At 68.3% G+C, this 56105-nt stretch carries 51 protein-coding genes and 1 other RNA gene (2 of these 52 only partly in view); 32 read left to right on the top strand and 20 right to left on the bottom strand.

Annotation, left to right across the window (positions count from 1 at the left end; translation table 11 throughout):
* The 6 genes in view from DIS04_RS04325 to DIS04_RS04300 are tightly spaced (at most 46 nt apart) and all read left to right on the top strand, a layout consistent with a single transcriptional unit that may run on beyond the window.
* Window positions 1-131, top strand: partial view of a TadA family conjugal transfer-associated ATPase gene (locus tag DIS04_RS04325; protein WP_111412467.1) — the final stretch only. The gene continues 1237 nt to the left of window position 1, outside the view; only the last 131 of its 1368 coding nucleotides appear in the window; the start codon falls outside the window, past its left edge; its stop codon occupies window positions 129-131.
* Window positions 122-1117, top strand: a complete 996-nt coding sequence (locus DIS04_RS04320; protein ID WP_111412466.1) for a type II secretion system F family protein — start codon at window positions 122-124, stop codon at window positions 1115-1117. Before DIS04_RS04325 ends, DIS04_RS04320 begins: the two co-directional genes overlap by 10 nt.
* 12 nt (window positions 1118-1129) lie before the next feature.
* The gene (locus DIS04_RS04315; protein ID WP_111412465.1) at window positions 1130-2098 is read left to right on the top strand and encodes a type II secretion system F family protein; all 969 of its coding nucleotides are present in this window, start codon (window positions 1130-1132) and stop codon (window positions 2096-2098) included.
* A gap of 46 nt (window positions 2099-2144) precedes the next feature.
* Entirely contained in the window at window positions 2145-3089 is a 945-nt protein-coding gene (locus DIS04_RS04310) for a tetratricopeptide repeat protein (RefSeq protein ID WP_111412464.1), read from the top strand.
* A gap of 22 nt (window positions 3090-3111) precedes the next feature.
* On the top strand, window positions 3112-3552 hold the full coding sequence (locus DIS04_RS04305) for a TadE/TadG family type IV pilus assembly protein (protein WP_111412463.1): 441 nt from the start codon (window positions 3112-3114) through the stop codon (window positions 3550-3552).
* Between the two features lie 2 nt (window positions 3553-3554).
* On the top strand, window positions 3555-4832 hold the full coding sequence (locus DIS04_RS04300; RefSeq protein ID WP_111412462.1) for a TadG family pilus assembly protein: 1278 nt from the start codon (window positions 3555-3557) through the stop codon (window positions 4830-4832).
* An 82-nt stretch (window positions 4833-4914) separates the two neighbouring features.
* Here DIS04_RS04300 and DIS04_RS04295 read toward each other — a convergent pair whose 3' ends face one another.
* Window positions 4915-5841 carry a helix-turn-helix transcriptional regulator gene (locus tag DIS04_RS04295; RefSeq protein WP_111412461.1) on the bottom strand — a complete coding sequence of 309 codons (927 nt, stop codon included), beginning with the start codon at window positions 5839-5841 and terminating at the stop codon, window positions 4915-4917.
* A gap of 332 nt (window positions 5842-6173) precedes the next feature.
* Between DIS04_RS04295 and DIS04_RS04290 the strand changes: the two genes are divergently transcribed.
* From DIS04_RS04290 to DIS04_RS04275, 4 genes are all read left to right on the top strand, one after another.
* Complete coding sequence (locus DIS04_RS04290; RefSeq protein WP_422667476.1) at window positions 6174-7388, top strand: BaiN/RdsA family NAD(P)/FAD-dependent oxidoreductase; 1215 nt, start codon at window positions 6174-6176, stop codon at window positions 7386-7388.
* 197 nt (window positions 7389-7585) lie between these two features.
* Window positions 7586-8899 carry an ergothioneine biosynthesis protein EgtB gene (egtB, locus tag DIS04_RS04285; protein WP_111412459.1) on the top strand — a complete coding sequence of 438 codons (1314 nt, stop codon included), beginning with the start codon at window positions 7586-7588 and terminating at the stop codon, window positions 8897-8899.
* 1 nt (window position 8900) lies between these two features.
* Entirely contained in the window at window positions 8901-9866 is a 966-nt protein-coding gene (gene egtD / locus DIS04_RS04280) for an L-histidine N(alpha)-methyltransferase (protein ID WP_111412458.1), read from the top strand.
* 64 nt (window positions 9867-9930) lie between these two features.
* Window positions 9931-10581: a TetR/AcrR family transcriptional regulator gene (locus DIS04_RS04275; protein ID WP_111412457.1), complete on the top strand. Its 651-nt coding sequence runs from the start codon at window positions 9931-9933 to the stop codon at window positions 10579-10581.
* Between the two features lie 82 nt (window positions 10582-10663).
* On the opposite strand, the gene DIS04_RS04270 is transcribed toward DIS04_RS04275, so the two are convergent.
* From DIS04_RS04270 to DIS04_RS04255, 4 genes are all read right to left on the bottom strand, one after another.
* Complete coding sequence (locus DIS04_RS04270; protein ID WP_111412456.1) at window positions 10664-10975, bottom strand: YqjK-like family protein; 312 nt, start codon at window positions 10973-10975, stop codon at window positions 10664-10666.
* Entirely contained in the window at window positions 10956-11357 is a 402-nt protein-coding gene (locus DIS04_RS04265; RefSeq protein WP_111412455.1) for a phage holin family protein, read from the bottom strand. Before DIS04_RS04265 ends, DIS04_RS04270 begins: the two co-directional genes overlap by 20 nt.
* Window positions 11357-11689 (bottom strand): ElaB/YgaM/YqjD family protein, encoded by a 333-nt coding sequence (locus DIS04_RS04260; protein ID WP_111412454.1) that lies wholly within the window; start codon window positions 11687-11689, stop codon window positions 11357-11359. Before DIS04_RS04260 ends, DIS04_RS04265 begins: the two co-directional genes overlap by 1 nt.
* A gap of 89 nt (window positions 11690-11778) precedes the next feature.
* A complete protein-coding gene (locus DIS04_RS04255; RefSeq protein ID WP_245904475.1) occupies window positions 11779-12840 on the bottom strand; it encodes a phospholipase A in 1062 nt (353 codons plus the stop codon).
* Between the two features lie 228 nt (window positions 12841-13068).
* Here DIS04_RS04255 and mscK point away from each other — a divergent pair, with 228 nt between their 5' ends.
* On the top strand, window positions 13069-16497 hold the full coding sequence (gene mscK, locus DIS04_RS04250) for a mechanosensitive channel MscK (protein ID WP_422667471.1): 3429 nt from the start codon (window positions 13069-13071) through the stop codon (window positions 16495-16497).
* A 5-nt stretch (window positions 16498-16502) separates the two neighbouring features.
* Here mscK and DIS04_RS04245 read toward each other — a convergent pair whose 3' ends face one another.
* Window positions 16503-17267 carry a TlyA family RNA methyltransferase gene (locus DIS04_RS04245; protein ID WP_111412453.1) on the bottom strand — a complete coding sequence of 255 codons (765 nt, stop codon included), beginning with the start codon at window positions 17265-17267 and terminating at the stop codon, window positions 16503-16505.
* Between the two features lie 79 nt (window positions 17268-17346).
* Between DIS04_RS04245 and DIS04_RS04240 the strand changes: the two genes are divergently transcribed.
* Complete coding sequence (locus DIS04_RS04240) at window positions 17347-18378, top strand: AbrB family transcriptional regulator (RefSeq protein WP_245904474.1); 1032 nt, start codon at window positions 17347-17349, stop codon at window positions 18376-18378.
* Here the strand turns inward: DIS04_RS04240 and DIS04_RS04235 are convergent.
* Both DIS04_RS04235 and DIS04_RS04230 read right to left on the bottom strand, forming a co-directional pair.
* The gene (locus DIS04_RS04235; RefSeq protein WP_111412451.1) at window positions 18372-20420 is read right to left on the bottom strand and encodes a hypothetical protein; all 2049 of its coding nucleotides are present in this window, start codon (window positions 20418-20420) and stop codon (window positions 18372-18374) included. The genes DIS04_RS04240 and DIS04_RS04235 overlap by 7 nt on opposite strands.
* Before the next feature lie 42 nt (window positions 20421-20462).
* Window positions 20463-21686 (bottom strand): ATP-grasp domain-containing protein, encoded by a 1224-nt coding sequence (locus DIS04_RS04230; RefSeq protein ID WP_111412450.1) that lies wholly within the window; start codon window positions 21684-21686, stop codon window positions 20463-20465.
* 213 nt (window positions 21687-21899) lie between these two features.
* Here DIS04_RS04230 and ffs point away from each other — a divergent pair.
* Window positions 21900-21996, top strand: an RNA gene (gene ffs, locus DIS04_RS04225) — signal recognition particle sRNA small type.
* Between the two features lie 300 nt (window positions 21997-22296).
* The gene (locus DIS04_RS04220) at window positions 22297-22602 is read left to right on the top strand and encodes a hypothetical protein (protein ID WP_111412449.1); all 306 of its coding nucleotides are present in this window, start codon (window positions 22297-22299) and stop codon (window positions 22600-22602) included.
* A gap of 104 nt (window positions 22603-22706) precedes the next feature.
* Here the strand turns inward: DIS04_RS04220 and DIS04_RS04215 are convergent, their stop codons facing one another.
* From DIS04_RS04215 to DIS04_RS04175, 9 genes are all read right to left on the bottom strand, one after another.
* On the bottom strand, window positions 22707-23504 hold the full coding sequence (locus DIS04_RS04215) for an amino acid ABC transporter ATP-binding protein (RefSeq protein ID WP_340148161.1): 798 nt from the start codon (window positions 23502-23504) through the stop codon (window positions 22707-22709).
* Window positions 23505-23516: 12 nt separating this feature from the next.
* Window positions 23517-24170, bottom strand: coding sequence for an amino acid ABC transporter permease (locus tag DIS04_RS04210; protein WP_111412447.1), 654 nt, complete (start codon window positions 24168-24170; stop codon window positions 23517-23519).
* A 33-nt stretch (window positions 24171-24203) separates the two neighbouring features.
* Entirely contained in the window at window positions 24204-24860 is a 657-nt protein-coding gene (locus tag DIS04_RS04205) for an amino acid ABC transporter permease (RefSeq protein WP_111412446.1), read from the bottom strand.
* Between the two features lie 76 nt (window positions 24861-24936).
* Complete coding sequence (locus DIS04_RS04200) at window positions 24937-25740, bottom strand: transporter substrate-binding domain-containing protein (RefSeq protein ID WP_111412445.1); 804 nt, start codon at window positions 25738-25740, stop codon at window positions 24937-24939.
* A 168-nt stretch (window positions 25741-25908) separates the two neighbouring features.
* On the bottom strand, window positions 25909-27096 hold the full coding sequence (locus tag DIS04_RS04195; protein ID WP_111412444.1) for an acetyl-CoA C-acyltransferase: 1188 nt from the start codon (window positions 27094-27096) through the stop codon (window positions 25909-25911).
* Complete coding sequence (locus DIS04_RS04190; protein ID WP_111412443.1) at window positions 27093-28376, bottom strand: ArgE/DapE family deacylase; 1284 nt, start codon at window positions 28374-28376, stop codon at window positions 27093-27095. Before DIS04_RS04190 ends, DIS04_RS04195 begins: the two co-directional genes overlap by 4 nt.
* Window positions 28376-29029, bottom strand: a complete 654-nt coding sequence (locus tag DIS04_RS04185) for a 3-oxoacid CoA-transferase subunit B (protein WP_111412442.1) — start codon at window positions 29027-29029, stop codon at window positions 28376-28378. The genes DIS04_RS04190 and DIS04_RS04185 overlap by 1 nt, the downstream gene beginning before the upstream one ends.
* The gene (locus DIS04_RS04180; RefSeq protein ID WP_111412441.1) at window positions 29019-29720 is read right to left on the bottom strand and encodes a CoA transferase subunit A; all 702 of its coding nucleotides are present in this window, start codon (window positions 29718-29720) and stop codon (window positions 29019-29021) included. The genes DIS04_RS04185 and DIS04_RS04180 overlap by 11 nt, the downstream gene beginning before the upstream one ends.
* A 25-nt stretch (window positions 29721-29745) precedes the next feature.
* Window positions 29746-31098: an aminotransferase family protein gene (locus DIS04_RS04175; RefSeq protein WP_111412440.1), complete on the bottom strand. Its 1353-nt coding sequence runs from the start codon at window positions 31096-31098 to the stop codon at window positions 29746-29748.
* Window positions 31099-31210: 112 nt separating this feature from the next.
* On the opposite strand from DIS04_RS04175, the gene DIS04_RS04170 reads away from it, so the two are divergent.
* Window positions 31211-32155 (top strand): LysR family transcriptional regulator, encoded by a 945-nt coding sequence (locus DIS04_RS04170; RefSeq protein WP_111412439.1) that lies wholly within the window; start codon window positions 31211-31213, stop codon window positions 32153-32155.
* Window positions 32156-32180: 25 nt separating this feature from the next.
* Here the strand turns inward: DIS04_RS04170 and DIS04_RS04165 are convergent, their stop codons facing one another.
* Entirely contained in the window at window positions 32181-33467 is a 1287-nt protein-coding gene (locus DIS04_RS04165) for an NAD(P)/FAD-dependent oxidoreductase (RefSeq protein WP_111412438.1), read from the bottom strand.
* 234 nt (window positions 33468-33701) lie between these two features.
* Between DIS04_RS04165 and dnaX the strand changes: the two genes are divergently transcribed.
* The 7 genes from dnaX to DIS04_RS20405 all read left to right on the top strand — a co-directional run bounded on the left by dnaX (window position 33702) and on the right by DIS04_RS20405 (window position 39703).
* Window positions 33702-35696, top strand: a complete 1995-nt coding sequence (gene dnaX, locus DIS04_RS04160) for a DNA polymerase III subunit gamma/tau (RefSeq protein WP_111412437.1) — start codon at window positions 33702-33704, stop codon at window positions 35694-35696.
* A gap of 38 nt (window positions 35697-35734) precedes the next feature.
* A complete protein-coding gene (locus DIS04_RS04155) occupies window positions 35735-36061 on the top strand; it encodes a YbaB/EbfC family nucleoid-associated protein (protein WP_111412436.1) in 327 nt (108 codons plus the stop codon).
* A 59-nt stretch (window positions 36062-36120) separates the two neighbouring features.
* Window positions 36121-36726 carry a recombination mediator RecR gene (recR, locus tag DIS04_RS04150; RefSeq protein ID WP_111412435.1) on the top strand — a complete coding sequence of 202 codons (606 nt, stop codon included), beginning with the start codon at window positions 36121-36123 and terminating at the stop codon, window positions 36724-36726.
* Window positions 36727-36757: 31 nt separating this feature from the next.
* The gene (gene rnd, locus DIS04_RS04145; RefSeq protein ID WP_111412434.1) at window positions 36758-37888 is read left to right on the top strand and encodes a ribonuclease D; all 1131 of its coding nucleotides are present in this window, start codon (window positions 36758-36760) and stop codon (window positions 37886-37888) included.
* Window positions 37885-38196 carry a YcgL domain-containing protein gene (locus DIS04_RS04140; protein ID WP_111412433.1) on the top strand — a complete coding sequence of 104 codons (312 nt, stop codon included), beginning with the start codon at window positions 37885-37887 and terminating at the stop codon, window positions 38194-38196. Before rnd ends, DIS04_RS04140 begins: the two co-directional genes overlap by 4 nt.
* A gap of 2 nt (window positions 38197-38198) precedes the next feature.
* A complete protein-coding gene (locus tag DIS04_RS04135) occupies window positions 38199-38648 on the top strand; it encodes a YcgN family cysteine cluster protein (RefSeq protein ID WP_111412432.1) in 450 nt (149 codons plus the stop codon).
* Between the two features lie 224 nt (window positions 38649-38872).
* Window positions 38873-39703, top strand: coding sequence for a hypothetical protein (locus DIS04_RS20405; RefSeq protein ID WP_162623013.1), 831 nt, complete (start codon window positions 38873-38875; stop codon window positions 39701-39703).
* A 53-nt stretch (window positions 39704-39756) separates the two neighbouring features.
* On the opposite strand, the gene DIS04_RS04125 is transcribed toward DIS04_RS20405, so the two are convergent.
* Window positions 39757-41847 (bottom strand): S9 family peptidase, encoded by a 2091-nt coding sequence (locus tag DIS04_RS04125; protein ID WP_111412431.1) that lies wholly within the window; start codon window positions 41845-41847, stop codon window positions 39757-39759.
* 84 nt (window positions 41848-41931) lie between these two features.
* Between DIS04_RS04125 and DIS04_RS04120 the strand changes: the two genes are divergently transcribed.
* The 9 genes from DIS04_RS04120 to DIS04_RS04080 all read left to right on the top strand — a co-directional run bounded on the left by DIS04_RS04120 (window position 41932) and on the right by DIS04_RS04080 (window position 54880).
* A complete protein-coding gene (locus tag DIS04_RS04120; protein WP_111412430.1) occupies window positions 41932-42411 on the top strand; it encodes a hypothetical protein in 480 nt (159 codons plus the stop codon).
* Window positions 42412-42420: 9 nt separating this feature from the next.
* Window positions 42421-44265, top strand: coding sequence for a vWA domain-containing protein (locus DIS04_RS04115; RefSeq protein ID WP_111412429.1), 1845 nt, complete (start codon window positions 42421-42423; stop codon window positions 44263-44265).
* Complete coding sequence (locus tag DIS04_RS04110) at window positions 44258-45085, top strand: class II glutamine amidotransferase (protein ID WP_111412428.1); 828 nt, start codon at window positions 44258-44260, stop codon at window positions 45083-45085. The genes DIS04_RS04115 and DIS04_RS04110 overlap by 8 nt, the downstream gene beginning before the upstream one ends.
* A 219-nt stretch (window positions 45086-45304) precedes the next feature.
* Entirely contained in the window at window positions 45305-46972 is a 1668-nt protein-coding gene (locus tag DIS04_RS04105; protein WP_111412427.1) for an AMP-binding protein, read from the top strand.
* Window positions 46973-47094: 122 nt separating this feature from the next.
* Window positions 47095-51123, top strand: coding sequence for an ATP-dependent RNA helicase HrpA (hrpA, locus tag DIS04_RS04100; protein ID WP_111412426.1), 4029 nt, complete (start codon window positions 47095-47097; stop codon window positions 51121-51123).
* A gap of 85 nt (window positions 51124-51208) precedes the next feature.
* Window positions 51209-52330, top strand: a complete 1122-nt coding sequence (locus tag DIS04_RS04095) for a beta-ketoacyl-ACP synthase III (RefSeq protein WP_111412771.1) — start codon at window positions 51209-51211, stop codon at window positions 52328-52330.
* A gap of 39 nt (window positions 52331-52369) precedes the next feature.
* Complete coding sequence (locus DIS04_RS04090) at window positions 52370-53164, top strand: MlaA family lipoprotein (protein ID WP_111412425.1); 795 nt, start codon at window positions 52370-52372, stop codon at window positions 53162-53164.
* A gap of 11 nt (window positions 53165-53175) precedes the next feature.
* Window positions 53176-54381, top strand: a complete 1206-nt coding sequence (locus tag DIS04_RS04085; protein WP_111412424.1) for a PP2C family protein-serine/threonine phosphatase — start codon at window positions 53176-53178, stop codon at window positions 54379-54381.
* A complete protein-coding gene (locus DIS04_RS04080; protein WP_111412423.1) occupies window positions 54368-54880 on the top strand; it encodes an STAS domain-containing protein in 513 nt (170 codons plus the stop codon). The genes DIS04_RS04085 and DIS04_RS04080 overlap by 14 nt, the downstream gene beginning before the upstream one ends.
* 71 nt (window positions 54881-54951) lie before the next feature.
* Here the strand turns inward: DIS04_RS04080 and tal are convergent, their stop codons facing one another.
* Window positions 54952-55887, bottom strand: coding sequence for a transaldolase (gene tal / locus DIS04_RS04075; RefSeq protein WP_111412422.1), 936 nt, complete (start codon window positions 55885-55887; stop codon window positions 54952-54954).
* 145 nt (window positions 55888-56032) lie between these two features.
* Here tal and DIS04_RS04070 point away from each other — a divergent pair, with 145 nt between their 5' ends.
* Window positions 56033-56105, top strand: the beginning of a protein-coding gene (locus tag DIS04_RS04070) for a Bcr/CflA family multidrug efflux MFS transporter (RefSeq protein WP_111412421.1). Its footprint extends 1112 nt past the window's final position; only the first 73 of its 1185 coding nucleotides appear in the window; its start codon is at window positions 56033-56035; its stop codon lies beyond the right edge, outside the window.

Below are 56105 nucleotides of genomic sequence, written 5' to 3'. Positions count from 1 at the left end.
GCAGGGTGGTCGGCCGCTACCTGGCCACCGGCGTGGTGCCCGGCTTCCACGATCACCTCAAGCGCCGCGGGCTCGACCCGGGCCTGGAGATCTTCCAGAACACGGGCGGGGGCCGGCGGTCATGGATCTGAGCGGCCTGCTGGACATCGAGCTCTCCGACCAGGCCATCGTCATCGGCATGGTGTTCGTCGCCGTGCTGCTGCTGATGCAGAGCTTCCTGGTGCCCGCCTTCGGGGAGAACCGCCAGGCGCAGAAGCGACTCAAGAAGCGCCTCAAGGCCATCTCGGGCGAGGCCCGGCCCGACGAGGTCTCGCTGGTGCGGCGCAAGTACCTGCGCGAACTCTCCCCGCTGGAACGGGCGCTGGAGGCGCTGCCGGGCATGGCGCGCCTGGAGCAGCTCGTCGAGCAGGCCGGCAAGGAGACCCCCGCCTACCGGGTGGTGCTGGCATCGCTGCTGCTCGGCGGCGTGGCGGGTGGGGGCGGCTACCTGCTGCTGCCGCTGCCGATCGCCGTGCTGCTGGGCCTGGGGGCGGCAGCGCTGCCCTTCCTGCGGCTGCAGCGGCTGCGCAACCAGCGCCTGGCGCGCTTCGAGGAGCAGTTGCCCGATGCGCTGATCATCATGGCGCGCGCCCTGCGCGCCGGCCATCCGTTCAGCGATGCCATGCACCTGGTGGCGGAGGAGATGGCCGAGCCGGTGGCCGGCGAGTTTCGCACCACCTTCATGGAGATCAACTACGGCGGCGACGTGCGCGGCGCCCTGCTGGGCCTGCTGCGCCGCGTGCAGAGCGTGACGGTGATGATCTTCGTCACCTCGGTGCTGATCCAGAAGGAGACCGGCGGCAACCTCGCCGAGCTGCTCGATGGCCTGGCCAGCGTGGTACGCGACCGCTTCCGCTTCCAGCGCAAGGTGAAGACGCTCTCCGCCCAGGGGCGCATGGCGGCGTGGATCCTGTCGCTGCTGCCCTTCGTCCTGGCGGGGGTGCTGACGCTGGTCTCGCCCAATTTCATTCCCATGCTGACCGGCGACCCGATCGGGCGCCAGCTGGTGGTGGCGGCCTTCGTCATGGTCATCATGGGGATCCTGTGGATGCGCAAGATCGTGCGCATCGAGGTATGAGGAGGGCTGGCGATGGATTCCTGGATGCAATGGCTGCAACCGCTGAGTGAGCGGCTCGACGATCCCCAGACCCTGCAGCTGGTCTTCGGCGGCCTGCTGGGGCTGGCGATCTTCGCCCTGCTGATCGCCATCATGTTCGTGGTGATGGGTTTCTCCGACCCGCTGCGCCGTCGCCTGCGCCGCCTGGAGGCGAGCGCCGCCGGCGGCACGGCGAGCACCGAATCGGCGCTGGGCGACTGGCTCGGGCCCATGGGCGAGCGGCTGGTGCCCACCGAGGAGGAGGCGCGCAGCCGCATCGCCCAGGAGCTACGCCGTGCCGGCAAGCGCTCGCCGGGGGCGGTCAACCTGTTCTTCGGCGTTCGCCTGCTGCTTACGGTGGTCCCGCCGATCCTGCTGCTGCTGCTGGTGCCCTTCGTGCGGCTGGAGCCGGCGGTCAGCGTGATGCTGGTGGCCATCTCGGCGATCGCGGGTTACCTGCTGCCGCGCTTCTGGCTGGAGCGGACGATCAAGCGCCGTACCCTCCTGCTGCGCCGCGGCCTGCCCGATGCCCTCGACCTACTGGTGGTGTGCAGCGAGGCGGGCCTGGGCCTGGGTGCCGCCATCCAGCGCGTGGCCCGCGACCTGGAGATCAGCCACCCGGAGCTGGCCGAGGAACTGCACCTGTTCGGCCTGCAGACCCGGGCCGGCATGGACAACAAGGCGGCGCTGCGCGACCTGGAGGAGCGTACCGGGGTCGACGACATCCGTGGCCTGGTGACGACGCTGCTGCAGAGCATGCGCTTCGGCACCAGCATCGCCATGACGCTGCGTCTCTTCGCCGCGGAGCTGCGCGACAAGCGCACCCAGGAAGCGGAGGAGAAGGCCGCCAAGGTCAGCACCAAGATGCTCTTCCCGCTGATCTTCTGTGTATTTCCCAGCTTCTTCGTGGTGGCCCTGGGGCCACCCCTGCTGGGCGCCATGGCGGCATTGGCCGGGCGTTGACCCCGGCCACTCCGCCTCCAACCCACTACGCCTCGGGGAGAGTCACATGAAACTCAAACTCAGGAATTCGGTTGCTTGTCTCGTGCTGGCCCTGATCCTTGGTGGCTGCGCCAGCAATGCGCCACGCTCGTCGGAATCGGACCCCTATGCGGCGCTGGGGGGCAGCAGCGATTCGCTGGAGTACAACACGGCCTTTCCGGTCGCCTCGCCCGAGGAGGCCTATCGCAACGGGGCCAGGGCGCTGAGTGCCCGCGATCCGGACCGGGCGCTGTTCGAGTACCTGCGCGGCCTGCGCATGGAGAAAAAGCCCCAGGCCGATCCGCTCTATCGCATCGGCATCATCCACCATGGCCGGGGCAACCATGACCTGGCCGAGAAGGCCTACCGCTGGGCGCTGGAGATCGACGGCAGCCACATGGGCGCGCGCACGGCGCTGGGCGTCGCGCTGCTCGAGCAGCGCGAGTTCGAGAACGCCGAGCGGCAGCTGCAGCCCTTGGCCTCGCGGCCCGATGCACCGTGGCAGGCACACAACGCACTGGGCGTGATTGCCGACATGCAGGGCAACTACGAGCAGGCCCGCAGCCACTACGAGAAGGCCCTGGATGTCAGCCCCAACACGCCGCTGGTGCTCAACAACCTGGGCTATTCACGCTACCTCGCCGGCGACTGGGACGACGCCCGCCGCTCGTTGCGCCGTGCGGTCAATGCCAACCCCAGCTACGAGCTGGCCTGGCGCAACCTCGGCCTGGTCTACGCACGGGAAGGCGACTTCGAGACGGCGGTCGAGGCGGTGGCGCGCAGCGGCGACCACGCCAAGGCCTATAACGACATCGGCTACATCTCGATGCTGGAGGGCCGCTACGCGGATGCCATGGGCTTCTTCGAGGAGGCGATGCGCCTGTCGCCCGCCTACTACGTGACTGCCAGCCAGAACGCCAGGAACCTGGACAGCCTGATGCGGCGCCAAGGCGGCCGGAAAACTGCCAACTAGGGGCACAAGGGGAGAGGCGGCCATGAAAAGGGTGCGCTCGTTACACAGGCAGAAGGGGACCGAAGTGGTGGAGTTCGCCATCTCGGCCACGCTGTTGTTTCTCCTGCTGTTCGGCATCATCGAGTTCAGCGTGGCGCTCTACGACAAGGCGACGCTGACCAATGCCGCCCGGGAGGGAGCCAGGGAGGGGATCCTGTTCAAGCCGCAGCCGCGTGACCTGTCGGCCGAGGATGCCGCCATCGAGCAGGCCATTCGCGACTACGCCGAACACTACCTGATCTCGCTGGGAGGGCCGGCGGAGATGGCCATCAGCGTCGCGCGATCCGATCCCGGCATGTCGCCTGGCAGCGATGTCACCGTCACCGTCGATTACTCCTACCAGTTCCTGCTGCTGCCCGGTTTCGTCAGCTCCCTGGGCGAGATACTCGAACTCTCAGCGACCACCACGATGCGAGCGGAATAGCCATGAACACGCAAGGATCACAAGGGGCCTTGTGGCGCCGGGGGGCGCCGGGCAAGCAAGGGGGGGTGTCCATCGTGCTGGTGGCGCTGGCGCTGTTCATGCTGCTGGCCTTCACGGCGCTCTCGGTGGACGGGGGCAATCTCTTTGTCGCCCGCAACGAGCTGCATAACGCCGCCGATGCCGGGGCCCTGGCCGGGGCACGGTTCCTGTATACCGAGGATGGGAGTTCGGTCAACCCGCAGGCCAATGCCCATGCCGAGTCCGCTGCCAAGGCGAACAACAGCCAGAACAGCGAAGTCGAAGTGGTGAGTGTCAAGCGTGGGCACTGGAGCTTTGGTTCGCGAACCTTCACCCCGGATGAGTCCCTCGATCCCGTGGATCTGCACGAAAAGACCACAGCTGAGCTTGACGTGTACGATCCGTATGAACCTTTCATCAATGCCGTCGAGGTGGTGACGGCGCGGGAACAGACACCGGTGGCGGCCTTCTTCGGCCGTGTGCTTGGGTTCGAAGGCTACGAGGCATCCGCCCGCGCGGTGGCGTATATCGGCTTCGCGGGTACTCTCAGGCCCGAAGACGTCGATCAGCCCATCGCCATGTGCCGCGAAGCCATTACGGACGGGGACTCCTATTCATGCGATGTGGGGCGGTTCATTCCCGAAGGAGACCAGACGGGGGGGTGGACGAACTTTGCCCACGATGACAGCGGCGCATCGAGTGCCAGCGAGCTGAAAGCCCTTATCTGCGGCGACGGGAATCCCGAAGAGATGCACTTCGGGGAGGACATCTCCACCAACAACGGCCAGGTCCAGGCGGCTTTCCAGGCGCTTTACGAATGCTGGGTCGAGGAAACGGACAAGGAGCGCCTGTGGAGTCTCACGCTTCCCGTCGTCGACTGCGAGGAGGGGATCGCACCGAGCAACCCGCTGGTAGGCGCGGTAAACCTGAATATCGCCTGGATCGTGGATCAGGCCAACAAGATCGATGATGACGCCCCCTGGAAGATGGAGGAGCCGCCTGAAGATAGCGAGGGGGTCTCCCCCGGCACCTGGGAAAATTCCGATCCCGATGGCGTGACGCGCTGGGACGATTTCGTGACGGCGATGAATATCCGCGATTCCGATGGCAGCCTGGCAACGTGGAGCAGTGATTCGCAGGAGAGCGGCTGGCGTCAGAAGAGCATCTACTTCCTGCCCAGCTGCAGCTATCACGAGCCCAAGGGGCAGTCGGGCGGGGAGAATTTCGGCATTCTGGCGGAGATACCCGTGCTGGTGGATTGACCTCCGCCCCGGTAGGGCAGCGCTGGTTCCGGCCAGCGCTGCGCGCGCTGCCGCAATGCAAGAGACACCGGGGCGAGGTCGCTCAGCTCGACGCGCGAAGGCTCAGGGCGACAGCCTCGGTGCTGCCCGTTTCGGGCAGTGCCTTGCCGGCTGGCGAGGCGGCGTCGCATGGCTCCGCCGCCAGCCTGGTCGCCTCGATGGCGGTGGCAGGGCCGGGCAGATTCAGCGACTGACGGTAGAGGGTCGGGGTCTGGCCGACGTGCTTCTGGAAGGTGCGCGTGAAGTAGGAGAGGTCGCGAAAGCCGACGCTGAAGCAGACATCGGTGATCGAGACCTTGGGGTTGGCCAGCAGCCGCTGTGCCTCGGTGATGCGTCGCTCGAGCAGGAAGCCCTGGAAGGTGGTGTTGGTCAGCTTGCGGAACAGCCGACTGAGCTGGAAGGCGCTCATGCCGCAGCGCTCGGCCACCTCTGCCTGGGCCACCTTCTGGTGGAGGTGCTGTTCGATATAGCTGATGGCTCGATCCAACTGGACGCGCTGATGGTTCGACGAGTGGCAGTGCAGGCGGGCTTCGGCGGGAATCTGGTTGCTCAACTCCGCCGCCGGCCGCCTCGCCTGCGTGCCGGCGTTGGCCGACCTCAGCTGCGCGAGGCTCTCCAGGACCGCCAGGAACCTGACGAGATCGACCGGCTGCACGAAATAATCCCATACCCGGGTCCGGAAGGCCCACACCGCCAGGCTCTCGGAGTGTGCCTGGGTGATCATCAGCAGGGGCACCGAGGGGGCACGCTGCTTGGCCTGCCTCAGGTCGGTGAGGCCCTGGAGATCGGGATAGTCGAATTCGAAGCAGGCAGCAATGGGGGGCTCGGCGAGCAGCAGCGGAAGGGGATCCTGCTCCTGGGTGACGAACTCGATCGCATAACCTTTTTTTCGCAGGGCACGTACGTACTCCTTTTCCACGGGGTCATTGAGCGTACGTAGCACGACGAGAACGTAGGCGTGGGTGGACATAGGCAGCGTCCCTCCGGTATCCCTTGCGTGATAATGCGTTATAAGTTCTTCTTGGTGACTCTGGTCATTTGTGTAGTTCTGTATATATTGGAGGGTCAGGTGTAACCTTTTGTGATGTGCGTGTCTTATCAAATGTAATTTAAGATCACGGGTTAACCTGGATTATATTTCTCATCCTTTGGTCGTATATTTATAATAATAAAGTCTGAATTAGATCTCTGCGAAGTAAACTCGTCGATCTCAAGCACGCCATGCCCGGAGGCCCCGCGGCCTTGGCCGGTCGTCAGCGAATTCTGCTAGAATCGGCCCCCTTTTCCATCATCGGTATGCCAATGTCGTCTCCAGGGTTCGATGTCGTCATCGTCGGTGCGGGTGCCGCCGGGTTGATGTGTGCGCTCACGGCGGGGCAGGCGGGGCGGCGCGTGCTGGTGCTCGACCACGCCAACAAGCCGGGCAAGAAGATCCTGATGTCCGGGGGAGGGCGCTGCAACTTCACCAACCTGGCCACCGGGCCGGCCAACTTCTTTTCGGCCAACCCGCACTTCTGCATTTCGGCGCTCAAGCGCTATCGCCCCGAGCACTTTGTCGAGCTGGTCGAGCGGCATGGCGTGGATTACGTGGAGAAGGCGCCGGGCCAGCTGTTCTGCGCCCACTCCGCCAAGGAGCTGCTCGCCCTGTTGCTCACCGAGTGCGAATGGGCCGGGGTGGAGCTGCGGTTGAAGACCGCCGTCGAGCGTATCGAAACCGCCGGCGAGGGCATGCGGCTCGCCACCTCCATGGGGCGCATCGAGGCCGGGGCGGTGGTGATCGCCACCGGCGGGCTCTCGATTCCCACCCTGGGCGCGACCGGCTTCGGCTACGATATCGCCCGTCAGTTCGGCCTGGCGGTGACCGAGACGCGCCCGGCGCTGGTGCCCTTCACCCTTACCTCCCAGTGGAAGGCACGCGTGGCCGACCTGGCCGGCGTGGCCTGCGACGTGGCGGTCAGCGCCGTGCGCGACGGCCGGCGCCTGGGGCCGGGGCGTGAACGCTGCTATCGCGAGCCGATGCTGTTCACCCACCGCGGCCTCTCCGGCCCGGGCATGCTGCAGATCTCGAGCTACTGGCAGCCAGGCGACGAGCTCGAGGTCGATCTGTTGCCCCACCTCGCGCTCAGCGAGGCGCTCGCCGCGGCGCGTCGTGAGGCTCCGCGTCGCCAGCTCTCCACCTGGCTCGGCGAGCGCCTGCCGCGGCGCCTGGCCCAGGCGCTGACCGAGTGGCACGGCGAGGACCCGGTCCTGGCCGAGCTCTCCAATGCCCGCATCGAGGCGTGGCAGCAGCGCCTGCAGCGCTGGCGCCTCAAGCCGGCCGGCACCGAGGGCTGGCGCACCGCCGAGGTGACCCTGGGCGGCGTCGACACCGCACCGATCTCGTCGAAGGATTTCAGCGTCGAGGGGGTGCCGCAGCTGCGCTTCATCGGCGAGGTGCTCGACGTCACCGGCGAGCTTGGCGGCCACAACTTCCAGTGGGCATGGGCCTCGGGGGTGGCCTGCGGCCTGGCGCTGTAGCGCTGGCGGGGCGTGCCTGCGTGGCCCTCGGGGCGACAAAATCTTACCGAACGTAACCGGGGGTGGCGCGGGGCGTTGCTACGCTGGTGGCATCGGTTCGTCTCGGAGCCTGCCGGACTTGACGACCGGATCTCGCACTGGATCCGCGTCAGGTCCGGCAGGCTCCCCCAGGATGTGGTTCGTCACAGGAGTGCGCCATGCCCCCGCTTGCCCACCAGCTGCAAGACCCCCATCAGTCGGAAACCCTCGATACCCTGCACACCAAGGAGTGGCTGAGACGCTATCAGCGCGTGCGCGAGGCCTCGGAGCGGCTCTGCGCCCCGCTGTGCACGGAGGACCATGTCATCCAGAGCATGGATGACGTCAGCCCGCCGAAGTGGCATCTGGCCCACGTCACCTGGTTTTTCGAAGCCTTCATCCTCGCCCCTTTCCACGCCCGCTACCGAACGCTAGACCCCGCCTACGACTTTCTCTTCAACTCCTACTACGAGACCCACGGCGTGCCGTTTCCGCGGCCCCGGCGCGGCACGCTGTCGCGTCCCACGGTGGCCGATGTCTACCGCTTTCGCGCCCACGTCGATGCCGCCATGGCCGAGCTGCTCGAATCGCCGCCACCCGAGCATGCCGGCGAGATCTTCCGGCGCCTGGAGCTGGGCCTGCACCATGAGCAGCAGCACCAGGAGCTGCTGCTCATGGACATCAAGCACATCCTGGCCCAGAACCCGCTGTGCCCGGCCTATCGCGACGACCTGGTACCGCCGCTGGCACAGGCGCCCGGCGGGCTGGCCTGGCTCGAGCATGCCGCGGGCGTCCGCCGCGTGGGCCACGATCCGGCCACCGGCTTCGCCTACGACAACGAGGGGCCGCCGCATCGCCAGTTCCTCGAGGCGTTCCAGCTGGCCAACCGGCCGGTGACCAATGGCGAGTTCCTGGCCTTCATCGAGGACGGCGGCTACACCCGCCCCGAGCTGTGGCTCTCGGATGGCTGGCAGCAGGTCGGCCAGGCTGACTGGCGGGCACCGCTCTACTGGGTGAAGCGCGACGATGGCTGGCACCACTTCACCCTGGGCGGCCTGCGCCCGGTCGACAAGAATGCCCCGGTCGTGCACGTCAGCTTCTTCGAGGCCGATGCCTATGCCCGCTGGGCCGGCGCGCGCCTGCCCAGCGAGGCGGAGTGGGAGGTGGCCGCCCGCGACGCGGCCATCGCCGGCAACTTCGTCGAGCGCGACCACCTGCAGCCGGTGGCGGTCCCGGCCCCGGGCGGGGTCGCGAGCCAGCTGTTCGGCGACGTCTGGGAGTGGACCGGCAGCGCCTACCGGCCCTATCCGGGGTTTCGCACCCTGCCGGGCACGCTGGGCGAGTACAACGGCAAGTTCATGTCGGGGCAGATGGTGCTGCGCGGCGGCTGCTGCGCCACGCCGGCGGACCATGTGCGACCGACCTACCGCAACTTCTTCCCGCCCCACGCCCGCTGGGCATTTTCCGGTTTTCGGCTCGCCAGGGAGGCCTGACATGGAATCGTTCGTACGCTTTCACGACCAGCACCCGCCGGAGGCGGCGGGTTCGCTCTACGAGGAGCTGCTGGCGGGGCTCAGCGCCACCCCCAAGCACACCTCCCCCAAGTTCTTCTACGATCGCCGCGGCTCGGAGCTGTTCGACGCCATCTGCCGGCAACCCGAGTACTATCCGACCCGCACCGAGGAGGCGATCCTGCGCGATGCCGCCCCCGCCATCGCCGAGGTGGCCGGCCGCGACGCCACCCTGATCGAGCTGGGCAGCGGCGCCAGCCGCAAGGTGCGCCTGCTGCTCGAGGCGCTGCATCCGGCCTGCTACCTGGGCGTGGACATCTCCCGCGACTTCCTGCTCGACAGCACCCGGCGGCTGGCCATGGACTACCCCTGGCTCGAGGTTCACGCCGCCTGCGCCGATTTCTCTCGCCCCATGGCCTGGCCGGAGGGGCTGTCGGGCGAACGACCGGTGGCCTTCTTTCCCGGTTCGAGCATCGGCAACTTCACCCCCGAGGAAGCCGAGGCGTTCCTCGAGGGGCTGACCGCGCTGCTGCCGCCGGGCGGGGGGCTGCTCGTCGGCGTCGACCTGATCAAGGACCGGGCGATCCTCGATGCCGCCTACAACGACGCGGCCGGGGTCACCGCGGCCTTCAACCTGAACCTGCTGCAGCGCCTGCGCGACGAGTTCGCGGCCGAGGTGGAGCCGCGGGGGTTTCGTCATCACGCCTTCTACAACGAGGCCGACTCACGCATCGAGATGCACCTGGTGAGCCGCAACGACCAGGCCATCCACGTGGCAGGGGAGCGGATCGACTTCGGCCAGGGCGAGAGCCTGCATACCGAGAACTCCTACAAGTACAGCGTCGCCGGCTTTCGCGAGCTGGCCGGCCGCGCCGGCTTCGAGCCGCGGGCCCACTGGACCGACCCTGACGGCCTGTTCTGCATCCATTACCTGGAGCGCGCGGCCTGATGGCCACGGCGGGAATCCGGTCTATGCTGCATGACAGAACCACGCTGGAAACAGAGGGCCCGCCATGACCATGATTGCGATCCAGGACGCCTCCCGATCCGAGGTGTCCCCCTTCGTCGACCGCATCGTCGACGAAGCCGTGCGCCAGGCCGAGACGCATGGCTGGAGAGGGGTGCGCCTCTCCGAAGTGGCGCGCAGCCTCGAGCTGCCGATGTCCGTGGTGCTGGAGCGCTTTCGCGACATGGACGACGTGGCCAACGCCTGGTTCCAGCGCGGCTGGCGCGCCATGCTGGCCACCAAGCCCGATACCTTCGACGACTGGCCGGAGCGCGTGCGTATCGAGCACTGCCTGCAGGCCTGGTTCGATACCTACGCGGCGCACCGTCGGGTGACCCTGCAGATGCTCCGGACCAAGGCGCACCTGCCGCATCCGCACACCTGGGTGCCGATGGTCTTCGACCTGTCGCGGACCGTCCAGTGGCTGCGCGAGGCGGCGCGCCTCGAGGCGCGCTACGGCACCCGGCGCGCCCAGGTGGAGGAAGTGGCGCTGACCAGCCTGTTCCTGGCGGCACTGGCGGTATGGTCCTCCGACACCAGCGAAGGCCAGCGCCGCACCCGGCGCTTCATCGAGAAGCGTCTCAAGCACGGCGAGAGCTGGATGAAGTGGGTGCCGGGCGTGGCCCACCGGCGCCATCACGCCGAGGCCCAGCTCTAGGCAAGTGCCAGAGGGGAGGTGCCGGCGGCGGAAAAGGGGCTAGGCGAAGGGCGCGACCCGGCCGGGAGGGGCTCGGCCGAGTTCAGCGTACCTGCTGCAGGATCCGCCGTGCGCGGTTGAGCAGCAAGCCGCCGGCCGCAAGCCGCCTGACCACGCGTAGCACCGAGTTGGGGTGGCGTGCGCCGCCGACCAGCAGGATGCCACCGGCCAGGTACACCAACCCGCGGTATTGCTTGAGGCGCTGCCAGCCCGCATCGAGGGAAGCGGAGGCGTGCTGCCAGCGCTCGGCTTCGACCAGGATGTCGATGCGCTGCTGCTCGATCGCCGCCAGCAGTTCGGCCTTGCGCTGCGCGCGAGACGGCCCTGGGGTACGCTCACTGTCGCGACGTGTCACGCTGCTCCCCCACCAGGTGGCGGTCCAGCGCGAGCTGGGCCAGGGTCTCCTTGAGCAGGGTGTGGCGCCGGGCCTGGCGCAGCCCCAGCAGGGCGATGACGAGGCCGCTTCCCAGCAGCAGCAGGGCGCTGATGCCGATCGCGGCCAGGCGGTGGGTATCCCAGAACAGCACCACCACCAGCAGCGTGAGCATGCCCAGCCCCAGCAACAGCAGCACCAGGCTCAAGCCCAGCAGCAGCAGCAGAGTGACGAGCCGCGCACGCTCCTCCTCGAGTTCCAGCACGGCGAGACGCAGGCGCGTCTCGCCGGTGGCCACCAGGCTTGCCAGCAGGCGCCTGGCGATGACGAACAGGCGTTGAACCGGTCCTTCACTGGACGCCATCAGCGACGCCCGATGAGCATACCGATGACCACGCCCACCGCGGCGCCGATGCCGATGCTGGTCCAGGGGTTGTCGTGCACGTAGCGGTCGCAGGCATCGGCCTGGTGGTGCAGGGTGTCGCGGGCTTCGCCGTAGAGCCGTTCGCCACGGGCCTCGAGGCGTGCCCGGGTCTCCTTCAGCCGCTTCTCGGCGCGCTCGCGCAGCTCCTTGATGTTGCTGCGCGAATCGTCGGCGGTGGCACTCACCAGTTCCTCGATGGTGTGGCTCAACTGGTGCAGGTCTTCCTTCAATTGCCGTGTGGTTTCGTCGACATGCGGTGTGCGAGAGGCCATGAAAGTCTTCCTTTGACGGGGGATTACAGGCTCAGCATAGCATTAGCGACTGCGACTTCAACGTCGCTTCGCTGCGTCGTCGAGCGGAATCAATCGGGGAACGTGTCGTCGTTGCCCGAGAAGATCGGATTGAGGCTGAAGCCGATGCCGATGCGCTGGGTACGGTGGTCGTAGTCGATCATGCTGTCGCCGTAGCCGTAGAAATACTGCACATGGCCACGGATGTTGCCGAACAGCGGCCACGAATAGTCCACCCGGGTCCCCATGTGGCCGGCGCTGGGGTTGCCGTGCCACTCCAGGCTCACCTCGCTGTCGCCGAGCCGCCGGGCGACGCCGACGGTGCCGTAGCCCATGTAGCGCTCGATGTCGGGGTTGTCGTCGTCGCCTTCGGACTCGGGAACGCGCCAGTGGGGCGACACGCTGACCAGCCAGTCGTCGTTGATGAAGGTCGATTCCAGGATCACCCGGTTCCAGCTGCGCGACATGTCGCCCGAGCGCCCGTTGGACTCGTGATTGAAGCCCAGCCGATTGTTGATGTTGGTCCAGCCCAGCAACGACCAGCGATTCTCGAAGTCGATGAAGACCTCCGGCTCGTAGTTGGTCTCGCGGAACGGCGCCGAGGAATCGGCGTTGTAGGCCTGCCACCAGCTGCGCTGGGTATAGGCGAAGTAGAGATCGCCACCGTAATCGCCGAAGAGACGCTCGATCAGGTTGAACTTGGCGCTGAACTGGAACTTGACCTCGGCGCGGTCCGGGGTCCCGTCCCGGTCGACGTCGCCGAAGACCTCCTGGTTGGGGCGGCGGTCGTAATTCAGCGGCAGCAGGTAGTTGCGCCGGTGCGTGGTGATGGCAAAGGGGTTGAGCGACGATTCCCGCTCGAGCTGACGGCGTTCCTCCACCGGCTCGAGCTCCTGCTCCGAGGCGATGGTGACGACCTCGCTGAGCCCCAGGCGGCCTTCACCGGACTGCAGCCGATCCTCGGTCAACTGCTGGCGCAGCGAGTCCATCTCCTGGCCGAGTGCCTCGATGCGCGCTTCGATCGCCGCGCGCTCCGCAGCGGTGAGCGGGCCTTCCTGGGCCAGGACGGTACCGGCGGCCCCGGCCAGCAGCAACGCGAGAACAGCCTGGGAAGTCGAACGACGAAGCATCATGGCGGCGGGACCGAAGGAAGGGTGGATGAACGCTGTTTCTAACACGTCCGGGCCTCAAGTCAACCATGCGCCTGCCTTTCGCCTGCTGCGGATCCAGGTGCACCGCAGGCCCCGAACCCGGTTTAGTTCAGGCTTCCCATTGCCTTGCGCTGCCGTGGGACCGAGAATCGACACGAAGCCGCGAGATCACGCCGACCGAGGGCTAGTGTGAACGAATTGCCTTTTCCAGTGTTCCATCGTCGATACCGGGCCGGCCACGCGGCGCGGCGCGTTTCCGTCTGGTGCGTCCTGCTGCTGCTGTTGCCGTTGCTGCTGGCCGGGGGGCGCGTCGCGGCCGAGGAACACCTGCCCGATCGTGAGGCGGTGGAGGAACGCCTGGCCGAGCTGCGCCCCGAGGAGGGCGTGAGCGTATCCGACGCCGAGCAGCGCGATATCGACGCCCTGGAGGCGACGCTGAGCGCCCTAGAGGAGCTGAAGGGGGTCGAGGAGCGGCTCGAGGCCCTGGAACAGCGGCTGGAGGAGGCTCCCGCCGAACTGCTGCGCCTGGAGCGGGAGATCCTCGAGGAGGAGGAGGCGGCGCTCGATCGCTCCATCGCCGAGCTCGACGATGTGCCGCTGGAGGAGCTGGAGTATCGCAGGCAGGAGGCGGTGTTCGAACTGCAGCAGCAGCAGGACCGCCTGGCCGACGTCAACGCCCAGCTGCTTTCCGCCCAGACCCTGCCGGAGCGCGCCCAGCAGTCCATCGCCGAGGCGATGCAGGCTGCCGAGCGCGCGCGCCGCTCGCTCGATGCGCTGGAGGGGCAGGGGGCCAGCGACGATTCGCCCCAGCTCTGGCAGCTCGAGGTCGAGCGTCTCCTGGCCGAGCGCACGCTGCGCCTGCGCCAGCGCGAGCTGGGCAGCAACACCCGGCTGCGCGAACTGGCCCAGCAGCGCCGCGACCTGCTGACCCAGCAGATTGCACGTCAGGAAGCCGAGCTGACCCTGCTGCAGAGCGTGATCGATCGTCAGCGCCGCTTGGCCACGGAGCAGGCGATCGCCGATGCCGCGCGAGACGACCCGCTGCTCGAAGCCGGCCACCCGGTGCTCGAGCGCGCCCAGAAGGCCAACCGCGAGCTCAGCCTCGAGCTGCTGCGGGCCAACGACCGTCACAACGGGCTGGTGCGCGAGAGCCTGGCGATTCGCAGCCAGCTCGATCACGTGCGCCAGCTGGAGCGCAGCCTCAACGAACAGATCGAGGCGATTCGCGGCAGCCTGTTGCTGTCGCGCATCCTGCGCGAGCAGCGCCGCTCCCTGCCCCAGGTCGATGCCAGGCGCAACCTGCAGGACGAGATCGCCGACCTGCGCCTGCGCCAGTTCGACCTGGTGCGCCAGCGTGACGCCCTGCGCCAGAGCGAACGCCTGGCCAACCAGCGCCTCGAGGAGGCCGGCGTCGAGGTCAGCGAGGCACTGGTGGAATCGCTGCAGGGGCTCTACCACTCGCGCCGCCAGTTGGTCGACCAGCTCGAGCAGACCTACGGCAGCCTGCTGAGCACGGCCATCGAACTGCAGCTCAACCAGCAAGAGCTGCTCGATACCTCGCATGAGCTGCGCACCACCATCGACGAGCAGCTGTTCTGGATCGCCAACACCCGCCCGCTGGATCTGGCCTGGTTCCGCAATCTTCCCGCCAACCTGGCCGCCGAATGGCAGCAGGGCGAGTGGCGCGAGGTGCTGCCGGTACACTGGCGCACCCCTGGTGCCGAGGCCCTGACGGGAGCCCCCTTCGTGCTGGCGGCGGTTGTGCTGCTGGGGCTGCGGCGCCGCATACAGCGCCGGCTGGCCGCGCTGCACGACCAGATCGGCCGGCTGCGCAGCGACTCCCAGGCGCATACCCCGCTCGCGGTCGGGCTCAACGCCCTGCTGGCCTTGCCCGGGCCGCTGACCCTGGCCGGCCTGGGTTTCTCCTTGGACGCCATCGGAGACGGCATTGCCTCGGGCCTGGGACAGGCCTTCCTGCACCTGGCGCTGGCCTGGGGCTTCCTCGCCTGGTCGCGGCGCCTGCTGGTGCGCGACGGGGTGGCGACCAAGCACTTCTATTGGCCATCGGGTTATGTCGCGCGCTTGCGCTGGCTGCTTGGCTGGCTCGGCGTGGCGCTGGTCCCCGTGCTGCTGATCTCCGCCCTGGCCCGCGACGGCGAGATCAGCCTGACCACGCGGCCCATCGCGCTGACACTGCTGCTGGCCGGGCTGCTGGCCATGAGCGTGCTGCTCGCACGCTTGATCCTGGCCCATACGCCGTTCTTCGGCGTCAAGCTGTTCCGCCTGATCCTCGGGCTGTTGATGGCCGCCGTGCCGCTGGTGCTGGTGGGGCTGATCGTTTCCGGCTTCGAGTACACCGCGCTGAGCCTGATCGGCCGCTTCGTCATCACCCTCTATCTGCTGGCCATGTGGATCCTGGTCGAGGCGTCGGTGGTGCGTGGCCTGGCGGTGGCGGCTCGCCGGCTGGCCTTCAGGCGTGCGCTGATAAGGCGGCGTACCCAGGCCCAGGAGGGTGCCGAGGGGGGGCTCGAAGTGGTAGAGGAACCGCCGCTGGACATGGAACAGATCAACCAGCAGTCGCTGCGCCTCTCCAAGCTGTTCCTGCTGATCGGCTTTGCCGTGCTGCTCTATCTGGTATGGTCCGATCAGCTCACGGTACTGGGCTATCTGAACGATGTCGCGATCTGGGACGCAGGGGAAGAGGGCGGCTCGGATCTCGTCACCAGCGCGCTGTCGGTGGCCGATATCTTCACCGCGGTACTGATCTTCGTCCTGACCCTGGTCATGGCGCGCAACCTGCCGGGCCTGCTCGAGGTGATGGTGCTGTCGCGGCTGGAACTCAAGCAGGGCAGCGCCTATGCCATCTCGACACTGCTCTCCTACACCATCGTCGGCACCGGGCTGGTGGGGGCGCTGGCCACCCTGGGCGTGGCCTGGAGCCAACTGCAGTGGCTGGTGGCGGCGTTGGGTGTGGGCCTGGGCTTCGGCCTGCAGGAGATATTCGCCAATTTCGTCTCGGGTTTGATCATCCTGTTCGAGCGGCCGGTGCGCATCGGCGACACCATCACCCTGGGCAACCTGACCGGCACGGTGAGCAAGATCCGTATCCGTGCTACCACGGTGACCGACTTCGATCGCAAGGAGATCATCATCCCCAACAAGACCTTCATCACCGACCAGCTGATCAACTGGTCGCTGTCGGACACCATCACCCGGGTCGTCCTCACCTTCGGCGTCGCCTACGGTTCGGACCAGCGCCTGGTCCACCGCCTGCTGCGCCAGGTCGCCGACGAGAACCTGCGAGTGCTGAACGACCCCGAACCCCAGGTCTTCTTCATGAACTACGGCGAGAGCACGCTCACCTTCGAGCTGCGGGTATTCGTCAACTCGCTAGGCGACCGGCTCTTCGCCACCGACGAAATCAACTGCCGGGTCGGCGAGCTGTTTGCCGAGCACGACATCGACATCGCCTTCAACCAGCTCGATGTCTGGCTGCACCGCGCCGACGGCGAGACGAAGCGCAAGGTGCAGACGCTGACGCCCTCGGACGACCGCGGGGAGTCGTTCCCGCCCCCCGGGGCGGGGGGCGACCCCGGCGATATCGAGATCGGCGGGGGTGGGGACGACGCCGGCCGCTGAGGCCGTCAGCGTTTCACCGCGTGCAGCAGGAACTCCCGGTTGCCATCGCCACCGGTGAGGGGGCTCTCCCGCCAGTGGCGAATCGCCAGCCCCAGCTCGGCGCAGCAGGTGCCAAGGGCGCTCTCCACTTCGCCGTAGCGCTGCGGGTCGGTCACGATGCCGCGCGCGTTGACCCCGCCCGGCCCCACCTCGAACTGCGGCTTGACCAGGCTCAGCAGCTCGCCACCGGGGCGCAGCAGGGCGGCGATCTGCGGCAGGATCAGCGTCTGCGAGATGAACGAGACGTCCATCACTGTCACGTCGGGGGCCGTGTCGCCCTGGGCCGCCAGCGCCTCGTGCAGGCGCGGCTCGTCCGCCATGGCACGGGCGTTGAGCCCCTCGAGGCAGGTCACGCGTGGGTCGCCGCGCAGTTCGGGGTCGAGCTGGCCGTGGCCCACTTCGACGCCGATCACATGGCGCGCGCCGAAGGCCAGGGCGCAGTCGGTGAAGCCGCCGGTGGACTGGCCCACGTCGAGCACCAGCTTGCCTTCCAGCGCCATGCCCAGGGCCTCGATGAGCGCCTCGAGCTTGAGGCCGGCGCGTGACACGTAGCGCTCCTCGGGATCCTCGCTCACGGCAAGGCGGGTCTGCTCGGGCAGCTTCTCCCCCGGCTTGCGCAGCACGCGGCCGCTCTCCGCCAGGCTCACCCGGCCATGGCGGATGAGCCGCTGGGCGCGCGTGCGCGAACGGGCCAGGCCCTGGGAAACGAGCAGTTGGTCGAGGCGGGGCATGGGGCGACTCCGACGGCCGGAAGCGGGGCAGCCATTATGGCATAATCGTTTCGTTAGCCGGTTAACAGAAGGGAGTCGCGTGGATCGAAGCGAAGGACAAGCGCTGGCCCGGTCGCTGGCCATCGGCGCCGTGGGCGGGCTGGTGTTCCAGCTCGTCGGCCTGCCGCTGGCCTGGATGCTGGGGCCGCTGACGGCCAACCTGGTGGTCTCGGCGAAGGGGGTCGACGTGCGCGTGCCCGAGCCGCTGCGCGAGGTGTTCCTCGGCGTGCTCGGCCTGGTGCTGGGTAGCCAGGTGACGCCACAGCTGGCCGAGCGGGTACTCGACTGGCCGCTCTCCGCCATGCTGCTGCTGCTTGGGGTGGCCGCTTCCACGGCGGCCGCGGCGGCCTGGTACCGTCGCTGCGGCTTCGACCCGGTGAGTGCCTGGTTCGCCTCGGCGCCCGGGGCGCTGACGGCGATGATCCTGATGGGGGAGAAGGCCGGCGGCGACCCGCGGCGCATCGCCATCGCCCAGTCGCTGCGGGTGGTGCTGGTGGTGATGATCCTGCCACCGCTGTTCTGGTTCTTCGAGGGCGCCAGCGGTGCCGACGTGGCTGCCGCGGTGGACCGCGAACTCGCAGCGCCGTGGATGCTGCTGGCATTGCCGCTGCTGTTGCCGCTGGGGCGGCGCCTGCGCCTCCCCAGCCCCACGCTGCTCGCGCCACTGCTCTTCGCCGGCCTGCTGTCCGGTTTCGGCCTTGCCAGCCTGAGCCTGCCGGAGTGGGGCATGAACCTGATGCTGTGGGTGCTCGGCTGCGCCATCGGCGCGCGCTTTCGCGGGCTATCCTCGGCGCGGCTGGGGCGCTACGTCGGCGAGGCCTTCGTCGCCACCCTGGTCGCGCTGGCGGTGCTTGCCGGCTTTGCCGAGCTGATTCATCGGCTGCTTGATGTGCCGCGGGATGTGGCGCTGCTGGCGCTGGCTCCCGGCGGCATCGGCGAGATGGCGATCCTGGCGGTGGCGCTGGATCTCGACCCCGTCTTCGTCGCCTTTCATCACCTGCTGCGCATGGTGGCGCTGATGCTGTTCGCCCCGTTCTGGGCGCGCTGGCTGCTGGGCCGGCCCGCTCAGTAGTCCCGCGGGCGTGGCCCGGCATCGGCCTGGAAATCCGCCGCGGGTATGCGATCGGCCCCCCAGCTGCGATGCACGTACTGGGTCACCCGGTCGAGTTCTTCCTGGGTGATCCGGGCCAGCTCGCCGCGCTCCAGCGGGTCGTAGTGGAAGATGTAGAGGCGCGAGGCGAACTGCTCGAAGGGCAGGGAGGCCTCGCCGAAGCGCTCGCCGTTGCCGTCGGTGCTGACCTGCACGCCATCGCCCCAGTCCTGCCCGCTGTCGTTGTTGGGGTTGTAGAAGTAGACCCGCATCACCTCCGACGGGTCCAGCGACACGCGCAGGATGGTGATGGCGTGCCAGCCGATGAAGCGTGCCGCGCTGTCGGTCACGGCGATGCCTGCCGGCTGCGGGTGGATCAGCGGCTGGTTGCCGTTGTAGTAGGGGTGGTAGCTGGCATAGAAGTGGCGCAGGAAAGTCTCCAGCTCCTCCAGCTGGCCGGTGGCGACATCGACGTTGATGCGGAAGCCGCGGCCCGACCACCAGCCGTGGAACTCGGGGTTGACCCAGCGGTGCGGATCGCCCTCGCGGCCGATGCAGCGCCGCCCCATTTCGGCGTAGATGCGGTCCAGGTGCGGCACCACGATCAGCGATACCGGGTCGAGGTCCATGGGCAGGCTCTGGGCCACCCCGCCGATGCTCTCCCTCGAGGAGACGGGCTGGCCCTCGAAGTGCATGACGATCTCGTCGTCGCGGGCCGCCCAGGCCACCATCTGCAGCAGGTAGTCCGGGTCGTTGTAGGCCCACATGGAGAGTGCCCGCGCCGACTGGCAGGTGGGGTTGTTGCCCTGGCCCACCCCCAGCGGCAGGCCGAGCATGCACAGCACGCCCTCCAGCAGCCGCGCCCGCGGCGATACGGTGTCGCCGAAGGCCAGGCTCAGGCGCTGCTGGGACCATTCCGACAGCGACAGCCCCAGTTGCCGCCACATGGCCGGCGCCACCGGGGGCTGGTAGAGAATGCCGCGCTCCAGCATCAGGGTCAGGCCGTAGACGGCCTGCGGCGTGGCCGGGTGCACCGCGCTGCGGATCAGGGCGCGAGCCAGTTCGCGATAGCAGAGCAGGCAGTCGCGCCCGGTCGACGAGAGGCCCAGCGCCTCGGCCAGCAGGTGATCGCCGTGGTCGAGCAGATGGCGCAGCAGCACCGGGTGATAGGGCGACACCAGCCCGGTGTCGTGCATGGCGCGGGCAAAGCCGGTGGCCTCGCCCTGCAGGGCGGCATTGTCCATGCTCGCCAGCCGCTCGCGATAGACCTCGAGGCCGGGGTCCTCCCGGCACGCCCGCGTCGGCCCGTAGAGCGAGCTCACCAGGCGATCGGCGCCCTGGCCGCTGGCGCCCAGGTCGATGTCGGGGTCGGCCTGGCAGATGGCGATCTGGGTGATCATCTGCTTGACCGAATCCACCTGGATCGGCCGCTGCTGCAGGATGCGCCAGATCTCCTCGATCAACTTGTCGATGATGTGCTCGTAGCCGATGCGCTCGGCCAGGTGGTGGAACAGCTGGCGGGGAATCCGCGCCAGCCGCCCCTGGGTCTCCCGCTCGGCCTCGCTGGGGGCACTGAACAGCAGCCAGAGGTTGATCGCCAGGACCTGGGTCAGGTAGTGATGGGCCTGCTCGGCGGAGACCTGCGGGTGGGCATAGCCGCCCTTGGCCACCGCCAGGAGGCGCAGCTCGCTCAACGCCTCGATCACCACGGTATTGGCATCCGTGCTCTTCAGCGCATAGGTGGTCAGCGAAGGCAGCAGGTACTGCGGCGTGGCCCAATCGGAGCCGAGGAACACGCCGGCCTCCTCGAGCGCCTGGGCACGCGCCTCCAGGGCGGCGGCGCCACCGGGCTGGAGCAGCACGCGGCGCGCCGTATCCAGCACGCGAGGCAGCTTGCCCGGCTTGGCGAAGTCGCGCGCCTCGCCGAGCATCCGGGCGGCTTCGTCGAGGTTTGCCAACAGCCCGCGGAGCTTGTCATCGTCCGCTGGCGGATTGGCCTCTTGCGTGTGCCGATTCGTGGTCACGCGGACTCCTTGTGATCGGGCTGTCGTGCCATGACGCCCTGATCAGACGTAGAAATCAAGCTCTTCCTGATGCTTCAGCAGCTCTCTCAGCCGGTGCGGGTCGTCACCCTTGAAGTAGATCAGCCCCCAGTGGGTGCCGAAGGCGGTGCGCTTGGTCACGGTCTCCTCCAGCGGCGAAGTGAGCTCGTGGGATTCGAAGTAGGGGTCTTCCTCGATCTCCTCGGGAATCTCCAGGCGGCTGACCACCCGACGCCGCGGATAGACGCCGAAGCAGCCGGCGTAGCACTTGGCATCCTCCACCTCCCGGGGGAAGAAGGCCTTGACCTCCTCGGGGGTGCTCCGGGGGTCGAACACCAGCATGCTGGCCTGGTAGGCGTTGAAGCCGTAGACCCGCTCGAGCAGTTCGAACACCTTGAAGCCGGGTGGGCGGTAGGCGACCTCGCCGAAGTACATCTCGCCGTCGCTGGTGACGAAGTACTCGGGGTGGATCAGGCCGAAGTCGATGTCGAAGGCCTTGATCAGCTTCTCGATCTGGGCCGTGATCTGGGGACGGTACTGCTCCAGCTCCGGTGAGGCGGGAACGAACACCGAGTATCCCAGGGTGACGTACTCCGAGATGTTGAGGAAGGCGATCTTGCCGTCGTGGATCCACGCCTCCACGGCGAACTCCCAGCCGTCCAGGTGCGACTCCATCAGCACCGGGAACTCCTCGTCGGGAATGGTATCGACCTCGTCGGGCGTGCGGATCACCCGGTGCCCCAGGCAACCGGCCTTGTCGAAGGCCTTGAGGTGGATGGGGTCGTTGGGATCGCCGTCGAGCTTGAGCAGGGTCTGGTTGACGCGCTTGAGGAAGCGGATGACATCCCCCTTGTCGTGGGCCTCCTCGAAGATGCCCACGCGAATGCCGCCAAGCTGGGCGCGGCGTTTCATCAGCGCCTTGTCGCGCAGCAGCAGCGACTGGCCGTAGAGACGCGGGTTGTCGAGCAGCAGCGAGTTGATCGCGCCGGCCCATTCGACGGTTTCCTCGAACAGGGGGATCGCCACGTCCACACCCATCTCCTGCAGGGTTTCGGCGATCTCCATCGAGCGATCGTTGAGCCGCTCGAAGTTCCACGAGATGTGGGGAATGTCGTGTTTCTGGCAGTATTCCTCCGCCCATTCCGGCGCCACCACGATATAGCGGCGGTCGAAATTCTCGGCGGCCTCGATGGCGTTGAGGCTCCAGCCAAGCAGGGCGATGTAGCCCTTGTTGGGATCCTTGTTCATGGTCTGCCCCTCCTGAGCGTTCGTTGGACGTGTCGTTGTTTCTCGCTTTTCTTTACCCTACACGAAATATCAACGTTTCACATGATCGCATCTCCGCTCGCCTTCGAGTGCGCTTGCTGGCCCGTTCGGCCGCTGGTATAGTGCTCGCGCACTCGGCAAGCCATTGATGCAGGCCGGGTTCGATGCCCCCCAGGCATCGTGTCGTGGTGGCCCCGTCGGTCCTCCCGCAACGCTAAACCGCAAACCCCGCCAGGCCCGGAAGGGAGCAACGGTAGTGGTGGCCGCGTGTGCCGGGATGTGGCTGTCGGGGCCGCCTCCATTTCGGCCCCGAGTCCTTGGTCGGCTCCCCCCTGGCCGAGCCGTATGTGCCGGCTCCTCTCCCTGGCACTATCCCCGCTGGCCCTATCCCCGCTGGCCCTATCTTCGCGACCCCGACCCCGGTCGGCGCGCTGCCGTGACCCTCCTTCGCCCTGCGTGCCTGGTTCGCCGCCACTCGGCTCGGTCGCTCGCGTGGCAATCGCGCCTGGGGCGTGGCTTATTCGACCTTGGTGGCGTTAGACTTTGGTGTTAATATGCAGCGCAGCAAAGCCCTTGCGAGAGGAAGTGCACCATGCCGATCGACACCACGCCCAACGCCGGTATCCAGCGCAGCCTGCGGCAGTGCCTGTCGAGCGCCGCCTTCCTGCTCTACCAGCACGGCCACGTGCTGGAGACCATCACCATTCCCTTCCGCGGGCTCGACAGCCGCGCCCTGCGCCAGCTGCGCGAGGCCTCCCAGGAGTGGCGCGCCTGCCAGCGCGTGCTCGAGAGCAGCGAGGCGGCCGTCTACAACGAGCAGGGGCGCCTGGTGCTGACCGCCATGGGCCGCGAGCTGCTGTTCGACATGTTCGGCGAGGGCGCGGCGGACTGCGCCTGAGTCCGAGCCCGGCGTGACGAGCAAGCGGGGAGGCCGAGTGGCCTCCCCGCTGCGTTTGGCGCCCACGCCCCCGAGCGTGGCGCACGGCGACGCCGGCTCGCCAGTCAGCCGTGCGGCTGCGTCTGCGGCTGGTTGCCCAGGTGCTTGCGCAGGAAGTGGCGGGTGCGTTCGTGGTCGGGGTGGGTGAAGAGGTGAGCGGGGGTGTTCTCCTCGACCACCACGCCGCCGTCCATGAACATGGCCCAGTCGGACACGTCGCGGGCGAAGGCCATCTCGTGGGTCACGATGAGCATGGTCATGTGCTCTTCGGCGAGGCGCTTCATGACCTGGTTGACCTCCTCCACCAGCTCGGGATCGAGCGCCGAGGTCGCCTCGTCGAAGAGCATGACCTTGGGACGCATGGCCAGGGCGCGAGCGATGGCGACGCGCTGCTTCTGACCGCCGGACAGGGCGCTGGGATAGACCGAGGCCTTGTCCGCCAGCCCCACCCGTTCCAGCAGCTCCATGCCCAGCTCCCGCGCGCTCCCGGCATCCATGCCCTTCAGCTTTCTCGGCGCCAGCGTCACGTTCTCCAGCGTCGAGAGGTGCGGGAACAGGTTGAAGTGCTGGAACACCATGCCCATGTTCTGGCGTATGTGGTTGATGTGCCGTTCGAAGGCGAGCCCCTTCAGGTCGGGTCGGTTGACCTGCACGCCGTCCAGCAGGATGCGGCCCTCGTCGATCTCCTCGAGGTTGTTGATGGAGCGCAGCAGGGTGCTCTTTCCCGACCCCGACGGGCCGATGATGGAGATGATCTTGCCGCGGTCGACCTTGAGGTCGATGCCCTTGAGCACCTCGAGGGCGCCGAAGCGTTTCTTGACCCCCTTGAGTTCGACCATCGGCGTGTCTGTCGCTGCTGTCATGGGTATTCCTCGTTATCGGCGGTTGGCGGCGCGGCGCTCGAACCAGTACTGCCCGCTTTCCATCAACACGTTGATCAGGTAGTAGATGGCGGCGATCGTGATATAGAACTCGAAAGGACGAAACGTCACGCTGATGGCGTACTGCGAGCGGTAGACCAGTTCGGCGATGCCGATGGCGGAGAGCACCGAGGTGTCCTTGACCATGATGATCATGTTGTTGCCGAGCTGGGGAACGGCCCGATAGAAGGCCTGTGGCAAAATGATGTAGAAGAGGGTGGCGAGATGCCCGAAGCCCAGCGACCGCGAGGCTTCGTACTGCCCGTGTGAGACCGACTTGATGGTGGCGATGAAGATGTCGGCGTTGTAGGCCATGTAGTGGAAGCCGAGGCCGAGGACGCCGACCGCGACGGCCGGGATCAGGATCCACTCCCCGATGCCGAAATAGAGGAAGTAGAGCTGCAGCAGCAGCGGAGTGGTCATGAACAGCCAGATGAAGAAGCGCAGCGGCCAGCTGACCGCCTTCCTGGTGAAGATGGAGATCACGGCGACGAGCTGGCCGCCGAGCACCGACAGCAGGGCGACCACAACGGCGATCAGCAGCGTGGCCCCGATGCCCCTGGCCAGGGTCGGGAAGTAGGTGATGACGGGACTGAAGTCGAATTCCATGGGGGCTACCTGTTGTTTTGTGGCCCGGAGCCGCTACAGAAAGGTGTAGCGCGTGGCGCGCCGGTAGAGCAGCTCGACGAGGCCCATCACCGCATAGATGATGACGATGTACATCAGCGCGCTCAGCGTGAAGACCTCCAGGGGCTTGTAGGTGGAGCCGATCAGCCGCTGGGCCTGGTAGGTCAGCTCGACCACCGAGATGATCGAGACCAGCGACGAATTCTTGATCAGGATGATGGCCAGCACGCCGATGGAGCGGATCATCAGGCCGGCCGCCTGGGGCAGGACGATGTGCTGGAGCGTGGCGAAGCGACCGAACCCCAGTGAGCGCGAGGCCTCGTTCTGTCCGCTGTCGACCGATTCGATGGCGCCGCGAATGGCCTCGCTCATGTAGGCGCCGATGTTGAAGGCGCCCACCACCACGCCGCAGGTGAAGGGGTCCATGCGCAGGCCGATCGCCGGCCCGCCGTAGAACACCAGCAGCAACTGGACGAAATAGGGCGTGCCGCGAACGACGCTGATGTAGCCGCGTGCCAGCCAGCGAAGCGGGAGGTGCCGGGAGGTTCGCAACACCACCAGCGCAGAGGCGATGAAGAAGCCGAAGAACAGGCCGCGAGCCGAAATATCGAGGGTGACCCAGGCCGCCTTCACCAGTAGCGGCGTGATGTCGATCATCAGGTTGATGTCCATGATCCCCTAGACTCTATAGTCGTGGTTCGGAAGGGTCCGGTTCAGCAGGGCTTGCGCCCTGCTGCGTCGCGGAGGGCTACTCGATCTCGACCCCTTCACCGATCCACTTGTCGACGATCGCCTGGTAGGTGCCGTCCTCCTTGATCTCGGCCAGCGCCGTGTTGAGGGCTTCCTTGAGCTCCGGCGTGTTCTTCTGGATGGCGATGGCGGCCGGCCAGCTGGGCAGCTCCCCGACATCGACCTGCTTGATGCCGATGTCCTCGTCGTTCAGCGCCACGTAGACGGGCACGTCGTCGGCCACCATGACGTCGATGCGCCCCGTGGTGAGCGCGTTGAGCATGTCGGGCAGGCCCTGGAAGGTCTGGTTGCGCCACTTGCCTTCGCCGTTCTCGGTGGCCCACTGATTGCCCGTCTCCCCCAGGGTGGAGCCGACGTTCTTGCCGGCGAAGTCGTCGATGCTGTTGACGTCGTCGGTGCCCTCCTGAACCCAGATGGAGAGCCCCGAGCGGTAGTAGCTGTCGGTGAAGTCGACGGCCTTCTCTCGCTCTTCCGTGACGCTCATGCTGCAGATGCAGGCATCGAAGCGGCCACCGGCCAGGGCGGCGACGATGCCGTTCCAGGGCGAGGTCTGGATATCGGCCTCGACCCCCATCCGCTCGGCCAGGGCTTCGGCGATATCGACGTCGAAGCCGACCAGGTTGCCGGACGTGTCGACATAGCTGAAGGGCGGGTAGGCGCCGGAATTGGCGACCTGGAAGACGTCGTCCTGAATCTCGGGCAGGTCCCTCGCCTGGGCCGGCAGGCTTGCCAGGCAGACGGCACCGAAAAGGGTGATGGCGCCGAGAAGGGGGCGATGGAAAGGTGTTGTTCGATTTGTCATGTCGTAGCCTGCTCAGTCTGGGTTGTTGTCGTGGGTGGCGTCACGACCCCTGTCGCGACGCGCCTCGTGGTACCTCGGTTCAGCAGCGGTTTCGGATCCTCGCGGTCAGTTACCTCCTTTCCATCGTCATATCTTCATATTCGACACTAACAAGCCTTCTCGTTGGCGTCACATGCGCTCGAGAATCACGGCCGTGCCCTGGCCACCCCCGATGCAGGCCGTGGCGCAACCGTAGCGGGCGCCGCGCTGGGCAAGAATGCGCGCCAGGGTGCCGGCCAGGCGCACGCCGGTGGCGCCCAGCGGATGGCCCAGCGCCAGGGCGCCGCCCCAGACGTTGACCCGCTCGGGGTCGAGCCCGAGCCGGCCCATGGCGTGAAGCGGCACGGCGGCGAAGGCCTCGTTGATCTCCCAGGCGTCGATCCGGGGGGCATCGAGCCCGGCCAGCGCCAGGGCCCGTTCGGCCGCTGCCGCGGCGCCTTCGCCCATGCGCTCCGGCACCACGCCGACGTCGGCGAAGGCGACGAGCCGGGCCAGCGGCGTGGCAGCGTGGCGCACGAGCGCGGCCGGCGACATCAGCACGGCGGCGGCGGCGCCGGAGGTCAGCGGCGAGCTGTTGCCGGCGGTGACCCGGCCGCCTTCGAGGAACACCGGGTCGAGCCCGGCGAGCCGCTCCGGGCTGGTGTCGGGGCGGACGTTGGCGTCGCGCACGATCGTCTCGCCGGCGGCGTTGGCCAGTGCCAGGCGCTCGCCGTCGAAGCGGCTCTCGGCCTCGGCGCGGGCGGCGCGGCGATGCGACTCGAGGGCGAAGGTGTCCATGGCATCGCGCTCGATCCCCGCCACCCGGGCCAGGCGCTCGGCGGTGAGGCCCATGTTCAGCACCACCTCCAGTTCGAGCCAGGCGGCGTCCCGCAGGGCGCCGGGAGCGGTCAGCACGCCTTGCTGGAACAGCGTGGGGCCCATCGGCACCCGGGTCATGTTCTCGTAGCCGCCGGCGATGGCCACGTCCACCGCGCCGGCCTGAATCTCGCGGGCGGCGCTGCGCAGGGCAGCGAGCCCCGAACCGCACTGCTGGTCGATCTGGCGGCTGGCGCACGCGCGGCCCTGCGGGCCCAGTCGGGAGAGCCACAGCGGATAGCGGCCGCCGAAGCTCCACTGCTCCTTGACCGGCAGTGCGCAGCCGACGCTGAGCTCCTCCACCGCGTCGGGGGCGAGGCCGCTGCGCTGGAGCAGGGCGTCGATCACCCGGGCGAGCAGGGCGTCTCCGCGTTCGTCGGCCCAGCCGTCCACCTCCGGCTTGCGCGGGTGGGCGCGGGTGAAGGCGCTGCGGGCGTAGTCGACCAGATAGACGTTCTTCATGCGTCGTCTCCCGTCGTGTCGGCCACTCCTGCCCAGCGGTGAAGGAACAGCGCATAGGTGGTCAGTACGTGGCGGATCGAGTCGATCTCCACGCATTCGTCGACGCCGTGGATACGCTTCGCCACCGGCCCGTAGCAGGTGCCGTTGATGGCGCCGCTGACGTGGAAGGCGCGCAGGTCGGTGGTGCAGGTGGAGAGGTAGGTCTTCGCTGGCTCGCCGAGCAGGTCGCGGTGGCAGCGCGAGAGCAGCTCGATGCCCGGCGCCTCGAGATCGACCAGGTGGCCCTCGGAGCGGAAGCCGTGGAACTCCACCCGCGGCGCGGGGCCGGCATCGCCCAGCTCGGCGTGGCGCGCGGCGATGCAGCGGCGCACGCGCGCCATCACCGCGTCGGGCGTCATGCCCGGCGGGAAGCCGACACGCCCCTCGAGGATGGCATGGGCGGGCACGCTGGAGGCCCAGTTGCCACCCTCGACCTTGCCGAGGCTGAGGTTGAAGGGGTGCTCGAGGGCGTCGTAGGGGGCCGGGCGTGGGCCGGCGTTGATCTCGGCCTCCAGCGCCTTGAAGGCGGGCAGGTAGTCGAGGATCGCCTCGATGGCGTTGCTGCCGGCACGGGTGTCGAGCACGTGGGCCGGCACGCCGTCCAGGCGCATGCGGAACCACAGCACGCCGACCTGGCCGGCGTAGATCTGCGCGCCGAAGGGCTCGGGGATCAGCACGAAGTCGCCGCTGTAGCCCTGGTGCAGGCAGGCCAGGGCACCGTTGCCGGTGCACTCTTCCTCGATCACGGTCTGCAGCGTCAGCGGGAAGTCGATGCTCTCGCCGGCCTCGCGCACCGCCTGCACGGCCATGACCATGGCGGCGATGCCGGCCTTCATGTCGCCGGCGCCGCGGCCGTAGAGCCAGCCGTCCTTCTGCCACGGCTCCCAGGGCGGGCGGGTCCACATGTCGATGGGTTCGGCGGGCACCACGTCGAGGTGACCGTTGAACACCAGGTGCGGCCCCGGGGCGTCGGCGTTGAGTCGGGCCACCAGGTTGTAGCGCCCCTGGCACTCCCACTCGACCGGGGCGCGGTGGGGGTGGCCGGCGAAGCCGGGGGCGTCCAGCGGCACCCGGATGGCCGGCAGGTCGAGGCGCGCGAACCAGCGCTCCATGGTCTCGAGGGCGCCGTGCTCACGGCCCAGCACGCTGTAGCCGCTCACCAGCTCGCGGGTCAGTGCCAGGGTGTCGTCCATCAGCGCCTCGCAGCGTGCGACGATGCGCTTCTCGGTGGCGGTGAGCATCAGAACCTCCCCAGTCGAGCGTCGTCGACGATCAGTTCAGCCTCGGTGGCTTCGCGCAGCGCGGCCACGCTCAGCCCCTCGGCGATATCCACCACGACCAGCCCGTCGGGCGTCACGTCCATCACCGCCTTGTCGGTGATGATCCGCGACACGCAGCGCTCGGCGGTCAGCGGCAGGCGGCAGCGCGTGAGAATCTTGGGGTTGCCGTGCTTGTCGTTGTGCGAGCAGAGGATCACCAGGCGCCTGACCTTCTGCGCCAGCTCCATGGCGCCGCCGATGCCCGGCGAGAACTTGCCGGGGATCTTCCAGTTGGCCAGGTTGCCCAGCTCGTCGACCTCGAAGGCGCCCATGAAGGTGACGTCGACCCGGCTGCGGCGAATCATGGCGAAGGACATGGCGCTGTCGAACACGCTGGCGCCGGGGCAGGTGGCGATGTAGGCGCCGCCGGAGTCGATCATGTCCCAGTCCGGCGGCTCGTCCTCGGCGCGTGGGCGACAGCCCAGCACGCCGTTCTCCGAATGCACCAGCACTTCCATCTCCGCCGGCAGGTGGTGAAACAGCTGGGTGGGCAGGCCGATGCCGAGGTTGACGATCTGCCCCGGGATCACCTCGCGGGCGGCCCGGGCGAGCATGCGCTGTGGATCAGCCGACATGGGCGCGCCTCCCCTGTTCGCTGGTCTCGCGAGCGACCTCCACCACCTGGCTGACGAAGGCGCAGGGGGTGTGGATTGCCTCCGGCGCCAGGCTGCCGGGCGCCTCGACCCGGTAGGCCTGGGCGATCACGATATCGGCGGCCATCGCCATCAGCGGGTTGAAGTTGCTGGCGGTGGCGCGGTAGATCAGGTTGCCGTAGCGGTCGGCGCGCTCGGCGTGGACCAGGGCGAAGTCGGCGTAGAGGGCCGGCTCGATGCCCCAGGTTCGGCCGTCCAGTTCGATCTCGCGGCGTCCGGCGGCGATCTCGGTGCCCTGGCCGATGTCGGTGAGGAAGCCGTGATGGCCGGCACCGGCGCTACGGATCTTCTCGGCCAGGATTCCCTGGGGAAATAGCCTCACCTCGAGTTCGCCGCGGTTCATCGCCGCGATGGCGTCGCGGTTGAGGCCGATGTGCGAGGTGACCAGGCGGCGCACGCGGCCGGCCGCGATCAGCCTGCCGATGCCGATGCCCGGCTCGTTGGCGTCGTTCTTGATCAGGGTGAGCTCGCGCTGCCCCTGGGCCAGCAGTTCGTCGATCAGGGCGAAGGGCGTGCCCGGCGAGCCGAAGCCGCCGACCATGATCGAGGCGCCGTCGGGAATGTCGGCAATGGCCGCTTCGATAGCGCGGTACTTGCGGTTGAGCAGCGTCATGAATGGGGCCTTCTCCCTCTGGCGATCAGTAGGTTGCCGCACCGGCAGGCGTCGCGGCGGCCAGCTCGCGGTCGAAACGGCGCATGGCGCGCTCGAGCCGGGCGAGCAGCTCGGCGGTGTCGGCGGCGTCGATGGTCAGCGGCGGGGTGACCAGGAAATGATCGCCGGCCACGCCGTCCAGCGTGCGTCGTGGATAGATCAGCAATCCCTCTTCCTTGGCCAGCGCGGTGATCCGGGCGAAGCGGTTCTGCTCGGCGGGGAAAGGCACCTTGGTTGCTGCGTCGGCGACCAGCTCCACGCCCCACAGCAGCCCCAGGCCGCGCACGTCGCCGACCCACGGGTAACGGGCCTGGAGCGCCCTGAGGCCGCGCTCCAGCTCGCCGCCGCGGGCGGCCACGTTGTCGAGCAGCCGCTCGCGGCGGATGGCCTCGATCACGGCGAACCCGGTGGCACAGGCCAGCGGGTTGCCGGCATAGGTGTGGCCGTGCTGGAAGCCGCCCGAAGCCATCACCGCCGCGACGATCTCGGCCCGCGCCAGCACTGCGCCGACCGGGTAGTAGCCGGCACCGAGCCCCTTGGCGGTGGCCAGCAGGTCGGGGGTCACGCCGTAGTGCTGGTAGGCGAACCAGGCGCCGGTGCGGCCGACGCCGGTGAGCACCTCGTCGAGGATCAGCAGGCAGCCGACCTCGTCGCACAGGGCGCGGATGCCCTCGAGGTAGTGCCGGTCGAGCCGTCGCGCGCCGGTGCTGGCCCCGCCCACCGGCTCGAGCACGAAGGCGACGATCGTCTCGGGGCCGGCAGCCTCGATGGCGGCACGGGTCTCGGCCAGCACCCGCTTCACATGAAGGGAGTCGTCGGCGTCGCCGTGGCGATAGAAGTCGGGCCCCGCCACCTTCAGCGAGCCGAGGGTGATATCGGCGAAGGGCGCTTCCAGCGGCTCGTAGCCGGTCACGCCCAGCGCTCCCAGGGTGCTGCCGTGATAGGAGGGGCGCAGCGAGACGAAGCGCCGACGCTGCGGTTCGCCCCTGGCGACGAAGTACTGGCGGGCCAGCTTGAGCGCCGACTCCACCGCCTCCGAGCCGCTGGAGACGAAAAACACCTTCTCGAGCTGCCGCTGCGTGAGCTCGACCAGGGCCCGGCCGAGCGCCACCGCGGGGGCGTTCTCGAACTGGGTGCGGTAGGTAAAGGCGACGCGGTCGAGCTGGGCGAGCATGGCGTCGCGAATGTCGTCGCGGCCGTGGCCGAGGTTGCAGGCGATCGCGCCGGAGCAGCCGTCGAGGTACTGCTTGCCGGTTTCGTCCCAGAGATAGACGCCCTTGGCGTGGCTGGCTTCGGGCAGGGCGGGGCCGGCCTGGTAGAACAGCGGCGATGGGTCCATGTCACACCCTCGGTTGTCGTTATGTGTGGGCGAACGGTTGTCAGCAGTCTACGTAGCGCAGCACGACTATTTCAATATATGATCTTTCCGACGAATTTGATGAGTAATAGTCATGGCTGACGTCAACATCCACTCGCTCAAGGCCCTGGCGATCTTCAAGACGTTGTTCGAGGCCGGCACCGCCTCCCAGGCGGCGCGCACGCTGGGCATCACCCAGTCGGGGGTGAGCCGCTCGCTGGCGCAGCTCGAGGAGAACCTCGGCATCCAGCTGTTCTTGCGCGAGAAGAACCGCCTGGTGGCGACGCCCGAGGCACGCGAGCTCTACGACGAGATCCTGCGCCTGATGGGCAATATCGAGGAACTGCGCCACAGCGTGCTGGCGCTCAAGGAGTTCGGTACCTCGCGGTTGCGCATCGCCGCGGTGCCGGGGCTGTCGTTCGGCTTCGTGCCGCGGCTGGTGGCGGCGCTGCTGGAGGAGAATCGCCAGTACAGCGTCAGCCTCGACATGATGTCGAGCCACGAGGTGCAGCTCGCGGTGGAGTCGAGCCACGCCGACATCGGCTTCGTCACACTGCCCATCACCTCGCGGGTGCTGCGGGTGGAGCCCTGGTTCACCACCGAGGCGGTGTGCCTGGTGCCGTCCGCGCATGCCCTGGCGGCACAAGAGCGGGTCGAGGTGCAGGACCTGCAAGGCCAGCACCTGGTGATCAGCAACCAGCCGAGCATCAGCACCAACCCGCTGCTCGAGCTGACCAGCCGGCACCGGGTACGGATCGCCGGCAAGACGGAGGCCAACATCGGCACCATCACGGCGCTGGTGGCCAACCAGGTCGGTATCACGGTGATGAACCCGATCACCGCCAGCGATCAGCTCGCGCCCGACGACGGCGTGGCGATGCGCCCCTTCGCCCCGGTCATGACCTTCAGCTTCGGGCTGGTCTGTCGCGACGACTGGAAGCAGGCCAAGGTGCTCGACTTCCTGCGCCGGCGCGCCAGGGCGCTGCTCGAGGCGTACCCGGCCATGGCGCTGGACGCGGCGCTGGGCGCGGAGTCGTAGCGGGGCAGGGCTGGCATCGACCTGGTCAGCGCCAGCGTTCGAGCAACTGGTAGTACCACATTCCGGCGGCCAGCAGCGGGTTGCCCAGGGCGTCGGCGAACGGCACCCGCACGTGGCGGCAGGCGGCGAAGGTATCGAACTCCTCCATGTGGCCGGCGATCGCCCGGGCCATGATCTCGCCGACGATGTGCGAGGTGGCCACGCCGTGACCCGAGTAGCCCTGGGCGTAGTAGACGTGATCCGACAGCCGGCCCAGCATCGGGATGCGGTTGACCACGATGCCGGCCATGCCCTGCCAGGCGTAGTCGATCGGCGTACCCGCGAGCTGGGGGAAGGTGGCCTCCAGGCGCGGGCGCAGCTCGGCGGCGATGTCGGGCGAGTCCCGGCCGGAGTAGTTGGCCCCGCCGCCGAACAGCAGCCGCCGGTCGGCGGTAAGGCGATGGTAGTCGAGCACGAAGCGAGAGTCGTAGACGGCCAGGTCCCGGGGGTTGAGGGCCTCGGCCAGCGCGCCCAGCGGTGCGGTGGCGACGATCCCGAGCGAAGCCGGGAACAGCCGGCCGCCCAGCCGGCGCCGCTCCAGCCGGTGATAGGCGTTGCCCGCCAGCAGTACCCGCCCGGCGCGCAGCGCACCGCTGGCGGTGACCACCCGCGGTGAGTCGCCGTGTTCGATGCGCACCACCGGGGAATCCTCGAACAGCCGGGCGCCCAGCCGCTCGGCGACGCGCGCCTCGCCGAGGCACAGGTTGAGCGGGTGCAGGTGCAGGTTGTAGCGGTTGAGCAGCCCGCCGTGGTAGCACTCGGTGCGGATGACGTCGCGCACCTGGTGCGCCTCGAGCAGCTCGACGTGTTCGCCCATGCCGTGCGCCTGGCAGGCCTCGAAGTCGGCCCGCAGCGCCGCCATGTGCGAGGGCCGCCAGGCCGCCTGCAGGTGGCCGTGCTTCAAGTCGCAGGGAATCGCGTACTTCGCGACCCGCTCGCGGATGATGCGCTGGCCGCGCCAGCGCAGCTCCCAGACGAAGTCGTCGGCGGCCTGGCCCAGGCTGCGGCGCATCTGCTTGCGCATGGCTGCCTCGCCGGAGAGGCTGCCGGTCACCTGGCCACCGTTGCGCCCGCTGGCGCCCCAGCCGATCCGGTTGGCCTCGACGACGGCCACGCGGTAGCCACGCTCGGCCAGTTCCACTGCCGTGGCCATCCCGGTGAAGCCGCCGCCGACGATGGCCACGTCGGTGGTTGCCTCTCCCAGCAGCCGGGGATAGCCGGTCTCCTGCTGGATCGAGGCGGTGTAGTAGGAGGCGCAGCGTGGCTCGGCCATGGTGACTCCCGCAGTTGAAAATACTCAACGAATGCTAGCACAGCCGCCGCTGCGGCCCTGACCGGGAGGGGCGGGTCGCGGCGCCGTCCAGCGGGCGAACTTTGCGCCTTCGGCGTCAGCCGGTAGAATGGGGTTTTTCGCGTTCGGCTCGTCATCCGGACTTCTCGCCGGGGCGAAGCAGGCCCTGCTCCGACCGGCTGCGTGCCAGCCCCGATGCAAGGAATACGTGCTGCAATGAGCTATCAGGTTCTGGCCCGCAAGTGGCGGCCGCGTACGTTCCACGAACTGGTCGGCCAGGAGCACGTCCAGCGTGCGCTGGTCAATGCGCTCGACCAGGGGCGCCTGCACCACGCCTACCTGTTCACCGGCACCCGCGGTGTCGGCAAGACCACTCTGGCAAGAATACTTGCCAAGTGTCTCAACTGCACGGCCAAGGGGTACGATGACGACGGCGTCACCTCCACGCCCTGCGGCCAGTGCGACAGCTGCCGCGCCATCGACGAGGGGCGCTTCGTCGACCTGATCGAGGTCGACGCCGCCTCGCGCACCAAGGTCGAGGATACCCGCGAACTGCTCGACAACGTGCAGTACGCGCCCACCCAGGGCCGCTACAAGGTGTACCTCATCGACGAGGTGCACATGCTCTCCACCAGCAGCTTCAACGCGCTGCTCAAGACGCTGGAAGAGCCACCGCCCCACGTCAAGTTCCTGCTCGCCACCACCGACCCGCAGAAGCTGCCGGCCACGGTGCTCTCGCGCTGCCTGCAGTTCACCCTCAAGAACATGCCGCCGGAGCGCATCGTCACCCATCTGGCCAAGGTGCTCGAGGCCGAGGGCATCGGCTTCGAGGAGAGCGCCCTGTGGCTGCTGGGTCGCGCCGCCGACGGCTCCATGCGCGACGCCATGAGCCTGACCGACCAGGCCATCGCCTTCGGCCAGGGCCAGGTGCGCCATACCGATGTCGCCGCCATGCTCGGCACCCTCGACCATCGCCACGTGCTGGCGCTGGTCGAGGCGCTGGCCGACGTCGATGCGCCGCGGCTGCTGGCCGAGATCGGCCGGCTGGCCGAACAGGGGCCGGACTTCGCCGCGGTGCTCGACGACATGACCGCCGTGCTGCACCGCCTGGCCGTGGCGCAGATGGTGCCGGAGGCGGTCGACAACGCGCACGGCGACCGCGAGACGGTGCTGGCCCTGGCTTCGCGCTTCACCGCCGAGGACGTGCAGCTCTACTATCAGATCGGTATCCAGGGGCGCGGTGACATGACCCACGCCCCCGACCTGCGCACGGCGCTGGAGATGACCCTGCTGCGCATGCTGGCCTTCCGCCCCCAGGGCGTGCCCCAGCCGGCGAAGACCCCGCTGCCGCTGCGCGGTACGGGGGACGATGCCCCCGCCGCCCCGGCAGGTGGCGACGACGAGTCGCCGCCCGCGGCCGAGGGCGACGGCGGGTCTAGGCCCACGGCGGCCGAGAGCCAGCCGCCGCCGGCGTCGGCGTCGAGCTCGCCGGCACCCGACGCCGAGGTCGAACGCGCGCCCGAACCGCCGCCGCCCTGGGAGGTGCCGGCCGACGAGGCTGCCACGCCAATGCCGGCGGCACCCGCCCAGGCGTCGACCCAGCCCGCGCCGGAGCCGGAGGAGGGCACGCCGATGGCCGCCGTCAGGCCGGCGTCGGCGCCCCCTCGCGACGCCACGCCGCAGATGGCGCCCCAGGCGGAAGAGGACGAAGTCGCCGTGCTCGAGGCACCCGAGCCCGACGGCGTGCCCGCCCAGGGGGTCGCCGAAGCGCCCAGGCCGCCGCCGGCCGCGGCCGCTGAGGGGGAGCGATTCGACCATGATCGCTGGCTGAAAGGCTTCGACTCGCTGGGCCTGGGAGGGCTGACACGCAACCTCGCCGCCCACTGTGTGGTCGAAGCCGATGACGGTCGCCGGCTGATGCTGCGCCTGGACCCGTCGCAGGAAGCGATGAATGCCGAGATTCACGTTCGCCGGGTGCAGGAGGCGCTGGCGGGCATCGGCGTTTCTCGCCAGCTCGTCATCGAGCCGGGGCCGCTGCCGGCGCAAGTGGAAACCCCCCGCCAGCGCGCCGACCGGATCGCCGCCGAGCGCCACGCCGAGGCCGTGGCGGCCCTCCGGCGCGACCCGCACGTCAGGCAGCTCGAGGAAAGCTTCGGTGCGCGCCTGATCGAATCGACCGTCAAGCCGGCGGAATCGGCGCCAAGGGCCTGACACCCGCAGTTTCACTTTGCCAAGCGAGAGGAACGACCATGATGAAAGGTGGAATGGGCAACCTGATGAAGCAGGCCCAGGAGATGCAGGAGAAGATGCAGCGTATCCAGGAGGAGATCGCCAAGGCCGAGGTGACCGGCGAGGCTGGCGCCGGCATGATCAAGGTGACCATGAACGGGCGCCACGACGTGAGCAAGGTCGATATCGACCCCAGCGTCATGGAGGAGGACAAGGAGCTGCTCGAGGACCTGCTGGCCGCCGCTGTCAACGATGCCGTGCGCAAGGTCGAGACCACCTCGCGCGCCAAGATGGAGGAAGCCACGGCGGGGCTGAACCTGCCGCCCGGTTTCAAGATGCCCTTCTGAGGCGCCGCCGGGCGCTGGTTCCCGGCACGCGGCGCGGACACACTCCCTAGAGGTATCGAATGAGCTTTTCTCCCCTTGTCGAGAGGCTGATGGAGTCGCTGCGGGTGCTGCCGGGCGTCGGCCCCAAGACCGCCCAGCGCATGGCGATGCACCTGCTCGAACGCGACCGCGACGGTGGCCGCCGCCTGGCCGCCACGCTCGAGCTGGCCCTCGAGCAGGTAGGTTATTGCCGGCGCTGCCGCACCCTCACCGAGGAGGAGGTCTGCACCCTGTGCACCAGCGCGCGGCGAGACGACAGCCTGCTGTGCGTGGTAGAGTCGCCGGCCGACCAGTTGGCCATCGAGGAGGCAGGGGGCTTTCGCGGTCGCTATTTCGTCCTCCACGGCCACCTGTCGCCGCTGGACGGCATCGGCCCCGAGGACATCGGGCTCGGCCAGCTCGAGGCGCGTATTGCCGAGGGCGGCGTCAGCGAGGTGATCCTGGCCACCAACCCCACGGTGGAGGGCGAAGCCACGGCGCACTACATCGCCACCCAGCTCATGCCGCATGGCGTCACCCTCTCGCGGCTGGCCTACGGCGTGCCCATGGGGGGCGAGCTCGAATACGTCGATGGTGGTACCCTCAGCCGCGCCTTCAATGGCCGCCTGCCGTTCCGCGGCGATTGACGCCGCCCCGTTCCCAGCGCTGGATGACTGCATGACCCTGACCCCCGAGATACGCTGGATCGACACGCCCGAGGCGTTGGATGCCGCCTGCGCCGAGGTGGCCCAGGCCGAGGTGATCGCGCTGGACACCGAGTTCTTCCGCGAGAAGACCTTCCACCCGGTGCCGGCCCTGATCCAGTTCTCCGCCGGTGGGCCGGCCTGGCTGGTCGACCCGCTGGCGGTCGACTGCACAGCCGCCTTTCGTCGCCTGCTGGGCGAGGGGCCGCTTAAGCTGCTCCACGCCAGCAGCGAGGACCTGGAGGTACTGGCGCACTGGGCCGGGGTCACGGTGGCCCCGCTGGTGGACACCCAGGTGGCCCAGGCCCTGCTGGGTGAGGATCCCGCCATGGGCTACCAGCGTCTGGTGCAGCACTGGACCGGCGAGACCCTGCCCAAGGACGAGACCCGCTCCGACTGGCTCCAGCGTCCGCTGAGCGAGGCCCAGCAGCACTACGCGGCGCTCGATGTCGTCTACCTGCTCAAGGTCTGGGAACAGCAGCGGGAGGCGCTGGAGCGGCAGGGGCGTCGCGAATGGCTGGAGGCCGATTGTGGTGAACTGATGGCCCAGGCGCTGCGCAGCGACGCGGCCGACGGCCAGTGGTACCGGCGCCACCGCCAGCTGTGGCGGCTCTCGCCGCGCCAGGTCGAGGCCTACCGGCTGCTGACCACCTGGCGCGAGGGCGAGGCGCGGCGACGCAACCTGCCGCGGGGCTGGCTGTTCAACGACCGGGTGCTCTACGGCATCGCCGAGCGCATGCCCGAGAATCGCCATCAGCTTGCCGAGGTCGACGACATCAAGCCGAGCCAGATCAAGCGTGACGGGGACACCCTGCTGACGCTGGTCAAGCAGGCGCGTCAGGCCGAGGTGGCGACGCTGCCGCCCAGCCAGCCGTCACCGCTGGGGGCAGACTACAAGCGACGCATGAAGGCCCTCAAGCGGGTCGTGAACGAACGCGCCGAGGCTCTGGGCGTAGCGCCGGAGGTGCTGATGCGCCGGCGTGATCTCGAGGCGCTGATCGCTGCCGACCTGGCTGGTCAGCCGCTGCCGCTGCCCGAGGGCTGGCGTGGCGAACGCCTGGCGGCTCCCCTGGCACAGGCCCTGGAAGAGGTGAAAGCCGAATGAACGATGAGCGCATGCAGGGCGACAAACTGCTGTGCGAGATCTACAAGAGCTCGCGCAAGGAAGAGATGTACCTCTACGTGGACAAGCGCCAGGGCCTGGCCGAGGTGCCCGAGGCGCTGCTCGAACGCTTCGGCAAGCCGGTCGCGGCCATGACCCTGATCCTGACGCCCGACAAGCCGCTGGCTCGCGCCAGGGCCAGCGACGTCATGGCCGCGATACGCGACAAGGGGTTCTACCTGCAGATGCCGCCGGCCAAGGAGGAGTACCTGCTGGACCTCTACCGCACGCCGACCCAGGCGCGTTATTGACCATGCGTGAGCGTTTCTGGGAGCGCTTCGACCTCGAGGAGCTCACCGACGAGGAGTGGGAGGCGCTGTGCGACGGCTGCGGCCAGTGCTGCCTGCTCAAGTTCCAGGACGAGGAGAGCGGCGACCTCGCCGTGCTCGGCGTGGCCTGCGAGCTGCTCGACATTCACCGTTGTCGCTGCAGCGACTACCCCAATCGTCAGGCTCGGGTACCAGACTGTGCCCGGCTCACGCCACAGCGCGTCGACGAGTTCCGCTGGCTGCCGAAGTCCTGCGCCTACCGCCGCATTGCGGAAGGGCGCCGGCTCGCCGGTTGGCATCCCCTGATTTGCGGCGACCCCGAGCGGGTGCATCGCAAGGGGATCAGCGTGCGCAGCTTCGCCATCTCCCAGCGGGAGGTGCCCGAGGAGGAACTGGAAGACCATATCATCGCCATACTGCCGATTGATGGTTGATCCCTCCCGGGGCTGAGCCAACCTGGTACCTCCCGAGCCTTCGCCTGAGACACGCCCTTTCGTTTTGGTATCAGCCCTCTGCTACGGCATTTTCACGCAAGATGCTGATGGCCATTTTTCCCATTCCCCATGATGCTGAGTGTTGCTCTATGTAATTTTATGTTGCATTCAGCAAGGCGATGCGAATGCCCTGGCTTGCCTGGGCAAGCTGATGGGAGGGGAACATGAAACGGATATGGATGACGACGGCAGGCCTGGCGCTTGGCGTCCTGACGACGAATGTTCTGGCACAGTCACCGCTCTGGAGCGAGCGCCTCAGCGACGAGGAAATGGCGGCGCGCTGGCATGCGCTGTTCAACGAAGGTGTCGTATTGAGCGATGAAGAGCTTAACGAACTGCTGGAGTGGCTGCCGCCGCCCGGTGCCGGTGGGGGGCTGGGGGCGGGGCTAGATGGTTCCCGGGGCGGCGAAGGGGGCCTTGTTCGCACCGGCACCACACCTTCCAGCGATAATGGCGACGGCGACAACGGCGGCGGCGACAACGGCGGCGGCGACAACGGCGGCGGCGACAACAGCGACGGCGACAATGGCGGCGGCGACAACGGCGGCGGCGACAACGGCGACGACGACGACGACGACGACGGCGACGGCGACAACGGCGACGGCGACAATGGCGGCGGCGACAACGGCGACGGCGACAACGGTGGTGACGGTGGAGGGGACAGCGGCGGCGACGGTGGTGGTGACAGCGGCGGCGACGGTGGCGGTGACAGCGGCGGCGACGGTGGCGGTGACAGCGGCGGCGCCGGTGGCGGTGACAGCGGCGGCGGCGGTGGCGGCACCATCGGCGGTGGCACGGGCAATGGTGGCGGTGAAGGTGGCGGCTCCGGCGGAGGCGGTTCCGGTGGAGGCGGCAGCGGCAGCGGCGGTGGCGGCAGCGGCGGCGGTGGCGGCAGCGGCGGCTCCGGCGGTGGCGGCAGCGGCGGCTCCGGTGGCGGCTCGGGCGGCGGCTCGGGCGGCGGCAGCGGCGGAGGCGCCGGAGGGGGCGGCGCCTGACCGCTCATCCCAAGGCAGAAGACCCGGCCACGTGCCGGGTCTTCTGCGTTCGGTCAGGGCTCCTTGTCGGCGAGCCCCAGCGCCCAGAGCACGAAGGCGTCCTGGCGCGCGTTGTCATGCCACGCCTTGAAGCGACCCGAGGCGCCGCCATGCCCCGCGGTCATGTCGGTGCGCAGCAAGATCGGGCCGCGGGCGGTGCCCATCTCGGTCAGCCGCGCATAGAGCTTGGCGGGCTCCCAGTAGGGAACGCGGGAGTCGTGCCAGCTGCCCTGGAGAAACAGGGCGGGGTAGGGTTGGGGGGAGAGGTTGTCCAGCGGCGAGTAGGCGCGGATGCGCTTGCGCGCGTCGGGCTCGTGGGGGTTGCCCCACTCGGTATACTCGGCGGTGGTCAGCGGCAGGTCGGGATTCTCCATGGTGCGCAGCACGTCGACGAAGGGCACGTCGAGCACGGCGGCGCAGAAGGCCTCGGGCGCCAGGTTGAGGCTGGCGCCGACCAGCAGCCCCCCGGCGCTGGCGCCGTAGGCGGCGATGCGCTCGCCGTCGCTGAATCCCTTCTCGACCAGCGCGTTGCGCGCGGCAAGAAAGTCCCGAAAGCTGTTCTCCTTGTGCTCCAGCTTGCCGGCCAGGTACCAGGGCTCGCCGCGGTCGCCGCCGCCGCGCACGTGGGCGACGGCAAAGGCGACGCCGCGGGCGAGCAGTTCGAGCCTGGCGACCGAGAACCAGGGATCGAGGACCTCGCCATAGGCGCCGTAGCCGTAGAGCAGGGTGGGCAAGGGGTGGCCGGCCAGGTCGGCGCGCATCACCACCGACACCGGGATTCGCTCGCCATCGTGGGCGCGGGCCCAGATGCGTTCGCAGCAGAGATCGGCCGGCTGCAGGCTGCCGTGGACCGGCTGTGACTTCAGCAACTGCCGCTCTCCGCTGTCGAGGTCGTACTCGAGCCAGCGTGCCGGCATGACGAAGGACTCTTCGCGCAGACGCAGCCGGCGGCTGTCGAAGTGAGGCACGTCGCCGAACATCACGCTGCAGGGGGATTCCGGCAGCGGCAGGCGTTCGTCGCGCCGCGCGGCATGGTCGGCGTCGAGCTCGACGACCCGAATGCGGACCTGGGCCTCGTGATGGTCGCGCTCGGTGATCGCCAGGCCCCAGTCGAAGGCTTCGACATACTCGAGCGTGGTGTCGTCGCGGTGGCCGATCAGCGGCTGCCACTCGGCCGTGAAGTCGTGCTCGCCGGTCACGTCCAGACGAAAGTGCGGTGCGTTGCGGTTGTGCACCACGTAGAAGTAGCCCGGGCGATGCTCAAGCCCGTACTCGACGCCTTTCTGTCGCGGCCGGAAGCAGCGCGGCGGCTGCTGAGGCGCCAGGGCCGGCAGCAGATAGCACTCGCTGGTGTCCTTGGAGGCGCTCTCCAGCACCAGCCACTGGCGGGAGCGGGTCTTGCCCAGCCCGAGCCAGAACTCGGGGTCGTCCTCGCGCAATATCAGTACCGGTTCGCCGGGCTCGCCTTCGCCGAGCGGCAGGCGCCAGATGCTGTCGGGGCGCTGGGTGGCGTCGTAGCGGGTGAAGAGCAGGGTGACGTTGTCCTCCGCCCACACCAGTTCGGGGCCGATCTCCTCCAGCAACAGGCGTGGCTCACCCTCGGGCAGCGCCTTGAGATAGAGCGAGAAACGCTCGTCGCCGCTGGTGTCCTCGGTCCAGGCCAGCCAGCGTTCGTCCGGCGACAGCGCCATGTCGCCCAGCTCCAGGTAGTGGTCCGGCGTGGCGCGAGCCTGCAGGTCGAGAAAGACGCTCGCTTGCGTTGGTTGGCCGTTGGGGTGACGCCACCACACCGGGTAATCGGCATCGGCCGCCGTCTCGCTCCAGTAGGTATAGTGGTCGAGAGCGGTGCGCAGGCCGTGAACTGCCAGTTCGCGGCGCGCGAGATGGCCGTGGTAGAGCCGCTCGATCAGGCTCCCGAGGGGCGCCATCCAGGCCTGTGATTCCTCGTTGGCGGCCTCGAGGAAGGCCTGAACGCGATCATCGTCGCGCTCTTCCAGCCAGTGCCACTCGGGATCCTCGGTGCGTCGAAATCGTTCGACAGGCGAAGGGAGGGGCTCGGGGGGAGGCGCAGCGGGAAACGGACGATGTGGCGGCTGTGCTTTCATTGGGGCGCGTGTACCATACTCAAGGTGACTTTCCATCCTGTACGATCCGCCGAGGGGCGGTCGCGACGCGAGAATGAGGTATCGATGCTGACATCCGATTCGATGTCCCTACTATGGCTGACCTATCTGGGTTTGTCGCTGGTGGTGCTGGTGACCGGCTACCTGGGGTTGGCCTTCCTGCCACGCCTGCTGCGCCTGCCGATCACCTGGATGGTGGCGGGCATCCTGCTGGTGCCGACCCGGTTCCGTTTGCCGCTGGTGGAGGAAGGGGAGTTCCACACCGGCCTGGCGCCGGCGGTGGTGGTGGCGGCCGTTGCCTTCCTCGAGCGCAATGGCCCGGTGCTGATGACCTCCGGCCTGTTGGTGGCCGCCGGGGCGCTGCTGGGCATTGCCGTCGGCATCCTCCAGGCATGGTGGTTCCGCACCGCCGCCACGCCCGGCGAAGAGGCGCGGGAGAAGAGTGGGCAGGACGATACCCAGCAGCACAATAACAGCAGGCGCGACGACCGACGTGGCGAGCAACCGCATCGGCCGCGGAAGCGCCGGGAGCCGAAAATCGGCTAGGGAGCCCCGATGGGGAGGGAGTGGAACAAGGTATGGCACAGGCTGGTCGGTTTGGTCGGCTGCCTGGTCGTGTCGAGCTGTCTGTCTGCCGCACCGCTCGAAGCGCACCCGGAAGTCCGGGTCATCGTCGATGTCTCGGGCAGCATGCGCCACAACGATCCCGACCAGTTGGCCACCGAGGCGCTGGAGCTGCTGGTGGCCCTGGTGCCCAGCGGAGCAAGGGCCGGGATCTGGACCTTCGGCGAGCGGGTGGCCAACCCGCTGCCGCCAGGGCCGGCCAATCTCGAATGGCGCGATCGCGCCAGGGCGCTGAGCCGCCTGCTGGTCGACTACCAGCAGTACACAGACATCGAGTCCGCCCTCAACCAGGCGGCCTCCGCCGAGGAAATCACGGGCCCGCGCCACCTGGTGCTGCTCACTGACGGCAGGATCGACCTGCCCGACTGGCGTGGCAACAAGCCGGCCATCGACCGGGCCTCGCGGGAGGCGCTGCTCGACGAGCTGGGCCCGAGGCTGGCCGAGGACGGCATCGTGGTGCATGCGATCGCCTTCTCCGACGAGGCCGACCTCGACCTGGTGGAGCGCCTCGCGCAGATGACCGGCGGGCTTTCGGCACCGGTCGCCGCCCCGGATGCCCTGCTCGGGGCCTTCCTCTCCATCGTCGACCGCATCTTTCCCAGCGACCGGGTGCCGATCACCGACCAGCGTTTTCTCATCGAGCCGGGCCTGCGCGGCTTTACCGCACTGCTGTTCCGCGGCGAGGAATCTCCGGAGCTGGTGGGGCCGGACGGCCGTCGCTACTCCGCCGACTCGCCTCCCGAGGGGGCCGAGTGGCGCAGCGAGTCGCGTTACGACCTCGTTCAGGTGCCCGACCCCCAGCCGGGGCAGTGGCGCCTCGAGGGGGCGCCGGGACAGGACAGCCGCATCACCGTCGAAGCGCCGCTCAGCCTGCAGACGGCCGGCGTGCCGAGCACGCTCTACCTGGGGTTCGACGTTCCGGTGGAGGCCTGGCTGGCTCGCGACGGGGAGGCGGTGGGGATCGACGAGCTGCCCGCGCACCTGCGCCTGACGGCGGAGCTGCACGACGCCTCGGGGGCGGTGCAGTCGGCCGTGGCCCTCAGCCAGCAGGAGGCGCGCTTCGTCGGCCGCTTGCCGGCGCCGGCCCTGGGCGGGACCGCCGAGTTCGTCGTGCGTGCCGAAGGCCAGGGCTTTCGCCGCCAGCGCGTCCAGCCCATCAACGTACTGCCGGCGATTGCCGCACAGCATGACGAAGCCGGCCAGCGGGTCCTGCTGACGGCCGAGCACCCCCAGCTCGATCGCGGCAACACGCGCCTGTTCGGCCAGCTTCAGGGGGCACGCCTGGAGGCGGAGCCCGAGGCCGAACGGCGCTGGAGCATGGCCCTGCCGGAGCTCGACATGGCGCTCAGCGTACCGCTGATCTTGCGCGGGGAGGTCACCCTCGAGGGCGAGACCCGCGAGCTCTACCTGCCGCGCCTGATGCTGTTCCCGACGCAGTCCACGGCGATCGACCAGGTCGATGCCAGCCCGGCGCTGGAGGTGGCGCGCTTCCACGAGGAGCTGTCGCCGGTGCGCCAGCGCAGCGGCTCGGCATCGGCGCTGCCGGAGCCGGTGGAGCGTGCCGTCAGGCACATGCAGGCCCTGCCGCGCATCGCCCAGGAGCGCTGGAGGGAGTGGCGCCCCCTGCTGGCCGGACCGCTCGAGGAGGCCTTGCGGGACGTGGATCGGCGCTGGCTGCTGCTGGGCGGGCTGCTGCTTGCACTGCTGGTAGTGTTACTGCTATGGAGAATCACGCGGCGTCGCCATACCGCGCCACGGGAGGAGCCGCATGTGTGAACTGTTGGGCATGAGTGCCAACGTGCCCACCGACATCTGCTTCAGCTTCACCGGCTTTCTGCATCGCGGCGGCGGTACCGGGCCGCACCGCGACGGCTGGGGCATCGCCTTCTACGAGGCGGGCGGCTATCGCGACTTTCGCGACCCGCATCCCTCGGTGCGTTCCCCCATTGCCAGGCTGATTACCGACTATCCGATCAAGTCGCACATCGCCATCAGCCATATCCGTCAGGCCAACGTCGGCGAAGTGCGCCTGGCCAATACCCACCCGTTCACCCGCGAAATGTGGGGCCGCACCTGGTGCTACGCGCACAACGGTCAGCTCGAGGCATGGCAGGAGCTGCCGCTGAGCTTCTACCGCCCGGTGGGCGACACCGACAGCGAACACGCCTTCTGCTGGCTGCTGGCCGCCCTGCGCGAGCGCTTCCCCGAGGCGCCCCCGCTGACGACATGCGACGCCAGCTTGAGCGAGCGTCACGCGGCGCTGTGGCGGCGGCTCCATGGCCTGTGCGAGACGCTGCGGGGCAAGGGCGTGTTCAACCTGCTGCTGGCTGACGGCGAGTTCCTCTACACCTACTGTTCGACCAAGCTGGCCCACATCACCCGCCGCGCCCCGTTCGGCAGCGCCGAGCTCTCCGATGCCGAACTCACGGTCAACTTCGCCGAGCACACCACGCCCGACGACGTCGTCTCGGTGATCGCCACCGAGCCCCTGACCTGCAACGAGGCCTGGGTCCGCATGGCGCCGGGCGAGCTGCTGGTGTGGCGCCACGGGCGTATCGTCGCGCGCCTGGTTGCCGAGTCGCCCGTCGGCCACTGAGGTCATGCTTCCGGGTGACTTGCCTTTCTCACGCCTTTTGCCCAGTTTGTCAGTCAAGGCGTTGCCAACGTTTTGGACGGTCTTGACTGAACGGTTGTTTCAATCGTGCGTTTTACAGCCGTGCCGTGCCTGGTATATCGTTAGGGGCCAGTCAAAATAACAACGGACGAGGTCGAGGGACGAGCGACCGCCGTCGACGATGCTGTGGAGATAGCGCCAATGAGTGAGCAAGCCAACGCCGGTATCCTCAACGGTCCCGAGCTGAAGGGCATGGAGAAGTATCGATCGCTGATGGACGTCTTCCATGCGGCGGTGAAACGCTTTGCCGACAACCCGGCATTCACCTGCATGGGGCAGACCCTCACCTTCGCCGAACTCGATCGACTCTCGGCCGATTTTGCCGCCTGGCTGCAGCACGAGACCGGGCTGCAGCCGGGCGATCGCATCGCCATCCAACTGCCCAACGTGCTGCAGTTTCCGGTAGCGGTGTTCGGCGCCCTGCGCGCCGGGCTGGTGGTGGTCAACACCAACCCGCTCTATACCGAGCGCGAGATGGCCCACCAGTTCAAGGACTCGGGGGCACGGGCGATCCTGATCCTGGCCAACATGGCGAGCAAGCTCGAGAAGGTGCTCGATCGCACCGACATTGAGCACGTGCTGGTCACCGAGCTGGGCGACCTCCACGGCTTCCCCAAGCGCTTCCTGATCAATGCCGTGGTCAAGCACGTCAAGAAGATGGTGCCGTCCTACTCGCTACCGATGGCGGTACCGTTCCGCAAGGCGCTGAAGGAGGGCGCCTCGCGCCAGCACCGCGAGGTTGAGCGGGGCCTCGACGACATCGCCGCGCTGCAGTACACCGGGGGCACCACCGGCATGCCCAAGGGCACCATGCTCACCCACTGCAACCTGGTGGCCAACATGCTCCAGGCAGAGGGGGCGATCGGGCCCGGCCTGGACCAGGGCAAGGAGGTGGTGATCGCGCCGCTGCCGGTCTACCACATCTACACCTTCACGGTGAACTGCCTGTTCTTGATGGAAACCGGCAACCACTCGATCCTGATCACCAACCCCCGCGACCTGGACAACTTCGTCAAGGAGCTGCAGAAGGTCAAGTTCACCGGCTTCATCGGCCTCAATACCCTGTTCAATGCGCTGTGCAACCGCGAGGATTTCCGCAAGCTCGACTTCTCGCGCCTGCATCTGACGATTTCCGGAGGCATGGCGCTGACCAAGGCCGTGGCGAACCGCTGGGAGGAGATCACCGGCTGTCCCATCGCCGAGGGCTACGGGCTCACCGAGACGGCCCCGATCGTCAGCTTCAACCCGATCGACGCCATCCAGCTCGGCACCATCGGCAAGCCGGTGGCGGGCACCGCGGTGAAGGTGGTCGACGCCGACGGCAACACCCTGCCGCTGGGCGAGCCGGGGGAGCTCTGCGTCAGGGGGCCCCAGGTGATGAAGGGCTACTGGAACCTCGACGAGGAAACCGCCAAGGTGCTGACCGACGACGGCTGGTTCCATACCGGCGACATCGCCGTGCTGCAGGAGGACGGTTACATCAGGATTGTCGATCGCAAGAAGGACATGATCCTGGTGTCGGGCTTCAACGTCTATCCCAACGAGGTCGAGGACGTCGTCGCCAAGCACCCGGGCGTGGTCGAGTCGGCGGCGGTCGGGGTGCCCGACGAGGACAGCGGCGAGGCGGTCAAGCTGTTCGTGGTCGCCCGGGACGAGAGCCTGGACGAGAAGAGCCTGCGCGAGTGGTGCAAGAAGGAGCTGGCCGGCTACAAGGTGCCCCGCTTCGTCGAGTTCCGCGACGAGCTGCCCAAGACCAACGTCGGCAAGGTGCTGCGGCGCCAGCTGCGCGACGAGCAGGAGCCGCGCTAGCACGGCACCGGTCCGACCTCGCGCCGCTGACATTGGCCGACTTCCGGCCCGCAGCGTTACAATGACCTGCCCGCCCCGGCACACCCGGGGCGGGCAGGTTTTTCCATGGCAAGAGGCGTTTCGTGAGCACCGCAACTCCCACTGGCTACACCGATGACAAGACCGAGCTGCGCCGCCTCGAGCGGGCGCTGGGCGAGGTCATGTTGCGCGACCGCGAGGCACTTGCGCGCCGGCTGAACAGCCTGGCGCGGCGCCTGCGGGAGGGCAAGCCGGTGGACCGCGGCCTGGCCGAGGCGGCCCGCGGCATCGAGCGCTCCGCGGCGCTGGCGGCCAGGCGCATGGCGCGCCCGGTGACGCTGAACTACCCTCCCGCGCTGCCGGTGGCCGAGCGCCGCGACGAGATCCTCGCCGCGCTGCGCGAGCACCAGGTGGTGGTGGTGGCCGGCGAGACCGGCTCGGGCAAGACCACCCAACTGCCCAAGCTGTGCCTGGAGCTGGGCCTGGGGCGGCGCGGCCTGATCGGCCACACCCAGCCGCGGCGGCTGGCGGCGCGCTCGGTGGCCACGCGTCTGGCCGAGGAACTCGAGGTGCCGCTGGGCGACCAGGTGGGCTATCAGGTGCGCTTCACCGACCAGACCGGCGACGACACCCTGGTCAAGCTGATGACCGACGGTATCCTGCTGGCCGAGACGCGCCACGACCCGGATCTCAGCCGCTACGAGGCGATCGTCATCGACGAGGCCCACGAGCGCAGCCTCAACATCGACTTCCTGCTCGGCTACCTCAAGCGCCTGCTGCCGCGCCGGCCCGAGCTCAAGGTAATCATCACCTCGGCGACCTTCGACGTGGCGCGCTTCGCCGAGCACTTCGCCCTGCCCGGCGCCGACGGCGAGCCCAGGCCCGCCCCGGTGGTGGAGGTGTCCGGGCGCACCTACCCGGTGGAGGTGCGCTACCGGCCGCTGGTGCGCGTGGAGGAGGACGAGGACGACCGCACCCTGCAGGAGGGCATCCTGCACGCGGTGGAGGAGATCGAGCAGATCGAGCGCGACAAGCGCTGGTTCCACGGCCCCCGTGACATCCTGGTGTTCCTGCCCGGCGAGCGCGAGATTCGCGAGACCGCCGACACCCTGCGTCGCGCCGAGCTCAAGGCCACCGAGATCCTGCCGCTCTATGCGCGGCTCTCCAACGCCGAGCAGAACCGCGTCTTCGCGCCCCACGCCGGGCGGCGCATCGTGCTGGCCACCAACGTCGCCGAGACCTCGCTGACGGTGCCCGGCATTCGCTACGTGATCGATCCGGGGCTGGTGCGCATCAGCCGCTACAGCTACCGGGCCAAGATCCAGCGCCTGCCGGTGGAGCCGGTCAGCCAGGCCAGCGCCGACCAGCGCAAGGGGCGCTGCGGGCGCGTAGCCGAGGGGGTCTGCATCCGCCTCTACGACGAGGAGGATTTCCTCTCCCGGCCCGAATTCACCGACCCCGAGATCCGCCGCACCAACCTGGCCTCGGTGATCCTGTCGATGCTGTCCCTGGGACTCGGCGACATCGAGCGCTTTCCCTTCGTCGACCCGCCCGACTCGCGCTTCATCAAGGATGGCTTTCGCCTGCTCTTCGAGCTGGGGGCGGTGGACGAGGGCAACCGCCTGACGCCGATGGGGCGCAAGCTCGCGCGCCTGCCGATCGACCCGCGCCTGGCGCGCATGGTGCTGGCCGGCGCCGAGCAGGGCGGCCTGCGCGACGTGCTGGTGGTGGTCTCGGCCCTGGCCGTGCAGGACCCCCGCGACCGCCCGGCGGAGAAGCGCGAGTCCGCCGACCAGGCCCACCGTCGCTGGCACGACCCTGACTCCGATTTCGTCGCCCTGCTCAACCTGTGGCAGGGCTTCGAGGCGGCCCGCGAGGAACTCTCCGGCAACCGCCTGCGGCGCTGGTGCAAGGAGCACTACCTCAACTACCTTCGCTTGCGTGAATGGCATGACACCTTCCGCCAACTGCGCCAGCTGCTGCGCGAGATGGAGATCGAGGTGCCGCCGCCCGCGCCGCTGCCCGAGCCTGGGCAAGACGGAGAAGGGCATGACCAGGCTCGTCAGCAGGCGAGCCGGCAGAGTGCCGTGCAGCTGCACAAGGCGCTGCTGCCGGGGCTGCTCTCGCACCTGGGCATGCTCACCGAGAACCGCGAGTACCTGGGCGCGCGCAACCGCAAGTTCGTCATCCACCCGGGCTCGGGGCTGGCCAGGAAGTCCCCCAAGTGGCTGATGGCCTTCGAACTGGTCGAGACCACCCGGCTGTTCGCCCGCACCGTGGCCAGGATCGAGCCGCAATGGATCGAGCCGGCGGCCGGGCATCTGGTCAAGCGCAGCTACAGCGAGCCGCACTGGGAGATGAAGCGTGCGCAGGTGGTGGCCAGGGAGCAGGTCACGCTGTTCGGCCTGCCCATCGTCAGCGGGCGCAACGTGCACTACGGCCCCATCGCCCCGCGTGAGGCGCGCGAGCTGTTCATTCGCCGCGCCCTGGTGGAAGGCGATTTTCGCACCCAGGGCGAATTCTTCGACTACAATCGCGCCCTGGTGGCGGAGGTCGAGGAGCTCGAGGACCGGGCTCGCCGGCGCGACATCCTGGTCGACGAGGAGACCCTGTTCGCCTTCTACGACGAGCGAATTCCCGAGGACATCGTCAACGGCAAGGGCTTCGAGGCGTGGCGCAGGAAGGCCGAGGCGCAGGACCCCGGCATCCTCAAGTTCGACCGTGCCGCACTGCTCGCACGGGTGGCGGCGGAGGTCACCGAGACCCAGTATCCCGACGAGCTGGTGCTCGGCGGCGTGCGCTACCCGCTCGACTATCGCTTCGAGCCGGGGGCGCCGGACGACGGTGTGACCCTGACGGCGCCGGCCGCGATGCTGCCCCAGCTGCCGCGGGCACGACTCGAGTGGCTGGTGCCGGGGCTGCTGCGCGAGAAGTGCATTGCGCTGCTCAAGTCGCTGCCCAAGGCGATCCGGCGCCAGGTGGTGCCGATCCCCGATTGGGTCGACGCCGCACTGGAAACGCTGACGCCCGACGACGTCCCGCTCAGCGAGGCGCTGGGCGAGTTCCTGCGCCGCCGCACCGGGGTCCGGGTGCATCCCGACGACTGGCGCTACGACCAGTTGGAGCCGCATCTGGTGATGAACGTCCGCGTGGTCGACCACCAGGGGCGGACGCTGGGGCAGGGGCGCGACGTACGCGAGCTCGAGCGACGCTTCGAAGCCGCGGCGGGCGAGGGCGCCCGGGCGCTGGCCGCCGAGGTGAGCGAGGCGCCCGACGTCGATGGCCTGCCGGAATCGCCGCTGCCGGCCTCGCGGGTGACCACCCAGGCGGGCATCCGGGTCGAGGCCTATCCGGCCCTGGTACCGGAGGGCGACGCCTTCCGTGTCGAGCTGTTCGATCACCCGGGCAAGGCCGAGCAGGCCCATCGACGCGGCGTGGTGCGGCTGGCCATGACCCGTCTGCCGGACCAGGTGCGTGCCATCCAGCGGCTCAAGGGGCTCGAGGCGTGTGCGCTGCTGTTCACCAAGGTGGGCAGCAAGCGCGAACTGCTCGACGACGTGGTCGAGGCGGTCTTCGCCCGCAGCGTGGCGAGCGCACCGCTGCCGCGCTCGGCCGGCGAGCTCGCGGCGCGGCTCGAGGCGACCCGTGCCGAGCTGTTGCCGACCGCCGAGGCGCTCGTCGCCACGCTCAAGCGCTCGCTCGAAGGCCACCTGGCCGTGACCAAGGCGCTGAAGGGCAACCTGAACCTGGCGCTGGCCCTGGTATACAGTGACATCAAGGCACAGATGCAGCGGCTGGTGCATCCCGGCTTCGTCTGCGAGGCGGGCGAGTGGCTCGAGGAGTACCCGCGCTACATGGAGGCGGCGCTGATCCGGCTGGAGAAGGCGCCGCGCGAGCGCATGCGCGACCAGATGCACATGCAGGAGGTCCAGGACTTCGAGGCGCGCCTGGCGGCACGACGCGAGAGCCAGCGCCGCGGCGGCCACGAGGATCCCGAGCTGGTGGAGTTCGGCTGGTGGATCGAGGAGCTGCGGGTGTCGCTGTTCGCCCAGCAGCTCGGAACCCGCATGCCGGTTTCCGTCAAGCGCCTCGAGCGGCGCTGGGCAGAGCTGGTGGGGCATGGTCAAGGCTGATCTTGGCATGCCGACATACGAGACATCAGGCATCGCTGCGCCGATGCCGAACCTGCGGCGAGATGGCCGCACGAGGGAGAAGATGATGACAGACGTCGTGATTACCGGTACGGGACTCTTCACGCCGGAGCACGCCATCGACAACGATGCCCTGGTGGCCTCGTTCAATGCCTGGGTGGACGCCGAGAACGCACGGCACGCCGCCGCCATCGAGGCCGGCGAGCGCGAGCCGCTGCCGCACTCCAGCAGCGATTTCATCGTCAAGGCCTCGGGTATCCACAGCCGCTACGTGATGGATGCCGCCGGCATCCTCGACCCCGACCGCATGCGTCCACGCCTGCCGCAGCGCGGCAACGACGAGCCTTCGATCCAGTGCGAGATGGGACTTTCAGCCGCGCAGCAGGCGCTTTCGGCCGCCGGCGTCGAGGCCGGCGACATCGACATGGTGATCGTGGCCTGCTCCAACCTGGAGCGTGCCTACCCGGCGGTGGCGGTGGAGCTGCAGGCGCGGCTGGGGACCCGGGGGCACGCCTTCGACATGAACGTGGCCTGCAGCTCGGCGACCTTCGCCATCGACCTGGCGGCCAGCGCCATCCGCGGTGGCAACATCCGCCGCGCGCTGGTGGTCAATCCCGAGATCTGCTCGGCCCACCTCAACTTCCGCGACCGCGACAGCCACTTCATCTTCGGCGATGCCTGTACCGCCATCGTGTTGGAGGATGCCGCGCTGGCGACCGCCGGGACCCGCTTCGAGATCCTGGGCACGCGCCTGGCCACGCGCTTCTCCAACGCCATCCGCAACAATGCGGGCTTCCTCAACCGGGTCACCGACAGCGACCCCCTGGCCAGCGACAAGCTGTTCGTGCAGGAAGGCAGGCGCGTGTTCAAAGAGGTCTGCCCCATGGTGGCGGCGCTGATCAGCGACCACCTGGCCAGCCTCGGGCTGTCCGGAGAAGCGGTCACGCGCCTGTGGCTGCACCAGGCCAATCGTCACATGAATGACCTGATCGCGCGCCGCGTGCTGGGCCACGATCCCGAGCCGGGCCAGGCGCCGATCATTCTCGACCGCTACGCCAACACCAGCTCGGCGGGCTCGATCATCGCCTTCCACCTGCACCATGCCGACCTGTCGCCGGGTGCATTGGGGGTGGTCTGCTCGTTCGGTGCCGGGTACAGTGCCGGCTGCGTGGTGGTGCGTCGTCTGTGATGCATCGCCTTACGCCAACACCATGAGGAGAGGTATCCGATGGTCGTCAAGCAGACCGGTTTTGTCACCCGCCTCCTGGTCGCCCTGGCGGCACTGGCCCTGCTGGCGGGCTGTGCCGGGCGGGTGGCGGAGGAGGATCGCCACCCCGACGACCCCTGGGAGGGCTTCAATCGCCGCGTGTTCTCGTTCAACGAGGCGATCGACCGGACGGTGCTCAAACCCGTCGCGCGCGGCTATCGCCGCGTGACGCCGCAGCCGGTGCAGACCGGCGTCGGCAACTTCTTCTCCAACCTCGGCGAGATTCGCACCACGCTCAACAGCCTGCTGCAGGCCAAGCCCGCCAATGCCGGGCTCTCCACCTCGCGCTTCCTGATCAACTCGACGGTGGGCATCGCCGGCCTGTGGGACTTCGCCACCCACATGGGGATCACCGCCGACGAGGAGGATTTCGGTCAGACCCTGGGCGTCTGGGGCGTGGACGAAGGGCCCTACCTGGTGCTGCCGCTGCTGGGGCCGAGCACGGTCAGGGATACCTCCGGCCTGCCGCTCGACATGTACACCTATCCGCTGACCTACGTCGAGGAGGATCAGGTGCGCTACGCGTTGACCGCGCTGCGCATCATCGACGTTCGGGCCGGTTTCCTCGACCAGGAGGAGATGATCCGCGGGGACCGTTATGTCTTCATTCGCGATGCCTACCTGCAGCGCCGGCGCTTCGAGGTCTCCGACGGCGAACAGGGCGACGACCCCTTCGCCAGCGACGACTTCGATTTCGACTTCGACGACGCCGACTTCGATGACGGTGAGTTCGACGATGCCGACTTCGCGGATTGAGGCCTGAGCCGATGGATGCACGCAAGCCGTTGATCGGCTTACTCGACGAGCCCGGCGCCTATCGCGATGCCCTGGCCGACACCATCGCCCGCGACGGTCTGGCCGTGTATGCCGCGGAACGCCTCGAGGACCTGCCGCCGGAAACGGTGCTGGTGGTGGCCCATGCCCAGGCCATTCCCAGCCTGGCGTGGTCGAGCCTGACGGAACGTTTGCCCACCGTCGTGGTCAGTGATTCACGCCTCGATGCCGACCTGCTGACGGCGGTCGACGTGGGGCTGGTGGATTACGTCGTCGAGCCCATGCGCCATGGCCAACTGCTGCGGCGAATGATCCGCAAGGCGATCGAGCTGCGGCAGCTGGAGGACGAGCGCAAGCACGATCGCGAGCGGCTCGCTCAGCTCAATGCGCACCTCGAGGAGCTCAACGAGAGCCTCGAGACGCACCTGGCGCTGCTGCGGCTCGACCAGCAGGCCGGGGGGCAGATACAGCGCAAGCTGCTGCCGCCCCATCCCCAGACCATCGCCGGCGTGACCTGCGATTACTGGTTGATTCCGTCGCTCTACCTGTCGGGGGATTTTCTCGATTTCCAGCGCTTTGACGATCGCTACACGCTATTCTACTTTGCCGATGTGTCCGGGCATGGGGCCTCTTCCGCGTTCGTCACCGTCCTGCTCAAGTATCTGTTCAATGGCTGGCTGGGCGACTGGGATGGCAGCCAGCCGGAGGCGCTGCCGGCGCGCTGGCTGGCGGCGCTCAACCGGGAGCTGCTCGACGCCGGGATCGGCAAGCATGCCACGCTGTTCGTCGGCGTCATTGACCAGCAGACCCGCGAGCTTCACTATTCGCTGGGCGCACAATTGCCGAAGCCACTCCTGGTGGCGGACGGACAGGTGCAGGAACTGCCCGGCGAGGGCATGCCGGTGGGCCTGTTCCCCGACGTGGAATATCCACGTTTGAGGTATAGGTTACCGTCGGACTTCCGGTTATGGTTGTGTTCGGATGGAATACTGGAGTGCCTGCCGGGCGAAACGCTCGACGCGCGGCTCAGGGAACTCGAGCAACGAGTGCTGACCTGTACGACGTTGGAGCGGCTTCGCGACAGCCTGATGCTGGACACTCCCCGTGACATCGATGCCGAAGGGGATGACGGCGGCCAGGAACTGCCCGATGACCTGACGATCATGATGTTGAGCGGATTTGGTAATGATCACGAATGAGGGCCGCGTCCAGGCGGCGTTCGACTCCGGTGTCTTCGTGCTCAAGCTGTGCGGCGACGTACGCTTGACGCTCTGCGCGACGCTGGATACCCAGGCTCAGCAGCTTGCCCGTACCCCGGGGCTGCAATCCCTGATGATCGATCTGCGCGAGGCCACCAACGTGGACTCCACCGCCCTGGGCTTCCTGGCCAAGGTGGCGATGGCGGTCAAGGACCGCATCCTCTACAAGCCCACCATCGTGGTGAACAACCCCGACGTGCGTCGCATGCTCGAGGTGATGGGCTTCGACCAGTACTTCGCCATGGTGGACGCGCCGCTCACCGAAGCCTGCGAGCTCAGCGACCTGCCCGAGGTTCCCGCCGACATGGAGGAGATGCGGCGACGCATCCTCGAGGCGCACCGCATCCTGATGCGCATGAGCGAGCACAACCGCGAAGAGTTCCAGCCGCTGGTCGAGATGCTGGAGGCGCAGGAAGCCTCGCACAGCGACAAGTCCTAGCCCGGTGGCCATCGACGTGGCGTCGGGTCTCGACGCCACGCCTGCCGCCCCCCCGGCGGCGACCTCAGCCGTTATTGGCGCAGATCACCCAGCAGCTTTTCCAGCTTGCGCTGGTCGGCGGCGAACTTGCGTATGCCCTCGGCCAGCTTCTCGGTGGCCATGGCGTCCTCGTTCATCTCCCAGCGAAACTCCGCCTCGTCCTGGGGCTCCGGCGGGGAGGTCTCGGCGTCGACCGGGCTCAGGCGGCGTTCGAGCCGCTCGTGGCGCTCGGCCAGCTCGCCAAGCAGGGCGGGGGAGATGGTCAGGCGATCGCAGCCCGCCAGCGCCAGGATCTCCCCGACGTTGCGGAAGCTGGCGCCCATCACGATGGTGCCGTAGCCATGGCCCTTGTAGTGCTCGTAGATGCGTCGGACCGACTTGACCCCCGGGTCGTTGTCGCCGCTGAAGTCGGCGTCCGGCCACTCCGCGCGGTACCAGTCGAGGATGCGGCCGACGAAGGGCGAGACCAGGGTCACGCCGGCATCGGCACAGGCCTGGGCCTGGGCGAAGCTGAACAGCAGGGTCAGGTTGCAGTGGATGCCCTCCCGCTCCAGCTGGCGGGCGGCGCGAATGCCCTCCCAGGTCGAGGCGATCTTGATCAGGATGCGCTCGGGCCCGATGCCGTGGCGGTCGTAGCGCTCGATCAAGGCGCGCGCACGGGCCAGGGTCGCCTCGGTATCGAAGGAGAGCCGGGCGCTGACCTCGGTCGAGACATAACCGGGCACCAGGCTGCTGATCTCGCTGCCGATCTCCACGGCGACGGCATCCAGGGCGTCGTCGATGTCGGTGGCCTGCCGGGCGATCTCCCGCAGCCGCTCGCGACGGCCCTCGTGCTGGGCGGCCTGCAGGATCAACGATGGGTTGGTGGTGGCATCGGTGGGCTGAAAGCGACGGATGGCCTCGATATCTCCGGTGTCGGCCACCACGGTGCTCATCGTCTTGAGTTGACTAAGCAGGTCCTCTGCCATTGCGGTCTCTCCTGAGTGTCGGTATCGGGCCACTTTAGCAACTGGGCGGGAAGGCGAACAGACGCCTGGGCGACGCAGGCCGTCGTGAGTTGCGCTATGATTAGCCTCCTAGCTATTTCTTCACCGAGCTCGCAACGGAGTTCCCTTGGCACTCACTCCCCGCCGCGTGGCGCTGCTGGTGGCAACCAATACGGCGCTGGCGCCTTTCGCCATCGACG

This window comes from Billgrantia lactosivorans (assembly GCF_003254665.1).
In the GTDB taxonomy this organism is placed as follows: Bacteria; Pseudomonadota; Gammaproteobacteria; order Pseudomonadales; family Halomonadaceae; genus Halomonas; species Halomonas lactosivorans.
The sequence above is the reverse complement of the archived record's forward strand: the minus strand, read 5'-3'. Positions and strand labels throughout refer to the sequence as shown.

Excerpts from the sequence above, each read along its gene's own strand:
- DIS04_RS04110 (WP_111412428.1), top strand. The coding sequence starts at position 44,258 with ATGTGTGAACTGTTGGGCATGAGTGCCAACGTGCCCACCGACATCTGC.
- DIS04_RS04105 (WP_111412427.1), top strand. The coding sequence starts at position 45,305 with ATGAGTGAGCAAGCCAACGCCGGTATCCTCAACGGTCCCGAGCTGAAG.
- DIS04_RS04120 (WP_111412430.1), top strand. The coding sequence starts at position 41,932 with ATGCTGACATCCGATTCGATGTCCCTACTATGGCTGACCTATCTGGGT.
- rnd (WP_111412434.1), top strand. The coding sequence starts at position 36,758 with ATGACCCTGACCCCCGAGATACGCTGGATCGACACGCCCGAGGCGTTG.
- DIS04_RS04310 (WP_111412464.1), top strand. The coding sequence starts at position 2,145 with ATGAAACTCAAACTCAGGAATTCGGTTGCTTGTCTCGTGCTGGCCCTG.
- DIS04_RS04260 (WP_111412454.1), bottom strand. The coding sequence starts at position 11,689 with ATGGCCTCTCGCACACCGCATGTCGACGAAACCACACGGCAATTGAAG.
- DIS04_RS04300 (WP_111412462.1), top strand. The coding sequence starts at position 3,555 with ATGAACACGCAAGGATCACAAGGGGCCTTGTGGCGCCGGGGGGCGCCG.
- egtD (WP_111412458.1), top strand. The coding sequence starts at position 8,901 with ATGGAATCGTTCGTACGCTTTCACGACCAGCACCCGCCGGAGGCGGCG.
- DIS04_RS04275 (WP_111412457.1), top strand. The coding sequence starts at position 9,931 with ATGACCATGATTGCGATCCAGGACGCCTCCCGATCCGAGGTGTCCCCC.
- DIS04_RS04135 (WP_111412432.1), top strand. The coding sequence starts at position 38,199 with ATGCGTGAGCGTTTCTGGGAGCGCTTCGACCTCGAGGAGCTCACCGAC.
- DIS04_RS04085 (WP_111412424.1), top strand. The coding sequence starts at position 53,176 with ATGGATGCACGCAAGCCGTTGATCGGCTTACTCGACGAGCCCGGCGCC.
- DIS04_RS04245 (WP_111412453.1), bottom strand. The coding sequence starts at position 17,267 with ATGCCCCGCCTCGACCAACTGCTCGTTTCCCAGGGCCTGGCCCGTTCG.
- DIS04_RS04305 (WP_111412463.1), top strand. The coding sequence starts at position 3,112 with ATGAAAAGGGTGCGCTCGTTACACAGGCAGAAGGGGACCGAAGTGGTG.
- DIS04_RS04265 (WP_111412455.1), bottom strand. The coding sequence starts at position 11,357 with ATGGCGTCCAGTGAAGGACCGGTTCAACGCCTGTTCGTCATCGCCAGG.
- DIS04_RS04115 (WP_111412429.1), top strand. The coding sequence starts at position 42,421 with ATGGGGAGGGAGTGGAACAAGGTATGGCACAGGCTGGTCGGTTTGGTC.
- DIS04_RS04155 (WP_111412436.1), top strand. The coding sequence starts at position 35,735 with ATGATGAAAGGTGGAATGGGCAACCTGATGAAGCAGGCCCAGGAGATG.
- DIS04_RS04220 (WP_111412449.1), top strand. The coding sequence starts at position 22,297 with ATGCCGATCGACACCACGCCCAACGCCGGTATCCAGCGCAGCCTGCGG.
- DIS04_RS04290 (WP_422667476.1), top strand. The coding sequence starts at position 6,174 with ATGTCGTCTCCAGGGTTCGATGTCGTCATCGTCGGTGCGGGTGCCGCC.
- DIS04_RS04195 (WP_111412444.1), bottom strand. The coding sequence starts at position 27,096 with ATGAAGAACGTCTATCTGGTCGACTACGCCCGCAGCGCCTTCACCCGC.
- DIS04_RS04165 (WP_111412438.1), bottom strand. The coding sequence starts at position 33,467 with ATGGCCGAGCCACGCTGCGCCTCCTACTACACCGCCTCGATCCAGCAG.
- DIS04_RS20405 (WP_162623013.1), top strand. The coding sequence starts at position 38,873 with ATGAAACGGATATGGATGACGACGGCAGGCCTGGCGCTTGGCGTCCTG.
- DIS04_RS04205 (WP_111412446.1), bottom strand. The coding sequence starts at position 24,860 with ATGGACATCAACCTGATGATCGACATCACGCCGCTACTGGTGAAGGCG.
- DIS04_RS04215 (WP_340148161.1), bottom strand. The coding sequence starts at position 23,504 with ATGACAGCAGCGACAGACACGCCGATGGTCGAACTCAAGGGGGTCAAG.
- DIS04_RS04090 (WP_111412425.1), top strand. The coding sequence starts at position 52,370 with ATGGTCGTCAAGCAGACCGGTTTTGTCACCCGCCTCCTGGTCGCCCTG.
- DIS04_RS04170 (WP_111412439.1), top strand. The coding sequence starts at position 31,211 with ATGGCTGACGTCAACATCCACTCGCTCAAGGCCCTGGCGATCTTCAAG.
- DIS04_RS04190 (WP_111412443.1), bottom strand. The coding sequence starts at position 28,376 with ATGCTCACCGCCACCGAGAAGCGCATCGTCGCACGCTGCGAGGCGCTG.
- tal (WP_111412422.1), bottom strand. The coding sequence starts at position 55,887 with ATGGCAGAGGACCTGCTTAGTCAACTCAAGACGATGAGCACCGTGGTG.
- DIS04_RS04080 (WP_111412423.1), top strand. The coding sequence starts at position 54,368 with ATGATCACGAATGAGGGCCGCGTCCAGGCGGCGTTCGACTCCGGTGTC.
- DIS04_RS04175 (WP_111412440.1), bottom strand. The coding sequence starts at position 31,098 with ATGGACCCATCGCCGCTGTTCTACCAGGCCGGCCCCGCCCTGCCCGAA.
- DIS04_RS04315 (WP_111412465.1), top strand. The coding sequence starts at position 1,130 with ATGGATTCCTGGATGCAATGGCTGCAACCGCTGAGTGAGCGGCTCGAC.
- DIS04_RS04295 (WP_111412461.1), bottom strand. The coding sequence starts at position 5,841 with ATGTCCACCCACGCCTACGTTCTCGTCGTGCTACGTACGCTCAATGAC.
- DIS04_RS04125 (WP_111412431.1), bottom strand. The coding sequence starts at position 41,847 with ATGAAAGCACAGCCGCCACATCGTCCGTTTCCCGCTGCGCCTCCCCCC.
- DIS04_RS04185 (WP_111412442.1), bottom strand. The coding sequence starts at position 29,029 with ATGTCGGCTGATCCACAGCGCATGCTCGCCCGGGCCGCCCGCGAGGTG.
- DIS04_RS04200 (WP_111412445.1), bottom strand. The coding sequence starts at position 25,740 with ATGACAAATCGAACAACACCTTTCCATCGCCCCCTTCTCGGCGCCATC.
- DIS04_RS04230 (WP_111412450.1), bottom strand. The coding sequence starts at position 21,686 with ATGAACAAGGATCCCAACAAGGGCTACATCGCCCTGCTTGGCTGGAGC.
- dnaX (WP_111412437.1), top strand. The coding sequence starts at position 33,702 with ATGAGCTATCAGGTTCTGGCCCGCAAGTGGCGGCCGCGTACGTTCCAC.
- DIS04_RS04255 (WP_245904475.1), bottom strand. The coding sequence starts at position 12,840 with ATGATGCTTCGTCGTTCGACTTCCCAGGCTGTTCTCGCGTTGCTGCTG.
- DIS04_RS04095 (WP_111412771.1), top strand. The coding sequence starts at position 51,209 with ATGACAGACGTCGTGATTACCGGTACGGGACTCTTCACGCCGGAGCAC.
- recR (WP_111412435.1), top strand. The coding sequence starts at position 36,121 with ATGAGCTTTTCTCCCCTTGTCGAGAGGCTGATGGAGTCGCTGCGGGTG.
- DIS04_RS04180 (WP_111412441.1), bottom strand. The coding sequence starts at position 29,720 with ATGACGCTGCTCAACCGCAAGTACCGCGCTATCGAAGCGGCCATTGCC.
- DIS04_RS04140 (WP_111412433.1), top strand. The coding sequence starts at position 37,885 with ATGAACGATGAGCGCATGCAGGGCGACAAACTGCTGTGCGAGATCTAC.
- DIS04_RS04320 (WP_111412466.1), top strand. The coding sequence starts at position 122 with ATGGATCTGAGCGGCCTGCTGGACATCGAGCTCTCCGACCAGGCCATC.
- egtB (WP_111412459.1), top strand. The coding sequence starts at position 7,586 with ATGCCCCCGCTTGCCCACCAGCTGCAAGACCCCCATCAGTCGGAAACC.
- DIS04_RS04210 (WP_111412447.1), bottom strand. The coding sequence starts at position 24,170 with ATGGAATTCGACTTCAGTCCCGTCATCACCTACTTCCCGACCCTGGCC.